This is a genomic window from Legionella maioricensis (assembly GCF_023618015.1).
Lineage (GTDB): Bacteria > Pseudomonadota > Gammaproteobacteria > Legionellales > Legionellaceae > Legionella > Legionella maioricensis.
Genome location: NZ_JAJKBJ010000019.1, coordinates 1 through 57,671, shown reverse-complemented (window position 1 = coordinate 57,671; position 57,671 = coordinate 1). Strand labels below are relative to the sequence as shown.

The following is a 57,671-nucleotide window of genomic DNA, read 5'->3' as shown; positions in this document are numbered from 1 at the left end:
GACTTCTCATAATGGACCAACCACCCGTAAAATCATGATATCGGTTCAATATGGTGGTTTAGCATTATTAGCTGCGGCAACATTTTCTGTTGCACAAGGTGTGGTGAATATGCATTTCTCTATTCCAATTGCCATTATGTGTGCGGTATTTTTCCTGGCCTTGGCCTTTTGGAACTTATCCCCCTTTTATGGATTTATTGCTTTTATTGCAGTTTGTTTTTTTTTGGTTCGTTAAGCAAATTAGGGCCTCATCCTGCTTTTTACAAAATCAGGAAAAAATCAGATGAGCCTGGGCAGGTAAGCAGCATTTATAAATACGCCACTACTTTGATTTTATAAAAAGGAAATGAAGTGACCTATGGACACTATGTTGGATAACCCGGAATATTATATTAATAGAGAGTTCTCAGCTATAGCTTTTAATCAGCGAGTGCTTATGCTGGCTAATGATGAGCGCGTTCCTTTATTGGAAAGAATGCGTTTTCTCAGTATTTGCAGTAGTAATCTGGACGAGTTTTTTGAAATACGGGTTGCAGGTCTTAAAGAAAAAATTGCCTTGTCTTCAGGAAAGTTAACTATAGATGGTTTACGCTCTGATGAAGCTTATAGCCAGATTAGCCAACGAGCCCATGTGCTGATCGATCAGTTATACAATATATTTAACAAACAGCTATTACCTGCTTTACGCAAAGAAAACATTCACTTTCTGGAGACACATCAGTGGACCGACGACATCCATTTATGGGCTAAACATTATTTTAAACATGAAATTCTACCGGTTGTCAGTCCTATCGCTCTTGATTTAGCGCACCCCCTTCCCAAACTCATCAATAAAAGTTTGAACTTTATCATTTCTTTAAGCGGGAAAGATGCCTTTGACCGTAATATTAATTACGCGGTAGTGCATGCCCCACGCTCCATACCGCGCATGATCCATTTGCCTTCAGAAATGTGTGGGGACGCTCACTATTTTGTTTATTTATCTTCTATTATTAAAACACATGCCAATAGTTTATTCCCCGGGATGGAAATAAGTGGCTGTTATTCTTTCCGCTTGACCCGTAACAGTGATTTGTTTTTAAGAGAAGAAGAAATTGATGACTTGGCTCAAGCGGTACAACGAGAAATTTTTTCCCGTCATTACGGACATGTAGTCCGATTGGAAATTGAGCATAAATGTCCTGAAAAGATAATAGACTTTTTGCTGCAGAAATATCATTTGCGCCATGAAGATACCTATTATTGTGATGGGCCGGTTAATTTACAACGCTATACCAGTGCCATTAACAGTATCGACAGACCTGATTTAAATTACCCCCCATTTACTGCCCAGTACCCCAAGTTCCCAAAATCGGAACGAAATTTATTCAATGTACTGGATGAACAAGATATATTGCTTCACCATCCTTATCAAAGTTTTGACTTAGTTATTGATTTTGTGCGACAAGCCGCAGCAGACCCCCATGTGCTGGCCATTAACCAAACCCTGTATCGTACTCATTCTGGTTCAGTCATGGTTGACGCCTTGGTGAATGCAGCCCATTCAGGAAAAGAAGTAACCGCAGTCATTGAATTACGAGCCCGCTTTGATGAAGAATCCAACTTGAAATTAGCCAACAAGCTGCATGCCGCAGGGGTGTTGGTGCTCTATGGGGTGGTCGGTTATAAAACCCATGCCAAAATGACTTTGGTGGTCAGACGAACCCATGGCAAATTAAAACGTTACGTGCATTTAAGCACTGGTAACTACCATGAGCAAACGGCTAAACGTTATACTGACATCGGTTTATTAACCTGTGAACCGACAATAGCCTCAGACACGCAAATCATTTTTCAGCAGCTTACCGGGCTTGGAAAAGTGGTAAAGTTAAAAGCGTTGAGTCATTCACCGTTTACCTTACAAAAAACTTTATTACAGTATATAGAACAATGCAGTATTGCCGCTGCAGAAGGCGTGGAAACTGAAATAATGCTCAAAGTAAACGGATTAACCGATAAAGTAATAATCCAGGCTTTATATCGAGCATCTCAGGCCGGAGTCAAAATTAATTTGCTGGTTCGTGGTGTCTGTTGTTTAAAACCCGGGTTGCACGGCGTATCGGACAACATTCGCGTCTTGTCCTTTATTGGACGTTTTCTGGAGCATCATCGAATATATTATTTTCGCATTAATGAGGAAGAGCATTATTTTTGCTCCAGCGCGGACCTTATGGAAAGAAATTTATACCATCGCATTGAAATAATGTTTCCAATTCTTGATGAACAATGCAAAAAGAGAATCAAGCAAGAAATCATAAAAAACTACCTCAAAGATAATAGTCACACCTGGGAAATGCAAAGTGATGGAACCTACAAGCCTAATGTCCAGGGGAGCAACTGTGCTCAGGAAAAATTAATAAAACTTTACGAAGACGACTCCGTGTAAGTCTCTTTTAAAGCAATAAAGTCTTACTGGATTTCCCTGGTTCTTCACGAGCCAGGCGCGGTAATAAATAGCCGGGCAAGAGACTTTGCAGTTGTTGATAAATAGCTTGTGCCGTAGCAAAGGGAACATCAAAATGAGCGGCACCTTTTACCTTATCTAACAAGTGCAAATAATAAGGCAGGATGTCATAAGCAAATAAAGACTGACTTAATGCCGCTAAAGTGGCCGCATTGTCATTGATACCCCGTAATAGAACCGCTTGATTTAATAAAAGACAACCGGCTTGTTGCAAATCAAGACAGGCTTGGCGCACGTGCTCATCTAGCTCCTGGGAATGATTGCAATGCAATACCACAATTTTTTTAAACCGCGTTGCTGCCAATAATGCGATTAATCCCTTATCTATTCGCTCGGGAAACACTATAGGAATACGCGTATGAATACGTAAAGTGTGTACATGTGGAATAGATTCCAATTGGTGAATCAATTCGGCTAAAACGACATCAGAAGCGAGTAAAGGATCTCCTCCACTTAAAATAACCTCCGTAATACTGGGATCGTTAGCGATATAGTTACAGACGTCCTTCCAGCCATTTCGTCCTGGATTATTGCCCTGATAAGGGAAGTGTCTTCTAAAACAATAACGACAATTCACGGCACAAATACCGGTTAATGTTAATAATACCCGTCCGTGGTATTTATGAATCAGACCCTTGATAGGAATGGTATTTAATTCAATGAGGGGATCAACGCCATAACCTTCCTGCTCATTCAGCTCCTCTTCTCCAGCCAGCACTTGTAACAATAAAGGATCGTTAGGATTTCCTTTTTGCATGCGTTTCGCAAATCCCAAGGGAATACGACTGGAAAATTGTTTTTCTGCTAATAAACTACCATTAATTATTGGCAATTCTAAAAAACTTAATAAGTCACTTGCTGAAGTGAACCCTTGTGCTAAAATTTTCTGCCAACTCAAAGAGGTTTCTCGCATTAATTATACAGACTTGATAAACTGTGCGAACTGTAACGAAAATAAAGCAAAATCTCAACTATGGAGCACTAATGGCAATCTATAGCACTAACGAATTTAAAAATGGCTTAAAAGTAATGGTCGATGATGCACCATGCAACATTCTCGAGTGCGAGTTCGTAAAACCAGGAAAAGGCCAAGCCTTTACCCGAATTAAAATTCGTAACTTAAAAACAGGCCGAGTAGTAGAACGTACTTTTAAATCTGGAGATACTTTACCCTCTGCTGATGTTGCAGATGTGGAAATGCAATATCTTTATAATGATGGCGAACAATGGCATTTTATGGTTCCAGAAAATTTTGAACAATATGCCGTGAATGAACCAATACTTGCAGACGCTGCCCAGTGGCTCAAAGAACAGGATATTTGTATTGTAACGCTTTGGAATAATGAGCCTATTCAAGTAATGCCCCCTACCTTCGTCGTTCTGGAAATTGTTGAAACAGACCCAGGCCTAAAGGGTGATACTTCAGGAGGCGGCGGAAAACCGGCAAAATTAGAGACGGGTGCTGTAGTACGCGTTCCTTTATTTGTTCAAACAGGGGAATTAATCAAAGTAGATACCCGTAAAGGCGAGTATGTTTCTCGGGCTAAAGAATAGGCTTTTTGAAATGTAATGAAACGTCGCTATTTTTAATGAATAATGACGTTTCATTAGCTTGGGTTTGCAACAATTTGAACTCTAATAACCATTATAGTAACCAGTCCAATATCCACTGTCTCCCAAGTAATATCCTGGATAGCCGATATAATAATAATTGCTTCCCCAATAAGGCCTGGTACTGTAATAACCTACTGAATAAACATAGTCATTGCTGTAACCAGGATCATAAACTACCGTGTTAACACCAGTATCATAGTAAGTACAACCTGAAAGCATCAGCAAAGGAGTACTCACTGTAAGTGCGGCTATTAACTTATTCATGATCGCTTCCTAGCATATAAGTGTGCTTTAATTATACATCACGATTTGATTTTGCTCAACTCGGGAGGCGTTCATTTGGCTAACGAAGAAATTGTAAGCATTCTCGACGTATGTCTCTGTCGTCGTTGCAAGCCTTGGCGAAACATCTCACAATGATGCTGTATTGAAAATATGCACTGCTTCACTTTGTTCGCAATGACGATTGTTCTCTGATTTCAAATAATGAGATATGCCTTGAGCACTTAGCAGAAATTAAAACAAGGAATTACGCGAAGAGATTAATAGAACAGGCAATGACATCCTAGAAACTGAGCCGCGACTGAAATGCACTTTGGAGACTTATGCGGAGCTTAAGGTTTCCTATACCATCTAGGCTTACACACCACTCCCCAAAACAATCTCCCTATCTGAAATTACTTACTGGTTCAGCCAGGATCAGTCATTACCTATATGTACTAATAATAGACCATTAAACTCATTATTGGCAATATTTTGTACAATACTCTCGCTTATTCATTATTTTTCTGTTTTTGGACTTCTGAATAAATGATTAGCAGAAGCCTGAACTGTGGGCATGATGATCATTTCTTCAATATCTACATGAGGAGGGCGAGTAATGCAATAAAACACGGCATCGGAGATATCTTGAGCGACTAAAGGCTGGAAATCCTTATAGAACTCTCTTGCTTTTTGTTTATCATTCCAACGCACTTCACTAAATTCTGTTTCTACCGCGCCAGGGGCTATTTCTGTGACCCGAATAGGAGTGCCTAACAAGTCTAGTCGCATCGATTTTGAAATAGCATGAACCGCCGCTTTGGTTCCTGAATACACATTTCCATTAGGATAACATTCATGCCCCGCAATAGAGCCTATATTCACGACGTGTCCACAACCACGTTCTAACATTCCGGGAATCACTTCCCGACTGACGTAAAGCAACCCTTTAATATTGGTATCAATCATAGTATCCCAATGATCTTCAATACCTTGGTGTATAGGCAAAGTATCCAGCGCCAGACCGGCATTGTTAATCAATATATCAATAGATTGTAACTCCTTGGGCAAGACTTCTAATTGTTTCTTCACCATAGCTTTATTACGTATATCCAGAGGTAGAATATAATGTTCTTTATTATGCTGATGGGATAATTCCTGAGCCAACTCCTCCAGACGCTCTACGCGACGCGCACTTAAAATCAGTCTGGCTCCTTGCGCAGCAAACAACCGTGCACATGCTTCTCCTATGCCGCTGGAAGCTCCCGTTATTAAAACAATTTTATCTGCTAATAAATTCATATTTTTACCTCTTCAAGTGATACTCTTTGGCACCTACAAAAATGACAAAGAAGAATAGAACTTGTTCTGCTTACGAGGGCAGAATAGTTACAAACTAATGACCTATCTTCAAGAGAAAAGAAATTATTATAAAAATAATGATTAAAAATGGAATTAATAAAGACGTTGATCCTCTATTAATTGGTTTAGCACCTCGATTAATATCGACACTGAGAGTGTCCGCATGCGTGGAATCATAAAAGGTGTCCTTATCCACAACAATGGCTTGCGGCAGCAGTTGATCGGACTCCGTTTTAATACGTGATGATTTTTTAACCGCAGTGCCTATTGCCAGAAACTCAACCAGGCCATTTCCCAATTGATAAACGTAAGTTTTTACCCCAACCACATCATCCGCACCTATAGCTTTGGCTTCTTCTGTAATAATAGCCAATGCATTTTCTCGCGCCGCATAAATCATGCGCGTCAATTCATTAATTTCGCCTCTGAAAAAAGATTTCAAAACAGAGGTGATACCACCGACTAAACCTAAGGAATAGACTGAAGTACCTAATAACAACTTCATTGGAGCATACCCCATATTGGCCATATTCCACATTTCAATATTGGTCATATCACTAGTTACTACATCGTTCGCAGCATCCGTAGCTAATTGAGGGTTATGAGAGGCCGTGCCTATCATAAGCATTTCATTAACGCCTCCGAAAGGTAAAACGGTAGTCTTAATTCCAAGGACGGCATTGGCATTATACATTCGGGCATGAGTGATAATACGATTCAATGCCAAGTGCCTGGTTTTATTAAAAATATCGGAATATTCTTTAATTTCACCGCGACCAAGGGTTTTTAATCCACCCAACAAACCGCGCCCCAACCCCATAGAATAAGCAACGTTTCCAAAGGAAAAACAGATAGGCTTATACCCCGCATCCAATTGGGCATACAGCTCTTGACCATCAGCAGAGGTTGAAAATTTCTCTTTATTTGCAGAGCCGTCAGCATGAATCACCGAACCTATTGATAAAAATTCAATATTGGCCCCGTGGATAATCAGTTGGCTGGTAACGCCAGTAATACCCGTTGCATTATTGGTAACGGCTTCTTGCAACATCCTTTTATAGGCGGTTTCTCGTCCTTCTTCGATAAGTGAGGTAATTTGTTGTAATTCGCCGCCTAACATTGCTTTAAAGCCTGAGCCAACACTGCCAATAATGCCCAAAGAATGAATGCTGTTACCAACAACGATATTTCCAGGAATGTAATTTTTCTTAGCTAAACAATATATTTCATTCCCTGATAATCCTGTAGTGACAGTCATTGCTACACTCCTGTGTAATTTTATATCTAAGTGTAGCTAATAACTTTTAAAGCGCAAAAAATGAACCTCAAGCCCCTCTCCCAATATGCAGAAAGTCATTTCCTTGATAAAATCAGATTTTATCAAGGAAAATGATTTTCTTATTTTATAGGGGTAAGTAAAATCGCTCGCTTACTCGGCCCCTACTGTAGCATTTCCTTCACTATAGGAGTGAGAACCTACTCCCGCTAAACGTCCATTTTGTACAATTAAATATTCCTCTCTTATTGGTTTATTCGATAACCAACACTCCAATATTTCTCTTACTCCTGCCGCATAACGTGCCTGCGCTGATAGAGAAGTTCCGGAGGTATGTGGTGTCATGGCATGATGAGGCATAGTACGCCAAGGATGATTCTTGGCTGGGGGCTGCGGAAACCAAACATCCCCTGCATATCCGGCTAAATGTCCGGTATTTAATGCATCCACCACCGCACCCTTATCACAAATTTTACCGCGAGCCGTATTAATCAAATAAGCGCCGCGCTTCATTTTTTTAATTAATTGTTCATCAAACAAATGTTCTGTTTCGGGATGGAGCGGACAATGAATAGACACCACATCACAGACTCTTACCAGAGACTCGACAGAAGCGTGGTAAGTGAGGTTTAACTCTTTTTCCAACGAAGCAGGCAATCGATGCTTGTCGGTATAATGTAATCTTACATCAAAGGGTTTTAAACGCCTTAAAACGGCCAAACCAATGCGACCTGCAGCAATGCAGCCAACCTGCATCCCCTCCAAATCATAAGAGCGGCTGACACAATCAGCAATATTCCATCCGCCATTTAATACTGTTTTATATTGCGGTACAAAATCCCTGACTAAAGCCAAAATCATCATTACTGCATGCTCAGCAACGCTGATGCTATTGCAAAAAGTAACTTCACAGACGGTAATGTTATGCTCCATAGCCGCTTGTAAATCAACATGATCGGAGCCTATTCCTGCAGTTATCGCAAGTTTCAAATGAGGTGCATTTTCTATGCGCTCTCGGGTTAAATAAGCAGGCCAAAAAGGTTGCGAAATAACAACAGCAGCGTCTTTTAACTCCCGCGCAAATACTGATTGAGACCCTTCTTTATCGCTGGTTACGACAAAATGATGCCCTTGATTTTCTAGAAAAGAGCGCAAACCTAAACCACCGCTCACAGAGCCTAATAGTTCTCCGGGAGAAAAATCGATTGCCTGTGGCGTTGGTAAGTCTTGACCATCGGGATATTGAGTTAAAACAGGAATTGCATCACGAGCATACTGCGGCGGAAAACCGCTTTGAGGATCATCATAGAGCACACAAACTATTTTTTGTTTTGACCGATTTAACATGTAATACTCCTTTATTAGGTAAAACTTCCTGACTATTTTTTAAAATGACTCACTGAATCAAATCGCTACCATATTAAATGAACAATGGGCGCCAAACCAGAATTAAGATAACACGTGTCTGCCAAATATGGGCAACAAGAGATCAAAGACGACTCTTTACAGAAGCCCATTTATCCTGCTGGTTAGTGCCATCTTGTCGCTCTGCTCATTCGCCGCTGCCACTTCCCAATCGCCATCGTCCGCACCGACTACTGTTGCTTTTAGCACACGCTTATTAAACTTGCCATGAATTCTTCCTCTACCTTATTCATCAGGTTTCTTGGATTAGGTGGTGGAAACAAACTTTGCGCCTGAGCATAATTGCGAGCAGCCAGATACTCCTGGCTCATTTTCAACGCCTCCTGAGGAGGCATATCAAATTTATCAACAAGAATTTTCTGCAGTTCTTCCAAGGTATAATGCTCTAATTCCACCGACATCAGTCGATTATCCAGAGCTGGGGCTAAAGCTTTCCTGTCCCAGAATTTATAATGGGGATTTTGCGTTCCAAAGAGACAAAAACCGGGAACCTTCGGTGGGTTCCCATCCAGATCGTAACCTGAAAGCAAGGCATTAAGCAGTTTTTCATGCACCACAGAGTTAAACTCATCAGACCACACCACTTTTCCTTTATGAAACGCATCTAAAAATTCTTTTTCCATCTTAGCGGGGTTGGTTAGTGGAATGATAACGAAATCAACTCCCTTGGCTTTAAGCATAGAGAAGAGCAATTGGCTTTTGCCTAACCCCGGATCACTCTCCAAGAGAAGACCATTAATGCCCAACTCCTGTGGCAGCTCTCCCTTTTGTTTCTTTTCGCGAATTCTCAGCAACGTGTCTATAGCAAAGGCGGCTGTTTGACGCGAGGAAGTCCAGACGTATTTTTTGTCTTTTGCAACAGGCAGCGCTTGCTGCGCGGCCATGGTTGCTTGTTTTTTGTCTTCTTTCCAAGTACTCGTCTGTTTAATCTCTGCGCGAATCCCTTTACTCAGCGTTTTATCCATACTTAATGTTTTGATTTCATTTAAGATGGCATAACGCATCAGAAAATCATCTGACATCATCTTGGTTTGCGGTGCTTCTTTTAAAATAAAAAACCGTAAACACATCATTTGCGCGTTACGCGCAGTGATGTTGAGCCCTGCGTTTTGGGCTTTTTTGTAGTAGTTTTCAATGAGCCCAAATAACTCTTTAGCATTTTTATATTGGCTCAACAAAGGAGTAATGATTTTTTCTAGGCGTGGGCCTTTGAACAGCATGTAATGGGGAAACCGTTTTAATAAATCAGGTTCCATGCGCCCTTCATAGGGAGAGGGGTTTCCGGCAAAGATAACTTTATGCTGGTTAAGCGGATAGCATTCCCCCTCGAACCACAGTTCTTTATCGCCGCGAGCAATGGCTTCAAAAAGACAATAATGCTCGTTAGACAGATTGGCTTCATCAGGAAATAAAATGGGGACGCTGGAACCTTCATGTCTCAGAAATTCTTTAATGGAAGACAGTTCATGATAAATGGTAACCGGTCTCTGATGCTCTTTTGCATAAGCAGGTAGGGTTTTCTGAACAAAATGACTTTTCCCTTCTCCAGTTTTACTGATAAGAAAAGCCAAAGAATGTTTCTCCAGGTAATCCAATACTTCCTCAGGAGTAGTGGATTCTGTTGTCTCGGGAAGAATGCCGGCCCCCAGCTCCAAACGCTGAATTAAATGGTCCACCCACTTTGTATGTTGGCCAGAATCCTTGGGTAAATCGCTAAAATGGCTATGGCGAGGAGTAAGATTAAGCCGCTGATAACTTTGCTGCAGCTTTTCTTCCAATTCAGGAGTCAACTTTTTAAAATCATCCTCTGGTTTATAAACATGGAGGATGGGCTGAATGGCTTTAAAGGGAGTGGCATCGTCACTAATCAAAGTCATATTGGTCACTGCAACAGACTCGCCATTAACCCACAACGAAGGAGAATCCACAAAAAGAGATTGTAGCTGTTGAGCAAGCGTGGGAGAAAACTGACCTTTGAGAATAACGGGTTTACCTTCTTTGATCGCCTCCAGCAAGGCGGTTTCCTGGCCAGTAAACTTTCTGTTTTTTAAAGAAATATGGTAGAACAAACTATTAAAATTGGTTTTGACATCCACATTAATCGTAATCGAATCCGTTTTCTTCCATTGTTCTTCCGCATCATCGACATCGGCAGCGATAATTATTCGGTTACTCGATGTTAAGGGCTTTGCAGGAGAAACGGTGTCGCGCAAGGGTTCCGGGACAAACACATTCGGTGCGGCCTTAATGGCTAAAGCACACTGCTGTTTTTTTGCCTCCTTCAACAAGGTATACCATTGAATTTCAGACAAATTATCGGTGACGGTTAAATTGAGCGTTTTATTGGCCGCAAAAAATCCCGGCTTAGGCTTAAGGGTATGATCTTTGGCAATAGTGTATTGTTTGAAAAATAAGGGTAGTGTTGTCTGATTAACCACGCGTGTCTGTTCCGGTGCCACTTGAGGGGTCAGAATGGCGGGATAGGTACTTAAATCAGGCGTGGCAAATTCAAGATGAAAATCTTTGGGTAGAGTATGCCATTCGCCATTGAAGAAGAAGCGCTTGGTGGCCATTAACTCGGCAATAAAAAACCGAAACTTAGGATCTTCAAAAGGTGCATTGTGTAAGGTTAGCTTCTGCGTCTTGGCTAAAGATGCCTTTAGGAGCGCGCCGGGAAGAATACCTGGCGCCCCATCATCAAAAGTATGGCGTCCAATGAGAAAAGACTCCCAGCTCAAAGGAGAAGGAAACAAAACATCCTCCTCTTTGATCACTTGATTGAGTTTTATCTCAGGTCTTTTTACTGGAGGAAGTTCGGGGGCCTGGCTTATGGCATCAAAACGAGAATAAAAATCATCACCCATTTTCGCGGCAGCTGCCTGATCGGTACACGCAACGATCTGCACGTTGGGGGGAATACGCAGATTATCCAGATTACGCCCTTCATTATCGATAACACTGTTTAAGCCCACGTGTCGGGCTTTGGGATTGGACCAATTAATAAACCAGGTGTAGGATTGGTCAGGATTTAAAGCCGCTTCTTTTAAAAATTGACTCACCGGACTATCCACTTTTTGGTCTTTGCCATTTTCTATACGGATGTTTTGTAAGACCAGAGTGTCTAAATCGCGAGAGAACAATCTGTTCTTGGCGTTGGTTGAAGCATGATGTAAGGCTTCAATTTCCTGGATGTCATTAAAAATCAACCATTGTCTGGCACAGCGGTCTTTAGTGGTAAGTGTTTTAACCAATTCGTCCGCATTCGTTGCGTGAATAGGCACACTGTTCCAGGTTTGAAAACGATTATCCGGACTTAAGGGAAGCACTGTTTTTTTAGTTCGCCCTTTCTCCTGCAGACTATCAGTTGCATGATTCTGCGGTATTTTCGGAACCTCTGGCATAGGCAAGCGAATAAGATGTGCGTCTCCACCGCCTAAATCTAAAGTGAAGGAACGGTTTTCATTGTTTACCCGCACGAAGGCATGCACGTCATTTCGGATTACTTGAGCATCAATCTCAAAGGCCTTAGCTAAGGCCGCAAACAATTGAGCACGGTGCCGACAGACTCCCCGCCGCTCTTTAATCAGCCCATTAAGCACATCTATCGTATTCCCTTCAATATCCTGAGAAGCGGAGGCTTCTTTGAAACGACAAAATGAGGTCAGTGCCTGAAGACGCGTGGGAGCATCCAGTTTTAACAGTTTTTGATATTCGTCACAGTCAACTATCTGTCCTTTGGAAGCGAAGACTAATTTCGATATCCACTCCATATGCTCTTGGGGCACCCCGCCTTTTCCAATGACTTCATTGTTGGTATAGCCAGGACTAAGCAGGTAATTAACGAGGCAGGACTCAACCCTCTTGTTAAACTTGATGAAATAATATCCTGAACCCTCATCTTTTTTTAATTGGAAATCCGGATGATCCACCGCATAATTGACCAGTTTATCATTCATGCTTAAAGCTGGGAGTTGAAGCCATTGATTAAGAGCCGGCTTTAAAAAGGTAATTTGGCCATAAACCTGTTCGGAAGAGACATCAAGTTGGTTAAATGCGTCCTCTAATTGTTGATTCGTTAGTTCTAGTGATTGCGGAACTGCTACTAAATTCTCTTCTCGAGGAATTACCGATTTAAAGGTTTGATGATGAGAATCCCACTCAAAGGCACTCAGATGATAATCAGAAACCGCAGGCTCTTTTAATCCTTTTGCCTTAAATAAGGTTCTGACGGGCATGTTGGGGGTTTCTCTATCTGCAATATTCCCGTCAAGAGACATAGTATCCCAGCCGAAATTTATATCCAGGAAGAGATCTTTCTCAGGAAGTGGTTCCACTAACTTCATTTCAATATGGGGATAACTTTGTTGAAACCAGTTTATCGCCATCAGTTCATCTTCTTTTTTAGGAGTTAGAAAAGAGATGCTTTTCAGGTTAGGAGCGACCTTAACCAGTAGATTTAATTCCTCAAAAGTTAACCGGTGCAAAGGAAAGCTGATCTTGGTTAACGAAGGCAGCGATGCTGGCTTCCTTCTAGTAAGAAACTCCAGTAAATCATAAGGCTTTGAGATAACCAGTTCATTTAAATTGGGGGCTGCCTTTAGAAAATTTTCTAATTGCGGGCAAAAAAAAGTGCTCTTAGTGAGATCTAATATTTTTAATTGAAGCAAGGAGTTAGCTTCAAACTGAAGAGCACCATAACCAAAATCATAATGAGACATTCTCAATTTTTCTAAATTAGGAGCTAGCTTAAAGAGATCAGCGAATTGCTCCTCACTAAATGATGAGTGCTCTAAAGAAAGCGTAGTAAGATGATGCAGCGGTTTTTTTATTTGAAACAAAGAGGGAGCACGCTCTTTTTGATTTGCTCCTTTTAGAGTCAAAGTTTCCAAACTAGCTGTAGCATTAAGGAAATTATTTATTTCCCCCAACCTGGGGTCTTCGAGGGTAAGTTCTGTTAAGCCGTTTAGGCAGGGGGGCGTAATCTCTTTTTTCTTATTACAAGAAAGAACCAATTTACGCAAGTTGACTGCAGCATTGAGAAGAGCATCTAGTTGTTTTGATGACATCCTCGCCCTCTCAGAAAGAGAGAGACTTCTTAATTTGGTTAATTTCTTTAGTGGTAATTCTGGTAATGACTCTAAATCAATATAGCCGCTCACTGAGAGTGACTCCAACTCAGGAGAGAAATTTAGGAGAGCGGCAAATAAATCCGCCTCCAGATCGGACTCAAAAAAATTAAGGTCTAAATATCTTAAATACTTTAAAGAAGTTGGAAGAAGTGTCGTGTCCTCAGAAGTCAAGGTACACATATTTAATGAAAGAGAAATCAGGTTTTCTGCTTGATTAAGAAGCGATACTAATTCCACTGCTTTATTTTCTAACTTCACAGAGCGGATTTTTTTGACTATATCTGGATAATATTTTAATAGGAATTTTAAATACTGCTCATTTTGTTTCTCTACCGTCGTCTCAGAACTCATTGTCGGCAAAAATTGAGGAGTAAGTCGATTTTTTTCAGCTTGTTGCCACAGCCTGTCTTTAAACTGCTTGTGCTGTGATTCTGCATTTCCTTTCCTATTGGGAGGTTTTTCAAAAGCCCATTCAATGCCACAGGTATATGAGGGGCTTACCATATCGGTATAACCTAGGCCACTGAGCAGGTCTTCTGGATTCTCTAAGGTGAGGAAATTTATAAAATAAAAAAATGCGTCGGGAGATCTCAGGATTTTTGAACAAAGGTTATTCAGTTTAGGGCCATCTAAAATATCAACCCGCTCCCGGGTTGATTTTAATTTTTTTATCTCAACAAGTTCTTGCTCTCCACTAAGAGGGGTCAACTGAGTGAGCGCTTTATCAATTTGATTTACATCATTTAATGGCTGTAACCCATTAGGAGTAGGATAATAAACGCGAAATCCTTCTTCAATGAATTTACTTACAATGCGATGTTTAAGATATCCTTGATTGTCATCGGACCAACTGTCGTTGAGAATAATGGTTTTCTTTTCTTGTTGGGATGCCCCCATGCTAATCGTATCCCAACATTCAGGATCATCACTCAAAGCCTTTTCAAGGTTTAGAATGCCCCCATTCGGCTCCACTGAAGACTCAATGACGGGTAATTGATTTTTTTCGTAACTTAAGCCTAACTCGTAAAGGACTTTAATCGGGTTGCTCATTTTTTATATCCACAATATGATATTAGTAAGGTTGAAATTAATTGTTTATGCCGTTGTCTATATCCATATCGCGCTATTAAATTTGCTTTGTTGATAGGCTCTTGTTTCACATCCCACAAAATGACTCAATATGATACCCCGTGCAAACATTTTAAACAAATAGTTAACTATAATTTAACCATACCCATTCAATCGTATTATTAAAAATGAAGCTGACCGAGGCTCAATTTACTCACTTGTTGAAAGCACTTACAGATATAGGTATTGCCCTCTCTGCCGAAAAAGACCATAACCGTTTACTGGAAATTATTTTAAAGAAAGCTCAGGAAATCACTCATGCTGATGGGGGAACCCTATATACATGTACTGAGGATGCTGAACTAAAATTTGAAATTATGATCAATCAATCCATGGGTATTCATCTTGGGGGCACGAGCGACAAACAAGTAAACTTCAAAAATTTGCCTTTGTATGATGAAAAAGGGAAACCCAACGATCACATGCTCGCCCCTTGGGCGGCGGTAAGCAGACAAACAATCAATATCAAAGACGCCTACAATAATAAGAAATTCGATTTATCAGGAACCAAAAATTTTGATAAAAACACAGGCTATCATTCTCAATCCTTTCTTACCGTCCCAATGACCAATCATCTCAATGAAGTCATCGGGGTGCTCCAACTAATCAATGCTTTAGACAAGACCAACAATAACATCATTCCTTTTTCAAAATTGGATCAATACATCGTTGAGTCCTTAGCCTCACAGGCAGCTGTGACTATCACTAATCGTCAGCTTATTGAAACTCAAAAAGAACTATTTGATGCCTTGATTCAATTAATTGCCCAAGCCATTGATGAAAAATCACCTTATACCGGGGGGCATTGTCGGCGCGTTCCAATCCTTACCCGCATGATAGCCCTGGCTACCTGTCAGATAGATAAAGGTCCTCTGAAAGACTTCAGCATGACGGAAGATGAACTCTATGAGCTTCAGGTTGCCGCATGGCTACACGACTGCGGTAAAATTACCACCCCGGAAGCAGTTGTGGATAAAGCAACCAAGCTGGAAAGGATTATGGATGGAGTGCACCTTATTGACACGCGTTTTGAAGTATTGAAACGTGACGCAATTATTCAGGCACTGCAAAGTAAATTACAGCAAACGACTGGCAATTTATATAATCTCCAGCACGATAATAAGCTACAAGAACAACTCGCTCAACTCAATACCGAACGTGAGCTCATTAGAGAAAGCAATCTAGGCAGTGAGCAAATTCATCCCCAAAAACTCAAGTCCATCCAGGAAATTGCAAAACGGCGCTGGATAGGTCCATCAGGAACTGAGGAAGATTTTTTATCTAAAATGGAAATACTCATGCTGGAAATAAATAAAGGTACCTTATCGAATAAAGAGCGAGACATCATTAATAATCATGTCAGTATGACTCTTAAGATGCTGGAGTCCCTGCCTTACCCTAAAAATCTTAAAAATGTCCCCCAACTGGCAGGCAGCCATCACGAAAAGATGGATGGAACAGGATATCCGCGCGGATTAACTAAAGATCAAATGTCTCTTCAAGCCCGCATGATAGCCATAGCTGATATTTTTGAAGCACTAACGGCCAGTGATCGCCCTTATAAAAAAGCAATGCCCTTGTCTCAGGCACTATCCATTCTTGGAAAAATGAAAGTGGAGGGACATATTGATCCGGATCTTTTTGATGTTTTTATGCATGCAAAAATATACGAGCACTATGCTGAAGAATACCTTGATAGGGCGATGTATGATGCAATAGATTTTAGTAAAATTCCCGGGTATACCCTAATTAAATAATGCCCGTAAAGTGGGATTACTAAATTGGAATAGGATGAAAAATAAAGGAATTAACAGCAATGATTTCTAACAGCATAGACGACCATTTGTTACAGGCTATGAATGTCTATTATGTTCCAGTTGCCGGTTATGCGGTGATTGATGATTATAAAATCATTGACCAACTCAGAGTCTGGAGATATGTTAATCAATTATTTTATGGCAATCGTTGCCCAACATTTTCATTGGCCCTATTATTTTCCATTTTTTGATGAAAATATCTTTTTACCCGATTATTAGGGCTAGTGTTTTAATGCAGGTTTCCGGATCCCGCGGATAAGCCGCGGGACATCGGAGTAGAGAGGATTTCAGCGGTTCTTATCCAGGGACTTTGGCAAAATTGCTAAAAACCTGTTAATGATTAAAGCACCTGTTTTATCTCAGAGCCTGTCTCAACAGGATAGGATATCTTCATCATTTCAGGCTCATTTAGAGCTTGATGGGCTGCTGTTACTGTTTTTGTAATACTTTCTGTAGTGACCACGTCACTTTCAAGAATATGATTTACTAATTCAGCCATCGCGTTCAGCGTGTATATTCCACATCGCTTATCGCCAACGCTAGGTTGTTTGTAAGTCAAAATAGGTGAAATAACATTAGCCATGGGTAAATCACACATGGCTTGCAATGCAGTTTTAGCTTCCGGTTGGCCTAATAATCGGGTCAACTTGACCTGCAATAATTCCTCGCCAGATATTATCGAGTTTGACGCCAACCATCCTAATACAGGTATGGGATTACGTACTCCTATTGGATTTATTGTAGAGTCAATAACACCGGCATTTAAATTATCAGAAGAGTCTTTATAGATAACGATATGATTAAAATGAGCACGGTAAGTCATACCCGATAATCGTCCTTTTACCATAAAGGCATGAGGAAACTGCAGGGCAGTAAAGTGGACTTGCTGTTCAGCCAGTTTCGTTAAAATTTCTGGTAACATTTCAGTAGCAACACCATCTTTACAATTTGACGCTAAATTATCAACAGAAGATAGAACCGTTTTATTATTTTCTTTATGGACCAAAAATTTCAGCGTCTCCCCATTATTTAATTTTATAGTGACGTTATCACTTGTATTGGCCGACATATATTTTTCAATCTGACTACTTAGTGACGATGGCATCATTCCAATGGTAGCAGGGCAAACAGTTAAGGCTTTATTAAGATCTACAGTTACTTTTGGCATAATTTACAACTCATAATAAAAATAAGTACATAGAATAACACTATTAAATTAACACAGGCTTAAGATAAAACCCAAAATGATCAAAAAATTCTCAGCGATTATTTGTATCTGATCTTCTTCCTACCGATTTAAGCAAAGAATTGGGGGCAGAGGCTCAACTAAATGCGATTGAGGAGAAGGCTGATGAAAACCATAAGGGGTAGTGGCAAAAGACCGGTTAGCTAAATCTGATGCAGTTCGCCAAAATAGGGATGACGGCGGCTTATTAAAAGGAAGTAAAGTCGGAGGCATTGGATCGATTTTTTGCAGGGATTCAGGATATCCTGGTTGTATGTTCAAGGCTCTTAAACCGATCAGTTCTTCATTTTTTCTGGCTAACTCATGTTTATGCACTTCTAATACTTCTACTCTTTCTATTCGTGCAGCAACCAGCTTTATATTTTGCTCTAATACGGTCAGCTTTTCTTTTTGCTCCTTTACTGTCACATCGTGGCATAAATCGTCTATTTTTTCTTGATCCAATCCAACCCAGCGGCTGATAAGATGTTCCATATCCGGCCGCTCAATGAACCAATAGACACTAAAAGCAGCCAACCCAACTACAATACTGGCCAAAATAATAGGCCAGAATGTCGGAGAAACCGCAGCGATAAATAATCCGGAAAATTCTAAAGCAACTGTTTGACCCGCAAAAAAACCGCCGCTAAAAAAAATAAATCCGGCGACCGCTGCCGTAGCGTGTTTGGCAACAATTAAAGTTGAACTATCTTTTAATTTATTTAATTTTCCTCGCGCCTCATCTAAAGCTTCATAGCGAAAGATGAGCAGCTGAATCACCGCAAGATTTTCGGCAAGCATTTTACTGCTTGTATGCCACGAATAGGTCATGTTGATCTTTTTTCTAATCGCCTTGATTGCTTCCACTTCCTTGTTATAAATATCTAAAATTTCAGGCAAATGTCTTACCGTTATCCCCAAACCTTTTGAAAGGTCAGCGAGTTCAAAGGCATATAAAACCATAAGAGATAACACAGAAAAAATAATGCCGGCAGAAAAGAAAACGACAGCTGGAAGAGAAAAGACGCCCAACATCGCGAAGAAACCATCAAAACCTTCACAACCAAAAAAAATCGCTCCAGCGACAGCAAGTGCTATGGATTTGAAATTGACAGACCAGAACATGCTTTTCTCTTTCTGCTCCTGCTGATCGGTACACAAAACAGTCTCAATATCCTTTAAAAGGGATGCGTACAAAGACTGTAAGAGAAAATTTGTTTCATCATCTCCTTTTTGCTTTTTCTTTAACCAAATGCCCAATGCAGTGAATTGAACGCTATCAACTCGCTCTGATAGAAACACATCAGGTAGTTCAATCGTTTTTGCTTTGGCCTTTTTTAACTGATTTAGCAATTTTTTTGTAGTTTGACTGAGCTTTATGTCTATGACCAGACCCTCACTGTTATGAATGGTACTATTTATAAGCCCTTCAATTTAAAGCACTATTGAGTGGGCAAATAAGTCATTATATGAGGATGGTCATTAATTAAATATTGAACGAATCGTAATAATATAGAAAATAATGTAAAGGTACCGTTAACTTATTTACGGGTACTGGGGATTAATGTTTTACACCTTGGTAGGTTATCGTTTGTTAGTGAAATAGCGCATCAATAAGAAACCAATAATGAGCCCGGCAAAGTTTATCCAGTAAAATGGCCAGGAATAAATGCCAAGCCCGACAATATTAGGCCCAGGACAAATTCCAGTCAGCCCCCAGCCCACCCCAAAAATTGCAGCGCCAATAATCAGTTTCCAGTCAATCTGTTCCTGGGTAGGCAATTCATAACTTTTATTCAGTAGCGGTTTTTTCAACCATCTGCGTAATTGAAACAATAGAAAAGTAACTAATAAAGCCATAAAAAAGGTGACGTACAAATTAATCCGGAATGTATCGGCACCAATTTTGAGTCCGGCAATAATAATATCCGGACTGTACATCTCGGTTAAAATCAAACCGGTACCAAAGATCAAGCCCGCAATCAATGCGATTAACCTGCGCATCACTTACTCCTTAATGTACTAGCCATGAGGTGATTATTGCAGTAGGAAAAAAGATCCCCACAGCAATTATTGAGCGTTTACGCCAAAGTGAAAGGCCACATAAACCGTGGCCACTGGTACAACCATTACCAAGATAAGTCCCCCCCCCAACCAACATCCCCCCCATAAAAAGTAACCACGGCTTGGTTTTGAAAACAGCGCCGGGATTGGGTACAGTCTGAGTGAAGTTAAAGATTATCCCGCTTAACAATAATCCGACCATAAATAACAGATTATCAACATTAAGCCTATAGGTCGTAAAATTCCATGAGCGAAATAGTATGCCACTGCAACCAAGAATCTGGCCACGGACCAATAACATAAGTCCTGCGGCCAATCCAAGTAACGCTCCACCTAAAACCACTTTTATTTCAATAATCATTGCGGCTCTCTCATGCTACTTAACCAATGTTATAATCCTGAACTATTTATTCAATCTTATCTTATTACATTGCTTTTTAAAGTTTAATTTTTCATAGTCAATTTAATCTGAGTCTGGCAGAGGAGCAATAAAAATATAATGAATCCCCTATTTACTAAATTTCAAGAAAAGCTTCTTCGTCTTGAAAAATCGTTAGAAGAGTGTGAAGCAGCATTGGATTTGGAGTTTTTTAAGAATCTCTCACTTAATCCCGCGATTGGCGAATACAATGACAAATTACGTGTTTTGAAAAAAACGGCTGAGGAACAACAATTATTCAAGCAAATAACGGAAAAACTTGAGTCGCTCAGAACTGCCTTTCGGAGCAAGAAAGCCAGTTTAATGACAAAAGAGGAGAAACCGGAAGTATATCTTATCGGGAAAAACTTCATTCTTGGCCCTAATGGTTTGGTAGACGAATTGCCCAAAGCAAAGATTGATCGTGACCCACCATTGCCTCAAGAAGCCATCAAAGCGATAGAAGAAGGTAATAAAGCACATCTATTACGCGTCTTATATAACTTTTGTGAAGAGAAATTTGCTGCCAAAGAGCCCCCGGGCTTTGTTTCTTTGAAAATGATTGATGCGCTTTGGGATATGGGCACTAGAGGGCATGAGCTTGCCGAGTTATTAAAAGAAGCCTTAACTGATTATCAGCAAAGTAGCAAAAATCTTTCTGACGCACGCCATATTGCTCTTAAAAATACGACAGCCTTGATTTATCAAAAATTTTGGAACAGCGGTGATGCTTCCATAGAACGCTATGCTCTTGATGGATTTAAGCCAAAATACATCAGCGGACTTAATGAAACAGATTTTTCCTATACCAAGCCCAATCCTCTTTTATCAAAGAAAGTTTTTCCTTCAAAAATTTCCGAGAATGAATCACTGCTTTTCAATCATCGCGGTCAATTACGTAAAATAATGAGTGATTGCATATTAAATCCCAAAGCAGAAGAACCCCGAATGACACCGACAGTTTATGTGACTAATGCCAGGGTTTGGACTGACAAAGAAGGTCAGTCCCAAGAAGCGCGCTGCTTTGGCAGTCAAGGACGATTCTGGAGTCGCTGGCATCAAGAGAAGATGCAAAAAGAAAGTGTTGAGGTAACTGAAGACGGCGAACTCCCTCAAGTAAGAAAGTTAACCGATCGCCATGGCCCAGGCTGGTAGGATGAAGCATTGCCGATGACGATGGGGGATCTGCCTTGTATTTCTCATCATCATTGTCGGTGCTAAGATGCAGAAAGGCTGACTTAGTTATATTATTATTTGATATTCAACTTACCGATATAAGGCTTAACCATGAAAACCCTTTTCCACTTAGCCTTCCCTGTTCACGATTTTAAACTGGCCAAACTTTTTTACCAGGAGCAGTTGGGGTGCCAATTGGGGCGAGAATCGGAGCATGCGCTGATTTTCCAATTTGGCCCTCATCAAATTGTAGCCCATAAAGTGGATGCCCCTTTACCTCTGCAACAAGGAATTTATCCACGTCATTTTGGTTTAATTTTTCTGGAGCAAAAGGAGTTTAATGCATTTATCCAGCGCCTGGATAATCAGCAGATGTGCTATGAAATACCGCTTAAAACGCGTTTTCCTCATACAAAAATTGAACATCAATCCTTTTTCCTTAAAGATCCAAGCAATAATTTACTGGAATTTAAATTCTACACTTACCCCTCTGCTATTTTTGGAGAGCAGGAATTACATCAAATTGGAGATGCGCCGGGATAAAATTATTTATTCAGGTGTTCTCCAAATTATTCATAGACTTACCACATTGCAGCAGCCTTGAAGTGCTCCATTCCAAGTGGAAATCTTCTGTATATTCTACAATAACATCATATAGGCTAAATATATTGCGTCGATGCAACTCAACGTAAGGATGCATTATGAGTAAGTATGTGATGACTATTATGGTATCGATGATCGCTGCAATTGCTCCTTGTACCTACGCCAATGTTGCCAATGAGATCTTGTTAAGTAGAACACCCCAACAAAAAACCCAAATCTTAAGCAATATTATCAATGCGGCTGGCGAACCATGCCTCCCCACCGAGTCCTTTTTCCAAGGCATGGATTTATATGATGCGGCCTACTGGAATATTGCCTGTACCAATGGCAAGTCTTTTACTATTCAAATATCCGCCAGTTCCGTTAATACCATATTTCCCTGCGTCGCGATGAAATCAATAGGAGCGGAGTGTTTTAAAAAATTTGGTACCTCTCCCCCGGTAAGACGTCTGTTGATTGTAAGATGATGAAATAATAAAAAAACATATTATAATCGGTACTATCAAAAGGAACTATTAAGGATAATAATGACCCCTGCGTATGAAATTGTATGTATAAAACGACCTACTGGCCTTTTGCAAGATATTCATCATGAGATCACAGAGATCGGCTATAAAGATCCACGTGCAGGTCTTAAGACCATTTCCATCCATACTGTAATTGCTATGATTGAAAATGAAAAATGCTCTTTTTATGTTACCAACAACGGAAGTCGAATTAACGTGCAGGTCATCAATAAAAAAGGATTGCTTGGTATTGAGCCATACCTTTGCACGATGGAAAATGGCGTAGAAACGGATAATCTTGAGAATTTACCCAGTTGTTATTGAATGATTTCGCTTTATCCCCCTACGTCCCGCGGCTAGTCGTCGGGACGTAGGCATTTAGTATCAGTAGGAACTCAAAAATAGATTTTTTTGTCGTTACATCGTCGCCATAGTAGGAATAAAGTTAGGTAAATAGGGCGAGCCAACTCCAACACCATCATTCCAAAATTGATTTTCCGGAGCTAAAGTCATTGATGAATCCCACCCGAAAGTGAGCTCATAGCCATACGCGGTATCATAAATCTTGAATGCCGATAAGGGCGCGCCAGCAGGAGGACGCCTCGCTCCCTCGATAATAAGGTGAGGGGGGGAAATCAGACGAAGTGCTTGTGCATTGAGTAAGGTACTGTTATTGGTATACAGATAAGGAGCAGCCTGACCAATGGGTCGGGGTCTATTACCATTTAACAGCATCCGTTCTTGATTGAGTAAGGTTAGTGTCCCAGAAAACAAAGGACATGCCAGGCTGGTACCGCCATATACGAAAGATTGCCCTCCTTCATAAATAGTCAGTCCGGTGTAGGGGTCGGCTAACATGGCTATATCCGGCACAGCACGCTTATTATAAAAGCCAACGGTGCCGTTATTATAGCCACCTGCAGTAAAATTCATAATAGAGCTCTGCCAGCTTACCGGACCGTAAAACTTACTGATACCGCCGGTAGTTCCTGCATAAAAATTACCCGAATAATAGGAGCCCCACAGAGCTTCAAATGCATAATTCCAATTATTATCTACAAAAGCACTGGTTCCGCCCACTGCAGTTGTAAAGGCAGAGCTGGCTGGAAATTCCACATAAGCTTCTGCTGCTGCAGAACACGGCCATGAGGAATTATAAGTGCCATCCCCACAGTCTCCCGTAGAAAAATTAAAACTTATTCCAAAGGCTGCCGCTGTTTGCAAAGCTGCTTCCATAGCTGGAGAATGGCCTGCGCTTAGCTCTGAAATACCCCAGCTATTAGAAACCACATAGGCATTGGAAAATCCTGCAATAGTGTAGTTATTACTGATAAGCGTGTTAATCACATCATGAACTGCAGCATCTAAAGGAGCCGTATCACTTGCCGCTAGAACCAGAACAGTATTCGCGCCATAGGCTAGTGTGTGAGAGGCTTCAACATCCAGGGCTATTTCACTTTCCCAGCCCGTTGTTCCAGGAGTTCCACAAGTTGTATAGTCACTCCCATCGGGATTAATTACGGCAAAATTTCTTGATGTTCCAGTTAAGTTAAGGGGAGTAATGGCTGATCCATTATATAAGTTGGCATCTGCGGTGATTTGCGCTGCACTATTGCTCCCGCATGCATCGATGATCACCAGCGTCTGCCCTGCCCCATTAATCGTATTACCCTGGATTGGCGCTATCTGGGCAAGATTATAAGCAGTTTGTAAATACGGGCCGGTGAAACCAGTGAAGGACCGGGTAGTCGGTTGTGCTGATGGAATAAATGAATCCCAAACAAAATTGAGATCGTGCGATTTAAATGCTTCTTTTGAATTGTTACCCGTTGGTCGTGCGCGCAAAGCGGGCAGGTAACGGACTATATTACTTAAACCAGAAATTTCTGCGACTTCTTGTGCCACATCCAAACTTAATGTAGGTGGAGTAGCATTGGCATAAACGGTTCTGTTTTGATAGCGGTATTGATTAAGTTTAATTTGAAGGACTTGCTCAATCTGGGCTACAGTAGCGGTAACGCGTACACTATGATTGACGATTTTTGCCCGCATTTTTTGAGCAGTGAAATAGTGCAATACTTTATTCTCTACTTCCTGACTCGGAGCATAGTGCTGATTAAATTCATCATAGGTCAAAAATTTTTGGTAGTTTGCACTATTCGGATTATAAATATCGTTGGTTAATTGATCTAATTGTTCCTTATTCCTTAATTTCAACCAAACCGTAAAATTTATTTTTTGCTTAGAGTTCATAGGCGCGATAAATTTAGCCTGCTGTATTAATGATGCACCTGGACTGGGAAGCTCCATTCGACTCATGACTGATTTTGCATCAGCAATAGTTGTAAACCCAATAAGCGACAATAGGACAGCCGACCATCGTTTCATCATGCCACACCTCCAATGTGGTTATTTCCAGCTAAAAGCATTTATGCTATCAATAAAAAGACACTATTAATGGAGCTGTAGGTTACAAAACCCAGTTCATTTCCATTAATTAACGAGAACACATAACCGCCCTGTGTTCCAGCAGCGATAACATTACCGGTAGAATTAACATACAGGCTATAAACTGACTGTGCAAAGGTAGTCCATGCATTACTTCCCGTCAGCGAAGTGTTTGTATAGACGTATTCATCTGCCGTACCAATATATAAAGCAGTGCTGGTAACAAAAACGCTCGTGACCGCACTGGTGTCTGGTTTGGCAACAGTAGTATTCCAGGTTGCTCCCCCGTTGGTAGAATACACCACATTCCCATTCGCAGTACCGGCATAAAGCATTTGAGCCGATACCACAAAAATACTATTCACCGCACTACCATCCGGTTTGGTACCGGTCGCATTCCAGGTTGCCCCCCAATTAGTGGAATACATCACATTGCCATTAGCAGTTCCTGCATAAAGAGTGTCACTCGTAGCAAAGACCGTATTAACGGTACTGCCATCAGGTGAACTGGTCTGATTCCAACTCCCTCCTTGATTGAAGGAATAGTACACATTACCGTTCTGACAGCCGGCATATAACGTGGTATTAGTAGCAAAAATACTATTAACCGGGCTGCCGGCCCCGGGTGATTGTGGCGTAGCAGTCCAAGTGGAACCATTATTTAGTGAATAATACACATTGCCATTGACAGCACCTGCATATAAATATTGGACTGGGGCAGAAAGAGTAATATTCAAACTGTTGATGGCACTGGGTTGATAGCAGAGACCGCGACTGCCATCTGTTGTTTGCTGACATACTATAGGCCCGCGTTGAACATTACCCGCTAAGCTGTTGCCGTTCACCGCCAAGGTCAGGGTGCATGCCTGTTTGGCATTAAGAACAAAAGGGTTAGGACAATTTCCATTATTTGTTATTTGGGTAATGCCAGGAATAGGCGTCATCACGACAGTATGAGACTTGGAGGACTGATTTTCGACGCGATACTGAACCGATGCAGTCCCTAGAACAGATACCTGAATTGCTTTAGGGGTAAGAGGAGTTAAAGTAAACAGCGGAGAACCTGCCTTTGCAAAGGCTGCAACAAACAATGCAGTAATAAAACAAAACAGCTTCCGGGCTAAAGTTGTATTTTTCATGGGATTTCCTATGCCACGAGTAAATGACGAAGTTACATTCAATCCAGTCTCGTTGTGACTCTAAAAAAATAAACTCAACTATTAAATTCCTTCATTAAACACAAAGCAAGCGCTATTTTTGACCTAGGATTTGGCAATTAATTTTTTTACTTTGCTGACAAATAGTGGTCCAGGATCTGTTTTATCGGTCTGATAAGCGGGATCTTTCTCGAGCCACAAAGAGGTTTTTTTATACCGTAAATACTCATTATGCCCAATAACATGTTTTATTGTGGGATATTTTTTCTTCAAATAGCATACAAGATAGGCATTGGCTCTAGCTTGTTTTTCAGTTAAATCATCCTTTCCATCAACTCCACCAATATTCTCAATACCAATTGCATAATGATTAAGGCCAATGACATGCCTTGCCATCCAGGTTTCTGGCATGAGCTGATAGATACTTCCATCTCGGTCAACTAAAAAATGACTTGAAACATTTAAATCTCCAGGTATTTCACTTCGCCGCGGAGAGTTTTTCGGTAAGGCTGGCGAATCAAAGATGCGAAAAGTAACATCGAGCCTGGGTATGCAGGTCCAATGCACCACAATCATTTTAGGCTCAATTTCAATCGATTTAGAATCGATACCATAATGGGTTAATTGGTAGTCACGCGTTAAAGCAATGCGTTCCTTATTAAATTGAATGGGTTTTTGATGAATTACCTGCGGATCATAACAAGAAAAGGCATGGCCCGAGGTATTTATAAAAAAGATACTTATAAAAAATGCAATAGATGTAATAATTTTCATATTAAAGAAGTAGATTAAAATTAATAGGTACGCCTCAACGATTTATCATAGCATGATAAAACGCCGCTACTTAATAATCCCTTAATAAATTTGATTTATTATACTTTTGCCTGAAATAAGGTACGCGGAGAATATTGATTATTTTAGATTTTATTCTCTGCTTTTAACTTTTTATAACTGCACAGATGTCTTGCTGAACCATTATTAAATTGATTAGGGAGTGTAACATGCGGAAAGTGGTAGGTTCATGGTTATTTGTTCTATTTACAATATTATCCCCCTTGGCTATTGCAGATAGCTATGGCGTTCATGAAGATCATCCTTATGATTTTTTGATCACCAAAGACGTTTATAAATTTTCTGAGGTCTATCAGATTAACTCACCGCTAAAAGAAACTTATCCCGGTTCAGTAAAAAAAAGTGCCTTTCGTATTCGTACCAACTATGATTTATCCAATAAAGATGGATGGCAAGCAACGGGGATTACTCGAATCATTTCTCTAGGCTCTGTGTATCATTGGGCTAAAGACATTGATATCTACGATACTCGTGGCGTGCAAATCGGTTTGATTGATGGTGATTTAGCCACCTTTGAATCAGCAAAATTTAACATTTACGAATATGATGAAGCCGGAAAAGCAACTCAAATTGGTGTTGCCTATGCTAACCCGGATTTCAGCCGATTTGTTATTTTGGCATCAAGCACCAATCCTCACCCCATTGCTGAACTGAATCGAAACTTTAGCGATAATACCTGGAGTGTTTCCGTTCATTATCCAGAAAAAATTGATGATCGCATCGTCCGCATTTTTGCTGGTTTTGTTATCGATCATCAGGATAAGTTTTTATCCAATGAGGAAGATGTAATAGAAGAATAAACTCTAAATTAACCGACTTAGCGAAACAATCCAATACGATTTTCAAGCAAGACTCGGCCTGGATTGCTACGCTCGCAAAGACGGGATTAATCTAATGATATTCTTTCAGACAAGGAATCTAATGCTTTAGCAGTAGAAGACTCCGGCTTTTCATTAGCCAAAATCAAGGCTCGCTCCAAAGTGATTTTATTTCCAGTAAAGAAACAATATCGGCCCACCCGGCCCCCGAAAATACCTGAGTTATAATAAGAGAAGAAAAGCTCATGAAAATCCGGGGGCATTATTGTTTGTATAATATCCTGTAGTTTGTAGCTTGCATGACGACGTTCTGCAACAACAGTTCCTCGCAGCAAAAAAAGCCAAGGATTTATTTTTTCCCGCAGTACCACTCGACCAAAACTATCAACAGTCATTCCATTCCAGCTAAGATAACCGGGATTTCTACCAATACCTCCTGGATTAGCTTCAATGAGGCTATTTTTAAAAAACGGATGGAGAGACAGCTTGCGGGCGATACCATCGTCCACAGCGGCCTTGCAGGACTCTATCGATAATATCTTAGGAGCGAAACTAAGACCTGATGTTACCAACCTCGCCACACATTGCTCAGCAGTTTCTCCTTGAATATATAAACCCTGGTCATCTCCCTCGTTCGGCTTCGGTGACGTTGAATGGCCGGTAATAGTTAAATGATCCGTGGCACCAACTTGCTCAAGTTCTTTTTCTTGCAAAATGATGTAATTGTGTTTTTTCGCATTATTCATTTGTCCGATAATGACAGGTTCAGGTGTTTCACTGATATAGAGAGGATGAAACCAGATGTACTGCTTCATTATTTTTAGCCCCTAGTTACTCGCTATAATTACTTTTCCAGAACTACGAATTACTCATTACCGAGCTTATAGATGCTGGTCCATTAGAAGATCTGCATCATCAAATACAGAACACTATAGAGTAGATTATACAGAGGCAGTTTGCGCAAAAAAAGGGCTTCTGCGCAAATAAAAGGCGTTGAAAGCCTGCATCAGCAAAAATAGGGTATTTTTATGTGATATGTGTTTTTTTACGTGAAAGGCTTATAACAAGAAAAATGTCCTTAGATTGACGGCTCATTGCCATTAAATTAAGCTTTTGTAGCCTAGATTAGCGCAGCATAATCCAGGCTTTCGGTGCCAAGCAACAGACACTTGACACGTTATTTGGGAGTGGTATGACGCCTATGTCACTGGGAGAGTTAGAATGCTCTAGTCATTCACTGTCTCATAAAATGATCGTAAATAGCTCGACTGGCTAATGCTATAGCATGACTGCGCGAATAATCGCTGGCCGCTTGAGATTTAACATAGATAGCAATCGCAATATGTCCTTTATTATGAGGCAAGGTGATAATTCCGACATCACTGGCAAAGCGATAGAGCTTTTTAGAACCTACATATCTTAAATAGTCTTGTTCATATATCGCCCATGTCCCTGTTTTATGGGCCACTTTTACATTGGCAGGGAGTAATCCTCTGATTCTGCTTCTACCCGTTCGGCATTGCTCCATAATCTTCATCAGAACTTTGGTACTGGATTCTGAAAGCGCCTGATTTTTATATATTTTTACTAACAGTTTGGCCATATCTGAAGGTGTCGTTGTATCACGAACGTCATTTTCAAAACGCTGCCAAGCCAATTTCTTTTGCTCCAGAGGAATACTGTTAAATTTTTTTTGCCAGGAAAATACCGGACGAGGCTTTTTCAAAAAGGAATGATCCACATGATTGGTATCCAGGAACATTTCAAGGATGGAACGATTGATTAAGATATTTTTGAAGCCCAGGGCATACATGCGTTTTGTCACATACTCAGGACCGTTAACTGCATGTAATATAGTATCGCTTGCACTGTTATCACTATTACTGAGCATATGCTTGAGTATTTGTTGCAAAGACATGCTGAGCTTTCTTTTCTCAAATAAATGATATAAGGCTCCAGAACCAGGAACAGAATTATGTAAATCGAGTTTGATCACCCGGCTTAATGAGTCTTTTTTTTCATCCACACGATGCAAAAAAGCTAAGGCAATTGGCAATTTAATGGTACTTGCCATAAAAAAACGCTTATCACTATTATGAGCCACCGTCTTATTTTTCTCTATATAAATGGCCGTAATGCCCATTATAGAGTTTGATTTTTTTTCAATGGCAGCAATTTTTTTAGCAAGTTCAGCATCGCTATTGGCAGCAAAGCACCCCATAGAAAACACAAAACCAATAATCCCACAGGCTAAGAAACTCTTTATCCCTAACCTGTTGGCATAGTGCAGGAATGATATGTTCATAAAGTATTTAAATCCATTCTTTATTATTAATTATTTTTAGTAAAAAGCCGTCATACATTCGGGCATATTACTTTGCTATCCTTATTGATGGAACCTATTTCAGCATAAATTCAATATCATCAATTTCTTAAGCACCATTATTGATTTATTTTCTTAAATTTTATAGTTAATTAATCGATAAATTAATTTTTTTTTAACTCAACGATGTTAAGGACTGTTGACCATTAGTCTCTCGACCTTGCATTCTTAAAAGATGAAGGATCAACCGCCCCAATTTAATACAAATGAATTTGATTATCCCCACTCAATATTATAAGGAATACTAACTTCCATAGAGCCTAGCCTTACTTCCCGGGTCAATTTATTTCATTTCTAAGCTGTGTTAGGATCTTATTCCTAATAAACTGCGAGCTCGCCATGCCGGATTCTGTTACTACCTGGGCTGATATTTTAGGCGATGAGAAATCACAGCCCTACTTCACATCCATTCTGCAATTTCTAGCCGAGGAAAAAAACGCGGGTAAAATCATTTATCCTGCTCAAAATGAACTATTCAATGCGTTTAAAGAAACACCTTATGAGCAAGTTAAAGTGGTTATTTTGGGACAAGATCCCTACCACGGCCCCGGGCAGGCTCATGGCCTTTCTTTTTCCGTAAAACCGGGTGTTAAGCCGCCCCCCTCTTTGAAAAATATTTTTCAGGAGTTGAAAAATGATTTGAATGTGTCCATACCTATGCACGGATGTTTAAAAAAATGGGCAAATCAGGGAGTTTTGTTGCTGAATACATCGTTAAGTGTTGAACAGAACAAGCCGCAGTCTCACTCTAAAATAGGTTGGACTACTTTTACGGATAATGTGATTCGGAAATTAAATCATCATTCCCAACCGCTGGTATTTTTATTGTGGGGAGCTCATGCGAAAAATAAAAATGTTTTGATTAGTGAAAACAAACATCTGGTATTAACCGCAGCGCATCCGTCTCCTTTTTCGGTGCACCAAGGCTTTTTTGGTTGCCGCCACTTTTCCAAAACGAACGACTTTTTAAAAGCAAATGGCCGTACCCCCATTGATTGGAATTTATGACCATGGCCCCATCTTATGATAACAGACTTACCTGCTTATACTGGATAGCGAACCTTGTTAACTCACTAATAAAACAATTTAAAAACGCCGTCTTTATGACGGCGCTTTAATTTTAATAATGTCTAATAAATAAGCCAATGTCGGGCTGAGGGTTCAACCAGCAAGTCTTCGACAGAATCATCTCGCTTGATGATTATTGATTTGGGCAACCAGCCTGATGATATGATACCAGTGCATTATAAATTGCCTGATAATTTGCAAATGCCTGTCTATTCGATTTGATGTGATCAAAAACTGCATTTGTTCGGAGGCAATCTCCTACTTCAGTAATATTCGAATGGTCACCATTGTTTTTTTTATAAGACATAAATGACGAGCCGCAATGCAAGTGAGGTCGTTTTGCTCCATCATTTCCTAAATAGTCCTGATTGTTACAGAACGTTTTCTTATAATTAATTTTACCCAAATCAGAATTATTCGCGAACGAAATCATCGGAAGTAACGCCAAACAAACCACCGCAATTGCAATCTTTTTCATCATGTAGCCTCAAAAAAAGTGTGAAAAATCAAATATAGCACAAAGAAATAGGCGATTTAAAGATTCAATTGCTAAATAGTTCAGCACTTTGGCTCTGGGAGAAGGATTGACCCGAGAACAAGAAATTGCGCCCCTCCGGGCCCCCTGCTTTTTTCTCAAAAATTGAACGTCATTTTTAAAGAAAACGCGTCTCGAAAGGCTCTATTTTCACCACTAACGAGGTTCCTGACGCCCCTGATGTTTATAGTTTGATTTTGAATAAAAGCATGGGCGAAGCTGCCGTCAATAAGAATATTTTTGTAGAGTTGATAACTCATTGAGGCACCCAGAATAATACCATCGCCGCTGGAAATCTGATAATAACCATTTCCGGGAGTTTGATTGTAATTACCCGCAACTCTGATTATCCATTTTGGAGATAAACGATAATGGCTGCCCACTGTAAAAAGCCAGCTGTCACGCAAATGATAAGGAACATCCGCATTCAAAATCATTGGCTGGGCACCTATTTTTGTTGCTACCCCATGAATTTTTATTTCATTAAAAATGCTCCATTGAATATGTTGAACAGTAGCGATAAACCCTAAGGAGGATGTTACAAAATGGTTTATCGAAAGCACGCTCCGTGCAGGAGTCCAAAAAGTAAAGGAATAATTATTGGAAATGACTGGCGAATTATCTTCAAAAATACTTTGTCCCTTGAAGCGATATGTAACGGAGCTCCGGTAATTAAATCCAATGAGTGTTGCACGACTTGGCTTGAGTAAAAAACCAATATCGCCCCCGAAACCACTGGCATTAGCCTCATTATGACTCTCAGCATCGGGGATATTCAAACTTGGGAATCCAGAAATGGGTTCTAAAAGAAAATTAACTTGGGAAAGGGATATTCCTGCACCTAATGAAAAATGATCATTTATCTTAAACCCTAAGGCGGGAACTAAATCAATATCATGAATACTGTTGCTGGATTGGGCGTATCGCAGAATGGAGTTTTCCTCGATATTCCGGTTAAAAAAATTGGAAACAACAGCCAACCCCAATGTCATTTTATCCGTGGTTGGCGCGCCTAAATAAAGGGAGGGTAAATAATAATGCGTTTGGTCAGGCGCACTACCCATCTGTGTAAAGCCCGTTGCTGTTTGTATCGCTTTACCCGTAAAACGGGTATGAGAAGTGGCAATTGAGCCTAAGGCTATTGCTTGAGCATTTGATAAAAGAGTTAAGGCCGCTGGATTATAATAGGCTGCTGTTGCGTCATTTACGACGGCTGTCCCTAGAGTTGATTCGATAAAAGATGCATGAAGAATTAATGGAAATAGTAGCCCCAACAAGAGAATATGTTGTGTTTTTATAATCCCCCTCACAGCTCCTCGATACCTCATGCCAATCCCTATAAATAATAAAAGTCCTTATGCCGCTGCCATATTAAATGTTTTTAACAGAAAGGGGGTAATAATTTCTGCAAAATTTATAGATGGTCTATTGCCAGATACCTTTAGGGCTGAGGAACCCAGTCATTGACTTAAGCGCTTTGGGTCATCTCGAGAAGTTTGCAACGAAGGATCTTCTGAAATAGACATGAGCCACATTTTGGAGATCCGTCGCTTCGCTGTGGATGACGTTTTGGCGTGGCTGCCTATAATTCTTAATTTGACGGATATGAGTAGCAAGCCAATTTTAGCTATTATATGATGCGCAATAATTAATTAAACTTGATCAGCGATTTTTATCGAAGGTCATATTAGTGAGTTTTACTAACCAGGAGTCATACCTCATGTTTTCTTATAGAAGTGCCCTATTAAATGCCACATATAAAGAAGGACAAGTAGGCAAACTTACTGACGAACATGAACAAGCAGAACATCACCGATTTAAAAAAGATTTTCTTTTCAAAAATAAACAAATCCCCAAAGACTTGTATGTCGCTCGATTGATTCAACACTTTTTGATCATCAAAGCCATAGAAACTCAATTGCAAAAATTAGACTCCGAGAAATCAGAAATTAATGCATTTTTTGCTTTATCTTATATTGAACACTTATGGCGTACCCCAGGCATTCAAAAAGATTTACAACAATTAGGCATTAATCCGGATCAAATTAAAGAGAGCGAAATAGCACCAACAACGAAACGTTATCTCAAAGATATAGAACAATTCACTCCCAAAGTCTTGCTCGGCCATTTTTTGGTTCATGTTGCCGGTTTCATGCATGGTGGAAATATTATCCGTTCGAAATTTATTGAGCCCAGTAATAGTGTTACTGATTATCAAATATCAACTCACCAGTATGATTTTTCATCTGCAGCCACGTTTTTACAGGGAGGAAAAGGTTCGTCATTCGCCGTGTATCAGGATATGATGAATAAAATGGATGAGATAGCTCTGGATAGTGACGAATACGAAGAGATCCTTAAGCAAGGGAAATCCGTTTATGCCATTATGACAAGCCTCTATGATGACTTATGTGAGATGCATACGAATCACCCCACCTATGACTTAGCCGCAAGGCATGCCGATAAACCCACAACATCCTGTTACTCACTGGCGGTTATCAGCGTCAGTATGTTAGCGATTGCCTATATTGTAACATTACTGGCTGATTTCTCGATGAATTCTGGTATGTCACCTCGTCCAAGTTAAAAACCGTGGGGGATTAGGGCAAATGCCATAACCAACCCACAATTCAAAAGAGGTAATGACCTCCCGGAGTTCTACTAACCCCTATTTCGATTTCCGGCTGCAAGCAGCCGGACTACGGTTCTTATTATAATATAAAAATATTAACTATCCTGCTCAATTGCTTTATAATTCGTCCGACAAAAAATCATAGGGATAAACGTGCAAGAAAAATTAGAAAAGGAATTTAGTCGTTATTTTTTCTTATTTCCTCAATTGAGAAGACGTAACAATTCGTTCGGATTTGCTATGTTTGGAGGAGGTAATCGAGATGAATTGAGTCCAATTATTCCGAAACTCGTTTATTTGGGAAATTTACCACGCCAATTACCGTTTGCTCCCAATATAAAACTTGCTGAAACTCAAGATGCGGGGTTAGTGGTATCCTGTGTTGATCTTGGTGAATTAGCAGAGTCAACCTTATTGCTAGAGCCTAATTCAAAGAACATCAAATATCATGTAGTGGCCATGGAAGACGTTACTGCAAAAACCGGTAATTTAGACCAAATTTGTGATGCACTTCATCTGATGTCAGCGTTTGCCGACGAGAAAAAGCCCATTCATATTCATTGTTACTCTGGAGTTGGACGCAGTGCCATGATGACTGCTGCACATCTTGCCCATCGTTACCTGATGGGTGACCCAGTAATCAAGGTTTACCTTGATCAAGCGGCGCTAAAATTGGGTGTAAAATTAGAGGTTGAACAAGAAGCGTTCATCCCTCGACTGTATAAAGTTTCCTGCAAATATGTTTCTTCAGTCCGCCAATGCTGCCAATTTGATCGCCAAGACCGTAATGAAATTGCAATTAAGGCATTGACAAAGCTTCATGAAGAGAGAAAGCATGGCCATTCCCCTTATAATGATGATTATGCTTTTATCAATGCATTGGTTCAATCTGCCTCTTTTAAAAAACTGCATCATGAATACTATAATCTTTTAAGTCGATATACCTATCTGCCTGCAACGCCATCATCCGAGTTGTCAGTTAATCGTATTGATCTGCAACAAGTGATTAAACAATTTTTTAGTGCCTTTATACTGAATAAGGAAGATTGGTATCAGCAATTGGCTGATTCTGTTAACGAAGAGGCGGCGTTTAAAAATACTCCATTACATCAGTTCTGCAACTCTCTTCCCCAAGGTTTAAATGACGAACAACAAAAATCATCCATGCTCAAGCGGCGGGAGTTGTTAATGGAGTTAATAGAAACCATGAACCATTTAAGTTTGCGCTACCCAATGGCCCAATATAGCCAACCGATTATTAAAGCCCAGGAATTGCTTGCTTCTTCACTCAGCGAATTCCCGGCTGCAAACAATACGAGCCATACTTGGTAATTTATAAAAAAGCTCAAATAATTCAATAATAAATGAAAAAGCGAGTGAACATGCTTAATTTTTTTAAGGGCGTCACCTATTTTGTACAAGGATACAAGAGCCTGTTAACTCCAGGTTTAAAGCGTTTTATTATTATGCCTGTAGCGTTTAATTGCCTGTTATTTACCGGCGTGTTTTATCTTGGTTATCATTATTTGATGCCCTATGCTTCTCATTACGTGGATAAGCTGCCTTCATGGTTAAGTTTTTTGAATAACATTGTGCTAGTAATTTTTATCATGGTATTCATCTTACTTTTTTTAGCAATGTTCACGGTCATGTTCAATGTCATTGCTTCTCCTTTTAATGGGTTATTAGCAGAAAAGGCTCAAAAATTATTGTATGGAGATTCTATTCCGCCAGTACCTTTTACATTAATGGTAATTCGCTCATTTAAACGCCAAGGAAAATTTCTGTACTATTTTGTGCCGCGTTTTTTAGGAATGTGTCTCTTGTTTTTCATCCCTTTTATCCAGCCTGTATTTCCTTTTATTTGGTTTTTTTTTACCGCCTGGATGTTAAGTATGCAGTTTCAGGATTTACCCTTGGATAATAATTTAGTCAGCTTTTATGAAATGCAACAGATTGTAAAAGCCAATAAAATGCGCTCCTTAGGCTTTGGCTCCTTGATCAACTTAGCCAGCTTCATTCCTTTGTTAAATATATTTATCATGCCTGCGGCAGTAATTGGAAGTACCATGCTTTATTGTGACACTCATCCACGAACAAAGGATACTTAGAGTAATCGAGAGATTAGATTTGCCTATTTATTTATGATAGCGTAGTAAAACAAAAACATTAATTTCGGCTGCGATGAACAACTGGATTAGAAAAAGTATCTTACTCAATCTCCTAATGGTGTACTCCGCTTTGGGCTTTAGTGAACCTCACAGAGACAGTGTTTCTAAAGAAGAAGTAAATGGTACCTTCATTATGCCATTTCCCAAGCCCCATAATGATATTTCCAATACTCTGACTATCCATGCTCTGGGTGGAGGAAAAATTAATATTTCCTTTAACTTGATATATCCTTATGTGGTCAATGGGGAGCTTCAAGCGAATACAGGTGAATTATCCGCGGTAGCCAACATTAAAGGGGATACAGCTGTATATTCCTCTTCCGAGTATGGCCAATGCACCATCACCATTACCTTCATCAAGCCCGGCGTGCTGTCTGTCACACAAGAAGGCTCTGATGCTGATTGTGGTTTTGGTCATAACGTCTATGCCAATGGAACTTATTATAAAAAACCAAAATAGCTGTTTTTTTAAGTCCTCATACCGTGAAGACTATTTCATGAAAAAACAACCAGTTATTATGGACAAAGGCTCCGAATCCTACATGATCAAGCAAACCGTTTCTTGCTCAGCAGCTTTTCCTGGAGTTTTTTCCGGAACCTTACCCCGCAAACGAATAAATTCTTGCGCCAAGTATACCTGATTTGTGAGTTGTGATTTTATATCCTGGGCAAAATCTGCTTTTATATGATAAGTATTCTTTATAAAATCAATATTATCTGCCATATAAGACAAGGGATCACTGTCAATTAATCCCAATTTAAGCGTATTGTTTTCTCTAAAAACCCCTGACGCCTCTCCCAGTCCATAACGCCGCCTCAGCACCGCGATACCATTCATTGTTTCATCAACCTTTTTCTGAATGTCCAACTCATGGCCGGTGTAGATAAAACTAATCATAAGAATTTTACCGCACTCATTAAAATCAAATTGCAGGGACTGTAGAGATACTCGGTGTCTTTGCTGTGAACTGGGCATTAAAATAAATGCAACGCAGTCTTTTATAGTCTGATTTTTAAAAGTACTGTACATTTTAAAATAGGAAATCGAGTCTGCATCCTTGGATTTAAACATTTTGGGCATGGCGCACTCCTTTATCTAACAAGCGTCTAAGCTCTCAGCTCATTTATCATGCTTGTTCTGTAAAACCATGTACACTAAATTTTTTATCACATGTCCAGTCGTACGTTACCTGAATACCGGCATAGATTTTCCTAAAGTCTATAACCCCGATATAGAACATTCCCTGGAGCTCTATACCGGAGAAGAAATAAGCATAGAGAGTTACTTTGAACCGCTAACCAGTCGAGGACGGTGGAACCAACACTTACACCTCAAGTAACTTATACTGGATTCTAATAACGAGAGGTTTTGGTTAATTAACTTCCAGGCGTTCTTTATACTGTTCTTCGTCAAAACCTAAGGCGATTGTTTTGCCATTTTCTACCAAAACGGGCCTCTTGATCAGAGAGGTATTGGCAATAATAAAGTCTATTTTTTCCGCCATACTCAAGGCTTCGTAATGATCTTTGTATTTGCGATAAGTCATTCCTTTTTTGTTAATGGGAAGTTCGCCTGCGAACTCACTCCATGCTTTTATTTGTGCTTTAGTTGGTGGAGATTTTTTGAAATCGATAAACTCATAATCAATTTTATTTTTCTCTAAGAAGTTGCGCGCTTTTTTTACAGTATCACAATTGGGAATTGCAAACATTGAGATCATTTTTATCCAGAAGGTTACGCTACAGGTAGCCCTATCTTAATCTATGTTTCTATGCCGTGCCAATTTCCTGGGGGAAAACCTTGATTGCGCGATGCTTCATCAAGGCTACTATTACTGATGAATTTTGCTAAGTATCTGGCTTAGCAAAATGGTAATTATTATTTAAATTTCATAGGGATAAAAATTTATTATATAGGCGTGGGTAACTGATGGGATATGTGTCTATAATATCTATTGAATAGGTCAAGGAGAAATCTATGTTTACAATTGGAACGTACCTGGCACAACGATTGGAAGAGCTTGCCATCAAAGACTATTTTGCCATCCCCGGAGATTATAATCTGGTTCTCCTTGATGAAATTTTAAAGAATAACAAATTACAAATGATTAATTGCTGTAATGAATTGAATGCAGGTTATGCAGCAGATGGCTATGCTCGTATTCATGGTATTTCAGCTTTATTTGTGACTTATAGCGTCGGAGGGTTAAGTGCGGTTAACGCCATTGCTGGTGCTTATGCGGAGAATTTACCTGTCCTGGTGATTTCAGGCGGACCGAATACAAACTCAATTCAGGACGCAGAGATTTTGCATCATACTTTAGGGAATGAAGATCATGGTTTTGCTCGTGATGTGTATGCACGCGTGACGGCAGCAGCCATTACCATTCGCAAGCCTGAAAATGCCCCACACCAAATAGATGGCGCGATTGCATTAGCCATAGCCAAGCAAAAACCGGTGTATCTTGAAATTGCCTGCAATATTGCCAATGCTCCTTGTTCTAAACCAACAAAGAGAGCCTTTAACGCGTCAAAGGTTAGCGACAGCTCTTCATTAGCTGCAGCAGTAGCCGATGCGGCAGAAAAACTGAATGCAGCGAATAAACCCAGCTTGATTCTCGGCTCTAAAGCACGCTCTTGTCATGCTTTGACAGCAATCGCGGAACTTTCTAGCAAGGCGGGCTATCCACTTGCCGCCATGCCCGATGCAAAAGGCTTTATTTCTGAAACTCATCCCAACTATATAGGCATTTATTGGGGGCCGGTAAGCTCTCCAGGGTGTGCTGAGGTCATTGATTCAAGTGATGCCTATTTACTGATTGGCCCTAATGAAAATGATTACACAACCGTTGGTCACATGTGGGGAATTAATCCGCGAAAATCGGTTTCTATTGCGGAGGGCTGCGTACGAGTTGGCGACACTATTTATACAGATGTTTATATGAACGATTTTCTCAAAGCCTTACAGGAGAAACTTAAATTTAATGATAATTCTCATAAGGTTTTCCAACGTATTGCTGGTTCAGCACCACAATACCTTGAACCCAAAGATTTGAATGCTCCCTTGAGCACTCGTTATCTCTTTGGCCAAATTCAAAAAATGCTCAATAAAAAAACTGCCCTCCTGGCAGAAACAGGTGATTCCTGGTTTAACTGCATGCGCTTGCATTTACCCGACGGCTGCCCCTTTGAAATTCAAATGCAATACGGCTCAATTGGTTGGTCAGTTGGAGCACTTTTAGGAATGCAAGCAGCCTTGGCTGATCAGAAAAGAGTGATTGCCTGTATCGGCGATGGTTCTTTCCAAATGACGGCACAAGAAATTTCCACGTTAATTCGCTACGGATTTAAACCGATTATCTTCCTGATGAATAACGCCTCTTATACCATAGAGGTGCAAATTCATGATGGCCCTTATAATGTCATCAATAATTGGCGCTATGCCGAGCTGGTCAATGTCTTTCGTGGTGAGCAATCCGGTGCCAAATCTTATGTAGTAAAAACTAATCAGGAGTTATTAACGGCGATTACCGATGCACAAAAAACGGATGCTTTGTGTTTTATCGAAGTGATTCTTGATAAAGATGACTGCAATAAAAACCTTTTGGAATGGGGGTCACGCGTGGCTAATTACAATAGCCGCCCACCCAGGTCTTAGAGCCAGGCCCTCATTAGCGGAGATTTTTTGACAAACATGCCGACGGGAGCCAGTTACCCATACTCAAAGCTTGTTGTGGGAAATTAGAGGCGAACCCGCTCCGCTTAGTTTATTTGGGGGACTGCAGATTCATGACGGCTCTCAAAATAAGCCTGAAACTCCCGCTATGTGAGTAAGCATAAAATGTGATCAGACTTCGCAACTTTAGTTATAAACCTCTCTAATCGCTTCGGCTTTAAAGCGATGATTCTGACAAACTGTTATAGTGAATTTGATTTCATTGATGCATTAAATATTTTATATTATCTTCAAGTGTACTGTTCTTATGTACACGATTCATTTTAAATATCATTAGCCAGCTTAGTAAGGATAGCTCATGAATCTCAGCAAAGGGATGTATTACCCTCGGTTACCAGTTTGCAAATTTAGGACAAGCTGCTTTAGGCGCGACTCCTGGTCACGTTATTACCCAAACACCTCATCTTTCTCATCTCTGCGCTAATCCAATTCACTTTCAATTGACAGTACTTATATAAGGAAGAATCTAAATGTATTTTGTAAGAGCACGGACACTATTCTTAATTGCTTTATTTCTATTTCCTACATTAAATTTTGCGGGCATTCCTCCAATTACCTTGACCTTGCAAAATGGAGCCACTACTACTTTAGCCAATGGAGAAATGGGTGCGGCTAATTATCTGGTAAGTCTTAATCCCCGTGTCCCCGGTAGTTTAAATTTGACTCTGGCAGGCGGTATACCTGCCGGGGTTGGGCAAATTACTTCACAACCATCTGCCTGCAGCACTGCTTCACCTGTCTGTACCAGTTTGTTTAGATTAAGTCCCGGAGGAAGTTGCTGTTTAATGCTTCAATTAAATGGCAGCAACATGACCAAAGGCATTAATAGCATAGCCCCTATCGTGGGAACAACGCCGCTCCCCTCAACTTATAGTACTCAAGCGGCTCCTTTAGCCGTCTCCGTGACCGCTGCACCTGCAGCAAGCACTTTAAGCGTGAGCGTGTCCAATTTAGCTTTGTCGGTCAATAATCTAAGTTTGAATGCCCAGTTAACGGGCTCTCCTCGGGTAATTATTATTAGTAATGTGGGAAGTCAAACCGTAACAGGTCTATCCGTTAACTTCCCAACCTGGCCAGCAGGCACAACGGCTACCGACAATTGCGGCAATACTCTGGCGCCGGGCAATTCGTGTACCATTACGATCACCCCCGGAGCAAATCCAACCACGAATTGCAATACGGGCCTTGTCCCTTCACCTGGTGTAGTTACCGTTAGTGCGACTAATGCCGCCTCTGTTCAGACTAATGTCGTGGTTTTAAGTTATGGATGTATTTATCAAGGAGGTTTTATCTATTCAGTAGATGATACCACCCCCAATACTGACAGTATTCTTGGTAAGATAGCCGCTGTAACAGACACTGTTCCAGGGACAACTGCACCAGCAGCTGGACTCCCTGACTGGGGCGGGGATGGAACTGACGTTTCTCCTGGTGGTTCAACTTATGAAAACAATCCGGTAGGGGCAAATAATGGAAGTGTTAATACAGCGACTATTATTAGTGTACTAGGTTGCTCGCTCCCGAATGCTGCATGTTCATGTAACGCGCTTTCTGTCAATGCCGCCGGTACTTCATCCTGCTCATCGCCATCCTTGTGTTATACCGGTTGGTATTTACCCGCCATTTGTGAATTAGGGCCGTTTGGTATAGCGTGTACAGCTGGCAGTACAAATATTCAAGAACAATTGTTTGTGGCTAACCCACCCATTCCTGGTTTAGGCTTGGTTGATACAGGATATTATTTTAGCTCGACTGAGTACTCTGGCACTCCTACCCATTATGCATGGTACGAGGTATTTTTTACCCCTGGCGGGGGTGGTCAGGCCTTTGACGGCCCCAAAGACTTCTCTCTTGGGGCAAGGTGCTCTCGGGCTTTAACACCGTAGTATTTTGTGAAATTACAAGTAGGTTGAGTCGCGACTCAACCTACTGAGTTTGGTGAACGTTGTTACTCAGCAAGTCTTATAAAACTATGAGGATCATTGAGGTTAACCAATGAAATGGCTTGCTGAATTTTATCGATCAGGAACTCGGCACAAGGTTTTATAAGCAATTGAATATCATCCCAATGTTCATTTTCTACACCAATACAGATTAACTTGGCGCGCTGCATTACGGGTTGATGGGTTTTAGGTAAGTGCTGGATGACCCAATCTGCAGCATCAGGTTTCGATCTAATGGCATTGGTTCTCAGGGTACTCCAAATTCGAGCATAAGTGAGGAGAACATTTCGAGTATCATGCTCCAGATCGGCAGTAAGTCTGCTTAGATCATCAACCATCGCTTTTATAAAATCGCCATAGGGTACATGAGGCAATAGTTGTTTTGGTTCTAATCCCAATAAAGTATGACTTTTTAGTAAGACCTGAGTAATAATTAGTGCCAGATCGGGCATTTCATGAGTCGCCCATAGATCAATATCCCCCTGTTCAAATGATGTTCGCAACCAATCGCCATATTGAAAATCAAATCGGGGAGGATAATGCCAAGGATTGATTGCGGCCTTTTCAACAAGGGTCATTTCAATAGGCAATTTCACACTTTTCATGTAAATACCCGAAATGTGAAGTAGAGCAGTAGCGAGCCGCCCTCTTTCATCCAAGGTAGTTGCGCGACTGGTTATAACAAGTAAATCAAGGTCACTGTATCTTTGTAGCCCGCCTACAAGAGATGAACCATAAAGATAAACACCCAAAAGATCTGCGCCCAAAACCGCGCGTAACAGATTCAAGCTATCTTTGATCTGTTGCTGGATTTCAGCACTAAACGTAGTTACCATAAATGTTGATTCATTTGTTATCTGTTTAAGACCTATATTACTTAACAAACGTAGGTTGGGTCGAGCCCCGTGAATAATATCGCAACTACAATGACTCATAGCAAACTTCAAACAGGGTAATAGCGATTTGCTCCTGTTACAATACAACGTATTCAAACCGCTCAAGATCGCAGTAAATGATTAAGGAAAATTATGAAACTGGCTTGGTTAACTGACATTCATTTAAATTTTATTGACCTTGCAATACGACACCAATTTTATCAAACCATTATTGATACGGGTTGTGATGGGGTACTAATAAGTGGCGATATTGCAGAAGCACCTTGCGTGAAAGAGCTGTTGCAAGAACTGGCCCATTTCATTAGAAAACCTGTTTATTTCGTTCTGGGTAATCATGATTATTATCGCGGTCAGATAAGTGACGTACGACACGAAATGACCCAGTTAACCGAATCTAATGAGTATTTATTTTGGCTGCCCGCGTCAAACCCACAGCGGTTGGATAACAGCACTTTTTTAGTTGGCCATGATGGTTGGGCTGATGGTCGTCTGGGGAACTATGATGACAGTCGGGTGGTGCTTAATGACAGCAGAATGATTGCTGATTTATTCCAAGAAGGAAGGCTTGGCAAGTCGCAACTATTAGCCCAAATGCAGCAACTTGCTGATCTTGATGCCAGCCAGCTTCAAAAGCAATTATTACAAGCGGTGAAAGAGCATGCGCAAAGAATTATTGTTGTAACGCATATCCCACCATTTAAAGAAGCGTGTTTGCATGAGGGGAAAATCAACAATGATGATTGGCTGCCTTATTTTTCTTCAAAAGCAACCGGGGACGTATTAAGCGATATTTGCCTGAGCTACCCTGATATCAATTTCTTAGTCTTCTGCGGTCATACTCATGATAAGGCAAAGTACAGTCCCCTTCCCAATTTAATAGTTGAAGCGGGGCATGCAGAATACAATCGGCCAGAAATTCAGAAAGTTATCTCGCTCCAGGGACAATAGAATAACTTTGTCAATTTCGCATCCATCCTTAACCGTGCTCACTTGCCTTTTATTTATTACTTTCAATGATCTACTCATTTTGCTAGATTGAGTAACCAATCCTGCGGCAAGCCGTGGAAAATACCTGTTCAAGTGGGTCATAAGGACGATTTATATGTTTAATTTGAAGAAAATGGCAATTGCATTTTTCGTTTTCAGCTGCGGGGCTTCATTTTCAGGAGCTATGGGGCAGCTAATGGAAGCTAATAATCCCAAGGAAAATTTATATGCAGGGGTTGGTGTTGGGGGATCTTTTAATGATGACCAATTAGAGACCCAAAATGTGGTTTTTGGAAGTACCGTTAATGCCGCTTCGAATAATAATCAGTGGGTCGGTAATGTCTTTCTGGGGTATGGACATACCTTCATGAACTCACTGTTTTTAGGTATTGAAGCCAATACGTATTTTCCTCATCGTACGGAGAACTTTTATAGTCCTGGAGTAACGATTGTAGGTCCTATTTACCAGGATCAATTGGCGATAAATGATTATCTTGGACTTGATTTGCTCCCTGGTTATCGCGTCAATTCGGATCTATTAATTTACGGACGCGCGGGTTTATCCTTTAGAGACGTATCCATTAATCAACCTGAAAATACGCCAAACTCACCCAGTTTTTTTAATTCCGATAATTCTGTGGGGGGGCGATTTGGTGCGGGAATAACCTATGCCTTAAACAGACATATTGCGGCATCAGTGGATTATTACTATTCTTATTTCCCAACATTTAGTTCTAATTGGCCGTTATTCAATCTTCAATATAATTTTAAATCACATTCAAATTATGCGGGGTTTTCCTTACTGTACACGGTTTAAGATGGATTGGATTTCTTCAAAGTAGGTTGGGTCCTTTTGACCCAACCTACTTTCTAATACCAATAAACCCAATTTTCAGACGTTAACTCTCTTTAAAAGGAGTACATTTAGGACTATATACTTATATGAATAGATTATCCCCTAAGGTTCTAATGTTTCTCAAATAAGGACAATAAAGATGGAAGCACTCGTCATATTGCTTATAGAATTTTTATTAGACCCCATAATCCTGTTATTTATTCTATTATTCAATGTATTAGTCTGCATCATAGAACTCATCATTGAGCTAATTTTCACTCCTTTTTTAATGAAAGATAACAAAACCACCTCACCAGCTATGACAAAAAATGCCAATAAAAATCCGTCTAATCCAGAGCCTCCCCAAAAGAGAATCAACTCAAGCAAAATGACTAATTCAGTATTCTTTGCAAAAACAGTTTATGCATTAAAATGGCTCAGAAACCTTTCGTTATCGCTAATTATTTTAATAATCAGTGCCTTGTTTATTATAAATTTTGCCCTTTTTGAGCCGACAGTAAAATGGATACTTACCAGAGTAGAACAAAAAACCGGCATAGAACTGAATGCCGAGCAAATAAAGGGTAATATTTTTACCGGAAAAATATCTTTTCACCAATTCCATGTAACGCGTGAATCGCCAATAAAAACGAGTTTTAAACTCGATATTGCTGATCTATCCCTGGATATCGATTGGTTAAGCCTGATTTTTCGCCCTATAACCATTCAAACGCTATTCATAAACCAGGTTACCGGCAATATTACCCAACCCGATCCACAGGTAAATACAAACGACCATACAGAGCAGGCAGACAGTGAATCCCAGATAAAAACGAAACGGCCCTTCGTAATAAATAATCTTAATGTGAACAAGATAAATATTACGTTTACCAACAATGGCAACACCCCCATTCCTGTATCTTTTGATAAAATATACACCCCAAAATTTAGAAGTGACTATGCAATTTTTGACCTATTTTTCCGCTCCAACATTACAGGTTCTATAGATGGCCACCCTATTTTAATCTCTACCAGTGAAATGGACTCCGGAAGGATTACTCACTGGCATATTCCTGACTTCCCAGTGGCGATACTTGCTAATTTTGTAAATAAACCACCAATCAATTGGCTTAAAGGCGGAATTATTAATGTTGAAGTTAAAGATAAATGGCAACTTAATGATCAAGAAGCCAATATTGAAATGGATTGGCACTTGCAATCGCAAGGATTGATATTAGAACCGCCACCCGATATCCCCTTCATTAAACGGCAATTAGCTTTTGCTATCACCCATTATATCAACAGTAAAAATGGTGATATCGATCTCAGGCTAAGAACAGTGCTCAATGAGAATCAATTTAAAAATGCATTTTCTTTAGATGCCAGCGGGCTTTGGGATGCATTAACTCAAACCATCACCAATTCAATAATAAATAAAATCCATCTTAAAGGGGAGTTTAATAACAACGTAACGGGTTCAAAACATTTTTAAAAAAGAGAAGTGAAACCGTTAACTCGAAATTTGCTCTCATTGATGCAGGCTTTCAGAAGGTTATCAATCATCTGTCCCAAAGCCCAATTTAGCATCTTGATAAAAGACAACTTCACCTGTTGATATATCATGATGCGCTCCAATAATTCCACACTCTCCTTTTTCAATAAGATCTTTCAAAATAGGACTGCGCTCCATCACTGCCTGGACTGTTCTCTTAACATTTATAGCAGTAACCTTTTCCACGAAATCCTCGTTACTTGAGGTCCGATTTTCAACGGTGGACTGTTCCGCATGAACAGCATTTTGTATTTTATTGAGCAAGGCGGTCAAATTACCCATTTCCACATGATCACAAGCCCCCTTTATTGCACCGCATTTTGAATGCCCCAACACCACGATTATCTTAGCTCCCGCTACTTTACAAGCAAACTCCATACTTCCTAAAATATCTTCATTAATAATAGTGCCTGCAATACGTACGCTAAATATATCACCTAGACCCTGATCAAAAATCAATTCCGCTGAAGTACGCGAATCAATACAACTCAAAATAATAGCAAAGGGATGTTGTCCATCAGAGGTTTCATTCGCTTGCTGTAGCAGGTTACGATTAATTTTTAAATTATTTAAAAATCGTTTGTTACCTTCTTGTAATAAATCCAACGCAATTTCAGGTGTAATTGCTTCTTGCATTTCTTTAGTCAAAGTTTTCATTATTGCTCCTATACATCATCTTCAGATCTGAAAAACTCGATAATATACACCATTGGACAATTTGATTTTATTTTAATAGGCAGAAATCATCCCTCATTTCTTTCTTATAATTGACGCAATAACCTATAGAATCATTCAAATAGTCCATTACGAGTATAGCCAACGCTGTAAAACTTGCTCTTTCAAAGTAACAATTAAATTTGATTTTTGTCTTTATGTCCAGAATGAATTCAGCTTATGTCTGTGATAACTTAAAATGAATTGACTGCCGATTATCGATGCGAACAGGGGCCCTATCCTAGCAGCTCGCATCTTTAATTTGTTTTCTGCAGTGTTTTAAGCCAATTATGATCTATATAATACCTCCTCAATAGGTATACTTACTTTTAAATGGGAAAGAAAATGCTCACCCAAGAAATACTTAACAAAATAGACAGGTATTGGCGCGCAGCTAACTACTTATCAGTAGGCCAGATTTATTTGCGTGATAATCCGCTACTTAAGCGCGAGTTAGTTTTTTCAGACATTAAACCCAGATTATTAGGCCATTGGGGAACAACTCCCGGTCAAAATTTTATTTACGCCCACTTAAATTACATTATAAAAAAATATGATTTAAATATGATGTACATTTCAGGGCCAGGCCATGGCGGTCCTGCAGTTGTAGCGAATGCATACCTTGAAGGAACATACAGTGAGCTATATCCTGAAATCACCCAAGATGAAGATGGGTTACGCAAGTTATTTGCTCAATTTTCATTTCCGGGCGGAATTCCAAGTCATGCATCCCCAGAGTGTCCTGGCTCTATCCATGAAGGAGGTGAATTAGGGTACTCTTTAAGTCATGCTTTTGGGGCCGTATTTGATAATCCGGATTTGCTCGTTGCTTGTGTTATTGGGGATGGTGAGGCAGAGACAGGAGCGCTTTCAACCGCATGGCATTCCAATAAATTTTTATGCCCCGTAACAGATGGAGCGGTATTGCCCATTCTTCACTTAAATGGATATAAAATAGCAAATCCAACCATCTTGGCTCGTATTCCTCAAGAAGAACTGGAGCAATTATTTTATGGCTATGGTTGGACGCCTTATTGGGTAGAGGGCGATGAACCCCAAGTAATGCATGAGAAGATGGCTGCTGTCGTTGCACAAGTCATCAATCAGATTAAACTCATTCAACACGATGCGCGCGCTAATAAGAATGCGCAACGCCCCCATTGGCCCCTGATTATTTTAAAAACCCCTAAAGGTTGGACGGCTCCTAAAATAGTTGATGGGATAAAGATTGAAGGGACCTTTCGCTCCCATCAAGTACCCGTTTCTAGCTGCTCGAGTAGCATGGAGCATTTAAAAATCTTGGAAAAATGGCTTAAAAGCTATCAACCTGAAATTTTATTTGATGAACAGGGTAAACTATTCAATGAGATAAGAGCTATAGCACCTGAGAATGAAAAACGGATGAGTGCAAATCCTCATACTAACGGTGGTTTGCTGTTAAAGACCCTTGATTTACCTGAGCCAGATGACTATGCGGTCAAAATCGCAGAACGTGGCCAACAAGGGATAGGGGATACCCGTGTTTTGGGGCCGTACATGAGAGATATAATTCGCTTCAATTCAAACAACTTCCGTATATTTGGACCAGACGAAACAATATCCAATGGGTTAGAGGCGGTATTTGAAGCAACCAATCGTCAATGGGACACTCAAACCCTGCCTGATGACAATTTTTTATCTTCACAAGGCAGAGTACTTGAGGTATTGAGCGAACATCAATGTGAGGGCTGGTTGGAGGGGTATTTATTAACCGGACGTCATGGACTCTTCAACTGTTATGAAGCCTTCATCCACATTATTAGTTCTATGTTCAATCAGCATGCCAAATGGTTAAAAGTTACAGCAACGATTCCTTGGCGCAAAAAAATTGCTTCATTAAATTATTTGCTCACCTCTCATGTTTGGCGACAAGACCATAATGGGTTTTCTCACCAAGATCCGGGGTTTATTGATCATGTAATTAATAAGAAAGCAGAAATAATTCGCGTCTACCTTCCTCCTGATGCAAATTGTTTATTGTCAGTCATGCATCATTGTTTACAGAGTAAACATTATGTCAATGTAGTCATTGCAGGAAAACATCCTGCGCCACAGTGGCTTACCTTCGAGGAAGCAAAGCAGCATTGTGCCAATGGCATAGGAATTTGGGAATGGGCAAGTCATGATAACGGGAAGTCTCCTGATGTCATTATGGCCTGTGCAGGAGATGTCCCTACCCTTGAAACATTGGCTGCGGTTTCTATTTTACGTGCCGAACTACCCCATATAAAAATTCGTGTTATTAACGTCGTTGATTTAATGAAATTGCAACCAGATTATGAGCACCCTCATGGATTAAGTGATGAAGATTTTGAACAATTATTTCTTCAGAATAAACCCATCATTTTTGCATATCATGGATATCCATGGCTCATTCATCGCTTAACCAGTAATCGGTCAAATCATAGAAACATCCATGTGAGAGGATATAGAGAAGAAGGGACAATCACTACTCCTTTTGATATGACTGTATTAAACGAATTAGATCGTTTTCACTTGGTTCTCACTGTCCTTAATTATTTACCCGCAACAGGTTTCAAAGAGCAAGAACTTATTGAGCGCATTAAAGTAAAATTATTAGAACATCAAAGCTACATTAGACAACATGGACAGGATTTACCAGAAATTAGAAATTGGAAATGGGATTCCCATATATTTCAAGATAAAAGAACTCAAAATGTAAGCTTAGTAGAGTAAATAAGGTCATCATTAAGATGACCTTACAATATTAACTTTTCTTCGAAATAATATTATTTTTTGGTCAGACCCCGATGATCTTAATAATTCAATTCGAATCTGGCCCCATTGATTTTCTAAGCTCATTGGGAATGAATCTGTTTATTGCTTATGAACACTTTTGCAACAAAACCAAATTATGCGTCGTCTTTGGGACCGGTTGCTTTATTAGGTTTAGGTGATGATTTTTTCACGGTTTTTTTTGAGCTTGCTTCTTTTGCAACTGGCACGTCAGCCGCTTTTGAGGTTTTTTTGGGAGTAGGCGTTTTTACGGTTTTTTGCGCAGGCTTTTCACTTTTAACGTTCTTGTTGTTTTTTGCATGTAGAATCGAATTTACTTTTTCTTTTAATGTACGTCTTATGGCTTTGAATTCTTCTGTACGAATTTTAGCAAGATCCTTTTGATGCGCGACGCCAATTAATACGTTTCTTTCGATTTTTTCAGATAATAATGCATATTTTTTCAGTAAGTGTCGTGCATTTTTAGCCAGCTCTGTGGAATCAATTTTAGCTGGAAGTTCTTTAATATCAGCAACAATTTTTTTAATTTTTGTTAATTCAACTGGAGTTCCTTTTCCCATGATGAGTCTCACTTTTGATAGCAGTAAAAAAAGTATAGCCCATCGCTTGGGATTCTTCCACAGTCCCTATCCCACTATGGATTAAATGATTCAAGTGAAAACATCTTTCATATTATTTATTACTCCAGTAATTATGAGTTTTCGCAATCTTTACTTTTTAAGGAAGCAAGATAAAGGGTTTCAATTTCAGTCCTTGCTCATGGTGTTTTGCGCAAGAATTTAAGGCTTGATTTGATGCTGGGGTTGGAAGAAAAACAGTTAATTTTGACTCTTTCCGCTAAGCCTTCCCAGCCATAACAAATCAACAAACTATTTAAGATAACCTCTAGGGTAATACCGTGCAGTGGATCATTATAAGTTCTGTCCATCAACTATACCTTTTTTTGTTGTACATTAGGGGGTTTAGTCTAGACCTCGCTAAACGCAGCAAGCGTAGGCTGGGCTGTAAAGCCCAGCGTGCAACCTTGATCATTTCCTGGAAGTTGATTATTAATCCGAAAACAGATATTTAATTCAAGTGCCAATCCTTTCATCAGATCATTGCTGGCCATAGATCATTTGCTGGGCTTTACAGCCCAGCTACGCTTACCAAAAAAGAATTGGGTTTTGTTTATAATTTTCATAGTTGGGTTTATTTTGAAATACAACTTTTTGTCAGTTCTTCCCCACCCCCCAAAGATGATTCGCATCGTGTCATATCTACATTGCTATTTTCTGCCCCAGTTTTGTTTGATGCCCAAATTGAGTGATTAAGCATCATTAGCTCGTATCCTGATAAACAATATTGTATACGGGTGTGTAAGGCTTCATATTTAGGATACGAGGCATCGCTTAGACTTGAGAATAATTCATAACTTTCACCTACTTGGCCCTTATATAGCTGTTCACCTTTCGAAGTGATGTCTTTTTCGAAACCCAGATCAACCTCAAAACTTTCTGTTACCGGAAAACAGGCGAGTTGATTCAACGTTAACTCGCTATCGGTATAACCTTCAGTAATGTCTTCATCTATTATTGCGTTCTTGAAGCGATAGGTTTCGTCAGTATCACGATAACGGATGTTGGGATGTTTATCGCCCAATTGTTTTGCATAGATATTATCAGCAAGCCCTCTGGCACAATCCCAAACACAAGCTTTGCCATAAACCCCGCCGAGATGTACGGTATCAATTTGGTTAATCTCGCAGGCCTCAAGAAACTCTTCGCGAAAAAACTTGTCTTCCATTTGTTTTTTTAATTGTTTTTCAAGAGCGCTATTTTCGCCCAAATATTGAGCAATGAGTCGCAGACAGCTTTTTTTAGCATCTTCTGGAAGTGACAGGAAACAAATCAATTTGGGCGTTGTTTTCAGTAAATGTTCCAAGCGCTCTAAAAGGGTAACTCGTTCTTCTTTAGAGGTAACTTCAGTAAAATATTCATCTAGAGCTTCAATATAAAGTGCCTTAAGTGGAAATTCTTCAGTTTCAGCTCTGCGCACAGTAATTGCTGGGGTAATTTCATTACCCATGTTTATAGTAAATGTTGGCATTTTTGTTCCAGTTCTGGGAGGTTGGTGACTGATCAAAATAACGCCAAATTGATCAATTGTCAATATTCACCCCATGCCCTAGAACATGGAACTAAGGAGAACTTATTGCTTTAACCCTCTCTTGCAAAACTAATCTATACGTCCAATAGTAATACCTTTTCTGTTTAAAATGCGTCCGTCTTGCGCTCGAACCTGTAATTTTGCAATGGGTGCTTCCAATCAGGGACCAGGAGATGCGCGCAATTCAAATTCCTCAATGAGTTCTTGAGCTATTTTCATATATTCATCATCAATATCATTGTCCATAGCAAGTGGTTCAATAACCACACCCTCCTTATCTGGTTTAAGGTAAGGCGCTAGTCGTTCAATTTTTCTGAGTACTTCAGCGGTGTCCATACTATTTTTACCAAAACGGCTTAAGGCGATATCAAAATATTCGGCCAGAGCGTTGTAATCTTCACGTTGTAACACTTTGCTTTGGCCAATATGAGCGGATATTTTATCAGGCCTTACACCCTTTTTAAGTAAATGATGAATAATGCCCCCAACATGGAGAGACCCAACGTGAACAATGGTTATTTTATTGTTTGCAAGCAATCGAACTACTTGATTAGCCATATGCTTATCACGCTCTTGTCACTTTAAATCTAAAAAAGGAATCGCTGGGCTTTTCAGCCCAGCCTACGCTTGCCCCTTTGTAGGATAGTATGAATAAAAACTGAATACTGTTGTCTTAATTTAATTACTTAGTTTAAAATTGGTCCATAATTTTTTACTAACCATTTGGAGACAATAAAATGGCTATGGATCATGTAACATTTTGCAAATTATTAACTCAATCGAAAGAAACTTTTAATAGCATGCAATTTGAAGGAGATGCTATTTTGTTGGACGAAATTAATCAGACTAATATAGAGAATACAAACGAAGTAAAGGAGCTGATCCAGTTATGGGAGGCCTATGAATTATTTTATAATAGCCACATAGAATTGGTTCAGGAGATTCTTCCCATGGAAAATCTTACTCCTCCTCAGAGTCGAGAACTTGATGCTTATTGCAATGAAGTCATGGATCAATGCGCTACTCTAAGAGAACGCATGCAGCCTTTTATAAATCGATTCCTAGAAAACTATGAAACTACATTTGGTCCGATTTTTAATTCAGATAATAGTTATCATTTTTTTCAGCCTCACAATTTCAATGCCTTCAATTCCCCTGTCGAAAATAATACATCTCAAAATTCTTTTAATTAAAAAATAAGAGCGTAGGTCGGGCTACAAATAGCCCGACAACAAATATTCGCCAAGACTTCCATCCAAAAAATCACCGGTATATGACCAATCTTTTGATATTTTGCCCAAGCGGGTATCTCTATGAATACTTGAAAAAGGCCACTCCGAAGGCTTACTTACATAACCATGCTTTACTGGATTATAAAGAATATGATTCATCTGGATGTATTAATCTTCTGTAACGCATCTTCTTAAATAAATCCTACTTCATTAACGCTGGATTGCTAACAGCATACTGCAAATTTTTCATCGCATTTACAAGTCATTGCTTCCTATAAAATACCCTGTAGGCGACATAGAGTGAAGTCAGGCAATTTGTTGCCCGACCTACGCTTGCTACAAAATTTTTGGGCATTTATTGATTCTGAAGGCCCATTGAATTGATATAAAAAAAGCCTTAACAGCTTGTTTTACAATGGTTTTTGATAGCCTTTGGTGGTCAGGAATGGTTTTGTTAATTGGGGCGGCATCCATAACATTGGCTATGTAATTGATTGATAATAAATAATTATTTGAATGCGGCTTGGAAAAGCCCCCAAATAGGCCCCACTTTATCGAGTATTACTCTTGGAATTGAACCAAATTCCGCCGATTACCGTTCTTATATTCGCGAACAGCGAATGCCTGCCAGAATATACAAGTTAATGATTTGAGCCTCAATATCATTCTTATTTGCTATTCGCGAATCGCGAACAACGAATGATGGTGCTATACTTAAGTTAAGATAAAGATTGGGGTATCTACCTTATGCTCAAACCACAAGACATCGTGATACTTTTGAAAATACTTTCCATGATGGTTTTGAACAAAAACTATCAGGACGAGTATTTGTCTCAAAATAAACTTGCAACGCTTTTATGCATGAGTGTATCAGAAGTTAATGCTGGCATAAAAAGATTAGTTCATTCAGGATTATTAGCACCGGTGCTTACAGATAATCCTAAAAATAAAATGATATTCTTACCAAGTAAATCAGCTTGTGAAGAATGCCTGATATCGGGTGTGAAATATTTCTTTCCTGTAGAGTTGGGTGCTTATACTCGCGGAATTGCTACGAGTTATGCCGCCCCTATCCTTGAAAAACAATTTATTCTCGGTGATGACCCTATTCCGGTCTGGCCTTATGGTGAAGGCGATAAACGAGGATTGGCTTTAGAACCTTTGTATTCCTCGGTGCCAAAATCAGTGACTCAATTTCCAGATCAAACTTTTTATGAATTACTCGTGCTTGTCGATGCAATTCGCAGTGGGCGAGCGCGAGAAAGAAATATCGCTACTACATTATTAAAGGAAATTATTCATGGCAAACATCAAGCAGGAAAGAGCCACAGCGAATTTGAGAATGCTAGAGTTTGTGGCAAGGAAATTAGGGCCACTAAATGAAGAGGTTATCTACTTGGGTGGTTGCACTACTGCGCTTTTTATAACTGATCCTTTATCGCTAGATGTTCGTCCTACGCGGGATGTAGATTGCATTGTAGATATTGCCTCCTTGCCGAAGTATTACCAATTTGGGAAGAAACTATCAGACCAAGGATTTAAACAATCTATAGATGAATCTGTCATATGCCGGTGGCATTATGATGAGGTCATTTTAGACGTCATGCCAATAGATGAGAGCGTTTTAAAATTTGGTAATCGCTGGTACAAAGAAGCTATTGAGCACGTCATTACACACCAATTGAAAGATGACCTTATCATTAAATCAGTAACCGCACCCTACCTGCTGGCAACCAAGATTGAGGCATTTAAAACAAGAGGTAATAATGATTTCTTAGGAAGCCATGATTTTGAGGACATTATTACTGTCGTTGCTGGGCGTACTGAAATTGCAGATGAGATCTGTCTTGCGACAGAGAACTTAAAAACACACCTTAAACAGTTTTTTGCAGAAATCATTAATGATGATAATTTCCGAACAGCATTACCAGGGCATCTTAACGACGGCCCTGTTACAATACAGCGTATTCAAACAGTTCAGGATCGCATAAAGCACATCATTAGTGGCTAAGGAAAAGCAAGCGTAGGCTGGGCTGAAAAGCCCAGCATTCACCAGCAATGGAAACTTCAATTCCAAGAAAAGTTGCTAGAAAGACTCTGCCTTACCTGGTTAACTCATTTTTCACTTTAAATCTACAAAAGGAATCGCTGGGCTTTTCAGCCCAGCCTACGCTTGCTAGAAGTCACCCCTAGCAATATCAAATATGCTGAAAGATTACGTTGTGAAATACTCAACACTATTGAACGTGGTACATTTTCATATGCAGATTATTTCCCACAATCAAATTTAGCGAGAAGATTTGGACATGTAAAAACTAATATAACAATTGGTGAGTTACTCAGAGATTTTTTAGATCAGATAAAAGCTACTCGTGAGCATAGTACTTATATCGGGTACAAGAAGGTCTGTGAGGCACACCTTATTCCTTATTTTGGTGAAGTGGCATTACAAGATTTAAAACCAGCTTTTATTCGAGAATGGATACGTGGTTTGCAGGTTACCTCAAAAACTGTCAGCAACCTTCTCATTCCTCTACGAGCGATCATTGAACAAGCACTTAATGATGAATACATCAAGAGTAATCCGCTGGATAAAATTGTTATTTCTAAGTTGTTAAGCAAACAAACCAGCAAAAGCAATTTCAAAGTAGACCCATTTGATAAAAATGAAGTCAAAGCTATTTTAGATGCAACTCACCACGAACAGATCAGAAATCTCTTTCAGTTTGCTTTTTTTACAGGATTAAGAACATCCGAGCTTATAGCTCTTGAATGGGAAGATATTGATTTAGCTCATGGGATAATAAATGTTGTCAGAGCTGTGGTAAAGAAACAGGTTAAAGGAACAAAAACAATTGCGGGTAAACGTAAAGTAATGTTACTCCCTCCCGCTATTGAAGCGCTTAATGCACAAACGAAATATACCTTCGATCTAGGTAAACGTGTTTTCCATAATCCACGGACTAATCAACCATGGGAAACTGATCACCAAATCCGGCGGACTGCTTGGGTACATACTATTAAACGAGCGGCTATTAGGTATAGAAATCCTTATCAAACAAGACATACTTATGCCTCTATGATGTTATCCGGTGGCGAAAATATCATGTGGGTTGCAAGCCAGATGGGACATGTTGATACTGAAATGGTGATGAAAACTTATGGCAAGTGGATACCGGATGATTCAGCTAAAGAGGGTTATAGTACAGTTACAAATTGGGAAAAATTTATCTAGCCAATTATTTTTTTTGAAAAAACCCTTCTGCAAATTGTCTGCTTTCATCGAACTCTTTTGGCAAGAAACGATAGGTATTCAGAGAGCCTCTTAAAGAGTCGACGATCTGCGATTCATATTTAAATTGCACTTTAGGTTTTCGCGAAATTATAAGTCCATAAGCATTGCTGTTGGGCAGTTTATCATCACGCCCATAATGGAAAGGTATATTGGTAAAACAAACAATATTGGGCAAAGAATCGGGAAATTTTTCTTCCATTTTTTTATACTCTCCCCTTATCTTATCTACCTTATCTTGATTTTCATATATATCTAACTCAGGCAAATTAACATCAACAAAAACAATAAAAGGTTCATCAACATCTTTTTCTACGGCATTTCTTAATTTGCCATACAAGTCAATGTTCCTATGCTTGCCTTGCTTCGCGCCCAAAACACCTTTAACATCTCTGGCTTTGGCCTCAACTTGTAATATTTGACCAGTTTGAGTATGAGTGGCTCGACATTCCGTAACACGACCACGACCAAGTGTTTCATCAAATAGTTCCAGCTTAAAGCCGGCCCTAATCATAGTAGCTAAAACAAATATTTCATATCGGGCACCATTGAAGCTGGATTGAACCTTCAGCCGCTTCACTAAATTACCTGTTAAATAATTTTGGTCATTTAAAACAAACAAATCATATGCCAAATGTAGGTAAGCTAACGCGCTACCATTTAATTGGCATGTTTCCACAGGATTTTCAGGATCGATAATTGTAAGTTGACCCTCTGTACACCACTTAACAATAATGTGGCGTTCAAATGTCGGTTTAGATAATTCATTTTCAAACCAATCATTGCCTAAAGTAGTTTTCAAGTGACTGGTCAAAAAATCTGTAGGAGTGTTCCAATCACAATCAGGTTTGTCCGATATAACAAGAGTTCCACCAAGTATCACCATCCGTTTATTCTGAAATACACAGCTTTTAATTTCAGGAGTAAATCCAAAATGTTGTTCATGGAATTTTTTGGCTCTACCCCAAT

53 protein-coding genes (1 of these 53 running past the window's edge) are annotated in these 57,671 nt (G+C 39.8%); 25 read left to right on the top strand and 28 right to left on the bottom strand.

Annotated elements, in window-relative coordinates; translation table 11 throughout:
• Both LOX96_RS13695 and ppk1 read left to right on the top strand, forming a co-directional pair.
• Window positions 1-235: the 3' end of a chromate transporter gene (locus LOX96_RS13695; protein WP_250422925.1), read on the top strand. 299 nt of this gene lie to the left of the window's left edge; 235 of the gene's 534 nt are visible here — the last part of the coding sequence; its start codon lies beyond the left edge, outside the window; the stop codon is at window positions 233-235.
• Window positions 236-358: 123 nt separating this feature from the next.
• A complete protein-coding gene (gene ppk1 / locus LOX96_RS13690; RefSeq protein WP_250422927.1) occupies window positions 359-2,425 on the top strand; it encodes a polyphosphate kinase 1 in 2,067 nt (688 codons plus the stop codon).
• 7 nt (window positions 2,426-2,432) lie between these two features.
• On the opposite strand, the gene epmB is transcribed toward ppk1, so the two are convergent.
• Window positions 2,433-3,416, bottom strand: coding sequence for an EF-P beta-lysylation protein EpmB (gene epmB / locus LOX96_RS13685; protein WP_250422928.1), 984 nt, complete (start codon window positions 3,414-3,416; stop codon window positions 2,433-2,435).
• 71 nt (window positions 3,417-3,487) lie between these two features.
• Here epmB and efp point away from each other — a divergent pair, with 71 nt between their 5' ends.
• Entirely contained in the window at window positions 3,488-4,057 is a 570-nt protein-coding gene (gene efp, locus LOX96_RS13680) for an elongation factor P (RefSeq protein WP_250422930.1), read from the top strand.
• 81 nt (window positions 4,058-4,138) lie between these two features.
• Here the strand turns inward: efp and LOX96_RS13675 are convergent, their stop codons facing one another.
• The 5 genes from LOX96_RS13675 to LOX96_RS13655 all read right to left on the bottom strand — a co-directional run bounded on the left by LOX96_RS13675 (window position 4,139) and on the right by LOX96_RS13655 (window position 14,620).
• Window positions 4,139-4,381 (bottom strand): hypothetical protein, encoded by a 243-nt coding sequence (locus LOX96_RS13675; protein WP_250422932.1) that lies wholly within the window; start codon window positions 4,379-4,381, stop codon window positions 4,139-4,141.
• A 516-nt stretch (window positions 4,382-4,897) separates the two neighbouring features.
• Entirely contained in the window at window positions 4,898-5,680 is a 783-nt protein-coding gene (locus tag LOX96_RS13670; RefSeq protein ID WP_250422934.1) for an SDR family NAD(P)-dependent oxidoreductase, read from the bottom strand.
• Between the two features lie 94 nt (window positions 5,681-5,774).
• The gene (locus tag LOX96_RS13665) at window positions 5,775-6,998 is read right to left on the bottom strand and encodes a heavy metal-binding domain-containing protein (protein ID WP_250422936.1); all 1,224 of its coding nucleotides are present in this window, start codon (window positions 6,996-6,998) and stop codon (window positions 5,775-5,777) included.
• A gap of 171 nt (window positions 6,999-7,169) precedes the next feature.
• The gene (locus LOX96_RS13660; RefSeq protein ID WP_250422938.1) at window positions 7,170-8,363 is read right to left on the bottom strand and encodes an NAD-dependent formate dehydrogenase; all 1,194 of its coding nucleotides are present in this window, start codon (window positions 8,361-8,363) and stop codon (window positions 7,170-7,172) included.
• A gap of 260 nt (window positions 8,364-8,623) precedes the next feature.
• Complete coding sequence (locus tag LOX96_RS13655) at window positions 8,624-14,620, bottom strand: hypothetical protein (RefSeq protein WP_250422940.1); 5,997 nt, start codon at window positions 14,618-14,620, stop codon at window positions 8,624-8,626.
• Between the two features lie 206 nt (window positions 14,621-14,826).
• Between LOX96_RS13655 and LOX96_RS13650 the strand changes: the two genes are divergently transcribed.
• Entirely contained in the window at window positions 14,827-16,455 is a 1,629-nt protein-coding gene (locus LOX96_RS13650; protein WP_250422942.1) for an HD family phosphohydrolase, read from the top strand.
• 59 nt (window positions 16,456-16,514) lie between these two features.
• Window positions 16,515-16,706, top strand: a complete 192-nt coding sequence (locus LOX96_RS13645) for a hypothetical protein (RefSeq protein WP_250422945.1) — start codon at window positions 16,515-16,517, stop codon at window positions 16,704-16,706.
• 149 nt (window positions 16,707-16,855) lie between these two features.
• Here LOX96_RS13645 and LOX96_RS13640 read toward each other — a convergent pair whose 3' ends face one another.
• The 4 genes from LOX96_RS13640 to LOX96_RS13625 form a co-directional block, all read right to left on the bottom strand.
• Window positions 16,856-17,683 carry a hypothetical protein gene (locus LOX96_RS13640; protein ID WP_250422948.1) on the bottom strand — a complete coding sequence of 276 codons (828 nt, stop codon included), beginning with the start codon at window positions 17,681-17,683 and terminating at the stop codon, window positions 16,856-16,858.
• A gap of 120 nt (window positions 17,684-17,803) precedes the next feature.
• Window positions 17,804-19,093: a hypothetical protein gene (locus tag LOX96_RS13635; RefSeq protein ID WP_250422950.1), complete on the bottom strand. Its 1,290-nt coding sequence runs from the start codon at window positions 19,091-19,093 to the stop codon at window positions 17,804-17,806.
• A 231-nt stretch (window positions 19,094-19,324) separates the two neighbouring features.
• Window positions 19,325-19,744 (bottom strand): DUF6691 family protein, encoded by a 420-nt coding sequence (locus tag LOX96_RS13630; RefSeq protein ID WP_250422953.1) that lies wholly within the window; start codon window positions 19,742-19,744, stop codon window positions 19,325-19,327.
• Window positions 19,745-19,754: 10 nt separating this feature from the next.
• Window positions 19,755-20,165, bottom strand: coding sequence for a YeeE/YedE family protein (locus LOX96_RS13625; protein ID WP_250422955.1), 411 nt, complete (start codon window positions 20,163-20,165; stop codon window positions 19,755-19,757).
• Window positions 20,166-20,303: 138 nt separating this feature from the next.
• Here LOX96_RS13625 and LOX96_RS13620 point away from each other — a divergent pair, with 138 nt between their 5' ends.
• From LOX96_RS13620 to LOX96_RS13605, 4 genes are all read left to right on the top strand, one after another.
• Window positions 20,304-21,377 (top strand): hypothetical protein, encoded by a 1,074-nt coding sequence (locus tag LOX96_RS13620; protein ID WP_250422956.1) that lies wholly within the window; start codon window positions 20,304-20,306, stop codon window positions 21,375-21,377.
• Between the two features lie 132 nt (window positions 21,378-21,509).
• Window positions 21,510-21,941: a VOC family protein gene (locus tag LOX96_RS13615; RefSeq protein WP_250422957.1), complete on the top strand. Its 432-nt coding sequence runs from the start codon at window positions 21,510-21,512 to the stop codon at window positions 21,939-21,941.
• Window positions 21,942-22,099: 158 nt separating this feature from the next.
• A complete protein-coding gene (locus tag LOX96_RS13610) occupies window positions 22,100-22,468 on the top strand; it encodes a hypothetical protein (protein ID WP_250422959.1) in 369 nt (122 codons plus the stop codon).
• Window positions 22,469-22,528: 60 nt separating this feature from the next.
• Window positions 22,529-22,831, top strand: a complete 303-nt coding sequence (locus tag LOX96_RS13605) for a DUF3892 domain-containing protein (RefSeq protein ID WP_250422962.1) — start codon at window positions 22,529-22,531, stop codon at window positions 22,829-22,831.
• A gap of 93 nt (window positions 22,832-22,924) precedes the next feature.
• On the opposite strand, the gene LOX96_RS13600 is transcribed toward LOX96_RS13605, so the two are convergent.
• The 3 genes from LOX96_RS13600 to LOX96_RS13590 all read right to left on the bottom strand — a co-directional run bounded on the left by LOX96_RS13600 (window position 22,925) and on the right by LOX96_RS13590 (window position 26,886).
• Window positions 22,925-24,898, bottom strand: coding sequence for a S53 family peptidase (locus LOX96_RS13600; protein ID WP_250422964.1), 1,974 nt, complete (start codon window positions 24,896-24,898; stop codon window positions 22,925-22,927).
• 38 nt (window positions 24,899-24,936) lie between these two features.
• Complete coding sequence (locus LOX96_RS13595; RefSeq protein ID WP_250422966.1) at window positions 24,937-26,094, bottom strand: WD40/YVTN/BNR-like repeat-containing protein; 1,158 nt, start codon at window positions 26,092-26,094, stop codon at window positions 24,937-24,939.
• A 123-nt stretch (window positions 26,095-26,217) separates the two neighbouring features.
• Window positions 26,218-26,886, bottom strand: a complete 669-nt coding sequence (locus LOX96_RS13590) for an N-acetylmuramoyl-L-alanine amidase (protein ID WP_250422967.1) — start codon at window positions 26,884-26,886, stop codon at window positions 26,218-26,220.
• A gap of 227 nt (window positions 26,887-27,113) precedes the next feature.
• On the opposite strand from LOX96_RS13590, the gene LOX96_RS13585 reads away from it, so the two are divergent.
• Window positions 27,114-27,764 carry a hypothetical protein gene (locus tag LOX96_RS13585; protein ID WP_250422970.1) on the top strand — a complete coding sequence of 217 codons (651 nt, stop codon included), beginning with the start codon at window positions 27,114-27,116 and terminating at the stop codon, window positions 27,762-27,764.
• Between the two features lie 86 nt (window positions 27,765-27,850).
• Here the strand turns inward: LOX96_RS13585 and LOX96_RS13580 are convergent, their stop codons facing one another.
• Both LOX96_RS13580 and bla read right to left on the bottom strand, forming a co-directional pair.
• A complete protein-coding gene (locus LOX96_RS13580; RefSeq protein WP_250422973.1) occupies window positions 27,851-28,597 on the bottom strand; it encodes a hypothetical protein in 747 nt (248 codons plus the stop codon).
• A gap of 419 nt (window positions 28,598-29,016) precedes the next feature.
• Window positions 29,017-30,087 (bottom strand): class A beta-lactamase, encoded by a 1,071-nt coding sequence (bla, locus tag LOX96_RS13575; protein ID WP_250422975.1) that lies wholly within the window; start codon window positions 30,085-30,087, stop codon window positions 29,017-29,019.
• A 417-nt stretch (window positions 30,088-30,504) separates the two neighbouring features.
• Between bla and ung the strand changes: the two genes are divergently transcribed.
• Window positions 30,505-31,173 (top strand): uracil-DNA glycosylase, encoded by a 669-nt coding sequence (ung, locus tag LOX96_RS13570; protein ID WP_250422978.1) that lies wholly within the window; start codon window positions 30,505-30,507, stop codon window positions 31,171-31,173.
• A gap of 193 nt (window positions 31,174-31,366) precedes the next feature.
• On the opposite strand, the gene LOX96_RS13565 is transcribed toward ung, so the two are convergent.
• Window positions 31,367-31,714, bottom strand: a complete 348-nt coding sequence (locus LOX96_RS13565) for a hypothetical protein (protein ID WP_250422980.1) — start codon at window positions 31,712-31,714, stop codon at window positions 31,367-31,369.
• Between the two features lie 152 nt (window positions 31,715-31,866).
• Window positions 31,867-33,096, bottom strand: a complete 1,230-nt coding sequence (locus LOX96_RS13560; protein WP_250422981.1) for an OmpP1/FadL family transporter — start codon at window positions 33,094-33,096, stop codon at window positions 31,867-31,869.
• 392 nt (window positions 33,097-33,488) lie between these two features.
• Between LOX96_RS13560 and LOX96_RS13555 the strand changes: the two genes are divergently transcribed.
• The 4 genes from LOX96_RS13555 to LOX96_RS13540 all read left to right on the top strand — a co-directional run bounded on the left by LOX96_RS13555 (window position 33,489) and on the right by LOX96_RS13540 (window position 37,031).
• The gene (locus LOX96_RS13555) at window positions 33,489-34,355 is read left to right on the top strand and encodes a biliverdin-producing heme oxygenase (protein WP_250422983.1); all 867 of its coding nucleotides are present in this window, start codon (window positions 33,489-33,491) and stop codon (window positions 34,353-34,355) included.
• A gap of 198 nt (window positions 34,356-34,553) precedes the next feature.
• The gene (locus LOX96_RS13550; RefSeq protein ID WP_250422985.1) at window positions 34,554-35,732 is read left to right on the top strand and encodes a protein-tyrosine phosphatase family protein; all 1,179 of its coding nucleotides are present in this window, start codon (window positions 34,554-34,556) and stop codon (window positions 35,730-35,732) included.
• A 50-nt stretch (window positions 35,733-35,782) separates the two neighbouring features.
• The gene (gene cysZ / locus LOX96_RS13545; protein WP_250422987.1) at window positions 35,783-36,511 is read left to right on the top strand and encodes a sulfate transporter CysZ; all 729 of its coding nucleotides are present in this window, start codon (window positions 35,783-35,785) and stop codon (window positions 36,509-36,511) included.
• A 73-nt stretch (window positions 36,512-36,584) separates the two neighbouring features.
• The gene (locus LOX96_RS13540) at window positions 36,585-37,031 is read left to right on the top strand and encodes a hypothetical protein (RefSeq protein ID WP_250422989.1); all 447 of its coding nucleotides are present in this window, start codon (window positions 36,585-36,587) and stop codon (window positions 37,029-37,031) included.
• Between the two features lie 78 nt (window positions 37,032-37,109).
• On the opposite strand, the gene LOX96_RS13535 is transcribed toward LOX96_RS13540, so the two are convergent.
• Both LOX96_RS13535 and LOX96_RS13530 read right to left on the bottom strand, forming a co-directional pair.
• Window positions 37,110-37,652 carry a hypothetical protein gene (locus LOX96_RS13535; protein ID WP_250422991.1) on the bottom strand — a complete coding sequence of 181 codons (543 nt, stop codon included), beginning with the start codon at window positions 37,650-37,652 and terminating at the stop codon, window positions 37,110-37,112.
• Between the two features lie 292 nt (window positions 37,653-37,944).
• Complete coding sequence (locus tag LOX96_RS13530) at window positions 37,945-38,292, bottom strand: arsenate reductase family protein (protein ID WP_250422993.1); 348 nt, start codon at window positions 38,290-38,292, stop codon at window positions 37,945-37,947.
• 257 nt (window positions 38,293-38,549) lie between these two features.
• On the opposite strand from LOX96_RS13530, the gene LOX96_RS13525 reads away from it, so the two are divergent.
• Complete coding sequence (locus LOX96_RS13525; protein ID WP_250422996.1) at window positions 38,550-40,229, top strand: alpha-keto acid decarboxylase family protein; 1,680 nt, start codon at window positions 38,550-38,552, stop codon at window positions 40,227-40,229.
• A 548-nt stretch (window positions 40,230-40,777) separates the two neighbouring features.
• The gene (locus LOX96_RS13520; protein ID WP_250422998.1) at window positions 40,778-42,193 is read left to right on the top strand and encodes a hypothetical protein; all 1,416 of its coding nucleotides are present in this window, start codon (window positions 40,778-40,780) and stop codon (window positions 42,191-42,193) included.
• Window positions 42,194-42,255: 62 nt separating this feature from the next.
• Here the strand turns inward: LOX96_RS13520 and LOX96_RS13515 are convergent, their stop codons facing one another.
• On the bottom strand, window positions 42,256-43,086 hold the full coding sequence (locus tag LOX96_RS13515) for an aminoglycoside adenylyltransferase domain-containing protein (protein ID WP_250423000.1): 831 nt from the start codon (window positions 43,084-43,086) through the stop codon (window positions 42,256-42,258).
• A gap of 192 nt (window positions 43,087-43,278) precedes the next feature.
• Between LOX96_RS13515 and LOX96_RS13510 the strand changes: the two genes are divergently transcribed.
• The 3 genes from LOX96_RS13510 to LOX96_RS13500 all read left to right on the top strand — a co-directional run bounded on the left by LOX96_RS13510 (window position 43,279) and on the right by LOX96_RS13500 (window position 46,460).
• Window positions 43,279-44,094: a metallophosphoesterase family protein gene (locus LOX96_RS13510; protein ID WP_250423002.1), complete on the top strand. Its 816-nt coding sequence runs from the start codon at window positions 43,279-43,281 to the stop codon at window positions 44,092-44,094.
• A gap of 154 nt (window positions 44,095-44,248) precedes the next feature.
• Window positions 44,249-44,950: an outer membrane protein gene (locus tag LOX96_RS13505; RefSeq protein ID WP_250423004.1), complete on the top strand. Its 702-nt coding sequence runs from the start codon at window positions 44,249-44,251 to the stop codon at window positions 44,948-44,950.
• 178 nt (window positions 44,951-45,128) lie between these two features.
• Entirely contained in the window at window positions 45,129-46,460 is a 1,332-nt protein-coding gene (locus LOX96_RS13500) for a hypothetical protein (protein ID WP_250423006.1), read from the top strand.
• Between the two features lie 63 nt (window positions 46,461-46,523).
• Here LOX96_RS13500 and LOX96_RS13495 read toward each other — a convergent pair whose 3' ends face one another.
• Window positions 46,524-47,177, bottom strand: coding sequence for a carbonic anhydrase family protein (locus LOX96_RS13495; RefSeq protein ID WP_250423008.1), 654 nt, complete (start codon window positions 47,175-47,177; stop codon window positions 46,524-46,526).
• A gap of 402 nt (window positions 47,178-47,579) precedes the next feature.
• Here LOX96_RS13495 and LOX96_RS13490 point away from each other — a divergent pair, with 402 nt between their 5' ends.
• Window positions 47,580-49,970 (top strand): phosphoketolase family protein, encoded by a 2,391-nt coding sequence (locus LOX96_RS13490; protein WP_250423010.1) that lies wholly within the window; start codon window positions 47,580-47,582, stop codon window positions 49,968-49,970.
• A gap of 176 nt (window positions 49,971-50,146) precedes the next feature.
• Here LOX96_RS13490 and LOX96_RS13485 read toward each other — a convergent pair whose 3' ends face one another.
• The 5 genes from LOX96_RS13485 to LOX96_RS13465 form a co-directional block, all read right to left on the bottom strand.
• A complete protein-coding gene (locus LOX96_RS13485; RefSeq protein WP_250423012.1) occupies window positions 50,147-50,590 on the bottom strand; it encodes a hypothetical protein in 444 nt (147 codons plus the stop codon).
• Between the two features lie 197 nt (window positions 50,591-50,787).
• Window positions 50,788-50,958: a VF530 family DNA-binding protein gene (locus tag LOX96_RS13480; RefSeq protein ID WP_284498381.1), complete on the bottom strand. Its 171-nt coding sequence runs from the start codon at window positions 50,956-50,958 to the stop codon at window positions 50,788-50,790.
• Window positions 50,959-50,997: 39 nt separating this feature from the next.
• Window positions 50,998-51,141 carry a hypothetical protein gene (locus LOX96_RS13475; protein WP_250423014.1) on the bottom strand — a complete coding sequence of 48 codons (144 nt, stop codon included), beginning with the start codon at window positions 51,139-51,141 and terminating at the stop codon, window positions 50,998-51,000.
• An 80-nt stretch (window positions 51,142-51,221) separates the two neighbouring features.
• Window positions 51,222-52,118, bottom strand: coding sequence for a hypothetical protein (locus LOX96_RS13470; protein WP_250423016.1), 897 nt, complete (start codon window positions 52,116-52,118; stop codon window positions 51,222-51,224).
• Between the two features lie 219 nt (window positions 52,119-52,337).
• Window positions 52,338-52,736, bottom strand: coding sequence for a hypothetical protein (locus LOX96_RS13465; RefSeq protein ID WP_250423018.1), 399 nt, complete (start codon window positions 52,734-52,736; stop codon window positions 52,338-52,340).
• Between the two features lie 179 nt (window positions 52,737-52,915).
• Between LOX96_RS13465 and LOX96_RS13460 the strand changes: the two genes are divergently transcribed.
• Window positions 52,916-53,371, top strand: a complete 456-nt coding sequence (locus tag LOX96_RS13460; RefSeq protein ID WP_250423020.1) for a hypothetical protein — start codon at window positions 52,916-52,918, stop codon at window positions 53,369-53,371.
• 21 nt (window positions 53,372-53,392) lie between these two features.
• Here LOX96_RS13460 and LOX96_RS13455 read toward each other — a convergent pair whose 3' ends face one another.
• Complete coding sequence (locus LOX96_RS13455) at window positions 53,393-53,569, bottom strand: hypothetical protein (RefSeq protein WP_250423022.1); 177 nt, start codon at window positions 53,567-53,569, stop codon at window positions 53,393-53,395.
• A gap of 588 nt (window positions 53,570-54,157) precedes the next feature.
• Here LOX96_RS13455 and LOX96_RS13450 point away from each other — a divergent pair.
• The 3 genes from LOX96_RS13450 to LOX96_RS13440 all read left to right on the top strand — a co-directional run bounded on the left by LOX96_RS13450 (window position 54,158) and on the right by LOX96_RS13440 (window position 56,645).
• A complete protein-coding gene (locus LOX96_RS13450) occupies window positions 54,158-54,793 on the top strand; it encodes a helix-turn-helix domain-containing protein (protein WP_250423024.1) in 636 nt (211 codons plus the stop codon).
• Window positions 54,711-55,421 (top strand): hypothetical protein, encoded by a 711-nt coding sequence (locus LOX96_RS13445; RefSeq protein WP_250423027.1) that lies wholly within the window; start codon window positions 54,711-54,713, stop codon window positions 55,419-55,421. The genes LOX96_RS13450 and LOX96_RS13445 overlap by 83 nt, the downstream gene beginning before the upstream one ends.
• Before the next feature lie 162 nt (window positions 55,422-55,583).
• A complete protein-coding gene (locus LOX96_RS13440; protein ID WP_250423028.1) occupies window positions 55,584-56,645 on the top strand; it encodes a site-specific integrase in 1,062 nt (353 codons plus the stop codon).
• Between the two features lie 4 nt (window positions 56,646-56,649).
• Here LOX96_RS13440 and LOX96_RS13435 read toward each other — a convergent pair whose 3' ends face one another.
• On the bottom strand, window positions 56,650-57,588 hold the full coding sequence (locus LOX96_RS13435; protein WP_250423030.1) for a hypothetical protein: 939 nt from the start codon (window positions 57,586-57,588) through the stop codon (window positions 56,650-56,652).
• Window positions 57,589-57,671 lie beyond the last annotated feature (83 nt).

Excerpts from the sequence above, each read along its gene's own strand:
- ppk1 (WP_250422927.1), top strand. The coding sequence starts at position 359 with ATGGACACTATGTTGGATAACCCGGAATATTATATTAATAGAGAGTTC.
- epmB (WP_250422928.1), bottom strand. The coding sequence starts at position 3,416 with ATGCGAGAAACCTCTTTGAGTTGGCAGAAAATTTTAGCACAAGGGTTC.
- efp (WP_250422930.1), top strand. The coding sequence starts at position 3,488 with ATGGCAATCTATAGCACTAACGAATTTAAAAATGGCTTAAAAGTAATG.
- LOX96_RS13675 (WP_250422932.1), bottom strand. The coding sequence starts at position 4,381 with ATGAATAAGTTAATAGCCGCACTTACAGTGAGTACTCCTTTGCTGATG.
- LOX96_RS13670 (WP_250422934.1), bottom strand. The coding sequence starts at position 5,680 with ATGAATTTATTAGCAGATAAAATTGTTTTAATAACGGGAGCTTCCAGC.
- LOX96_RS13665 (WP_250422936.1), bottom strand. The coding sequence starts at position 6,998 with ATGACTGTCACTACAGGATTATCAGGGAATGAAATATATTGTTTAGCT.
- LOX96_RS13660 (WP_250422938.1), bottom strand. The coding sequence starts at position 8,363 with ATGTTAAATCGGTCAAAACAAAAAATAGTTTGTGTGCTCTATGATGAT.
- LOX96_RS13655 (WP_250422940.1), bottom strand. The coding sequence starts at position 14,620 with ATGAGCAACCCGATTAAAGTCCTTTACGAGTTAGGCTTAAGTTACGAA.
- LOX96_RS13650 (WP_250422942.1), top strand. The coding sequence starts at position 14,827 with ATGAAGCTGACCGAGGCTCAATTTACTCACTTGTTGAAAGCACTTACA.
- LOX96_RS13645 (WP_250422945.1), top strand. The coding sequence starts at position 16,515 with ATGATTTCTAACAGCATAGACGACCATTTGTTACAGGCTATGAATGTC.
- LOX96_RS13640 (WP_250422948.1), bottom strand. The coding sequence starts at position 17,683 with ATGCCAAAAGTAACTGTAGATCTTAATAAAGCCTTAACTGTTTGCCCT.
- LOX96_RS13630 (WP_250422953.1), bottom strand. The coding sequence starts at position 19,744 with ATGCGCAGGTTAATCGCATTGATTGCGGGCTTGATCTTTGGTACCGGT.
- LOX96_RS13625 (WP_250422955.1), bottom strand. The coding sequence starts at position 20,165 with ATGATTATTGAAATAAAAGTGGTTTTAGGTGGAGCGTTACTTGGATTG.
- LOX96_RS13620 (WP_250422956.1), top strand. The coding sequence starts at position 20,304 with ATGAATCCCCTATTTACTAAATTTCAAGAAAAGCTTCTTCGTCTTGAA.
- LOX96_RS13615 (WP_250422957.1), top strand. The coding sequence starts at position 21,510 with ATGAAAACCCTTTTCCACTTAGCCTTCCCTGTTCACGATTTTAAACTG.
- LOX96_RS13610 (WP_250422959.1), top strand. The coding sequence starts at position 22,100 with ATGAGTAAGTATGTGATGACTATTATGGTATCGATGATCGCTGCAATT.
- LOX96_RS13605 (WP_250422962.1), top strand. The coding sequence starts at position 22,529 with ATGACCCCTGCGTATGAAATTGTATGTATAAAACGACCTACTGGCCTT.
- LOX96_RS13600 (WP_250422964.1), bottom strand. The coding sequence starts at position 24,898 with ATGATGAAACGATGGTCGGCTGTCCTATTGTCGCTTATTGGGTTTACA.
- LOX96_RS13595 (WP_250422966.1), bottom strand. The coding sequence starts at position 26,094 with ATGAAAAATACAACTTTAGCCCGGAAGCTGTTTTGTTTTATTACTGCA.
- LOX96_RS13590 (WP_250422967.1), bottom strand. The coding sequence starts at position 26,886 with ATGAAAATTATTACATCTATTGCATTTTTTATAAGTATCTTTTTTATA.
- LOX96_RS13585 (WP_250422970.1), top strand. The coding sequence starts at position 27,114 with ATGCGGAAAGTGGTAGGTTCATGGTTATTTGTTCTATTTACAATATTA.
- LOX96_RS13580 (WP_250422973.1), bottom strand. The coding sequence starts at position 28,597 with ATGAAGCAGTACATCTGGTTTCATCCTCTCTATATCAGTGAAACACCT.
- bla (WP_250422975.1), bottom strand. The coding sequence starts at position 30,087 with ATGAACATATCATTCCTGCACTATGCCAACAGGTTAGGGATAAAGAGT.
- ung (WP_250422978.1), top strand. The coding sequence starts at position 30,505 with ATGCCGGATTCTGTTACTACCTGGGCTGATATTTTAGGCGATGAGAAA.
- LOX96_RS13565 (WP_250422980.1), bottom strand. The coding sequence starts at position 31,714 with ATGATGAAAAAGATTGCAATTGCGGTGGTTTGTTTGGCGTTACTTCCG.
- LOX96_RS13560 (WP_250422981.1), bottom strand. The coding sequence starts at position 33,096 with ATGAGGTATCGAGGAGCTGTGAGGGGGATTATAAAAACACAACATATT.
- LOX96_RS13555 (WP_250422983.1), top strand. The coding sequence starts at position 33,489 with ATGTTTTCTTATAGAAGTGCCCTATTAAATGCCACATATAAAGAAGGA.
- cysZ (WP_250422987.1), top strand. The coding sequence starts at position 35,783 with ATGCTTAATTTTTTTAAGGGCGTCACCTATTTTGTACAAGGATACAAG.
- LOX96_RS13540 (WP_250422989.1), top strand. The coding sequence starts at position 36,585 with ATGAACAACTGGATTAGAAAAAGTATCTTACTCAATCTCCTAATGGTG.
- LOX96_RS13535 (WP_250422991.1), bottom strand. The coding sequence starts at position 37,652 with ATGCCCAAAATGTTTAAATCCAAGGATGCAGACTCGATTTCCTATTTT.
- LOX96_RS13530 (WP_250422993.1), bottom strand. The coding sequence starts at position 38,292 with ATGATCTCAATGTTTGCAATTCCCAATTGTGATACTGTAAAAAAAGCG.
- LOX96_RS13525 (WP_250422996.1), top strand. The coding sequence starts at position 38,550 with ATGTTTACAATTGGAACGTACCTGGCACAACGATTGGAAGAGCTTGCC.
- LOX96_RS13520 (WP_250422998.1), top strand. The coding sequence starts at position 40,778 with ATGTATTTTGTAAGAGCACGGACACTATTCTTAATTGCTTTATTTCTA.
- LOX96_RS13515 (WP_250423000.1), bottom strand. The coding sequence starts at position 43,086 with ATGGTAACTACGTTTAGTGCTGAAATCCAGCAACAGATCAAAGATAGC.
- LOX96_RS13510 (WP_250423002.1), top strand. The coding sequence starts at position 43,279 with ATGAAACTGGCTTGGTTAACTGACATTCATTTAAATTTTATTGACCTT.
- LOX96_RS13505 (WP_250423004.1), top strand. The coding sequence starts at position 44,249 with ATGTTTAATTTGAAGAAAATGGCAATTGCATTTTTCGTTTTCAGCTGC.
- LOX96_RS13500 (WP_250423006.1), top strand. The coding sequence starts at position 45,129 with ATGGAAGCACTCGTCATATTGCTTATAGAATTTTTATTAGACCCCATA.
- LOX96_RS13495 (WP_250423008.1), bottom strand. The coding sequence starts at position 47,177 with ATGAAAACTTTGACTAAAGAAATGCAAGAAGCAATTACACCTGAAATT.
- LOX96_RS13490 (WP_250423010.1), top strand. The coding sequence starts at position 47,580 with ATGCTCACCCAAGAAATACTTAACAAAATAGACAGGTATTGGCGCGCA.
- LOX96_RS13485 (WP_250423012.1), bottom strand. The coding sequence starts at position 50,590 with ATGGGAAAAGGAACTCCAGTTGAATTAACAAAAATTAAAAAAATTGTT.
- LOX96_RS13480 (WP_284498381.1), bottom strand. The coding sequence starts at position 50,958 with ATGGACAGAACTTATAATGATCCACTGCACGGTATTACCCTAGAGGTT.
- LOX96_RS13475 (WP_250423014.1), bottom strand. The coding sequence starts at position 51,141 with ATGGCCAGCAATGATCTGATGAAAGGATTGGCACTTGAATTAAATATC.
- LOX96_RS13470 (WP_250423016.1), bottom strand. The coding sequence starts at position 52,118 with ATGCCAACATTTACTATAAACATGGGTAATGAAATTACCCCAGCAATT.
- LOX96_RS13465 (WP_250423018.1), bottom strand. The coding sequence starts at position 52,736 with ATGGCTAATCAAGTAGTTCGATTGCTTGCAAACAATAAAATAACCATT.
- LOX96_RS13460 (WP_250423020.1), top strand. The coding sequence starts at position 52,916 with ATGGCTATGGATCATGTAACATTTTGCAAATTATTAACTCAATCGAAA.
- LOX96_RS13455 (WP_250423022.1), bottom strand. The coding sequence starts at position 53,569 with ATGAATCATATTCTTTATAATCCAGTAAAGCATGGTTATGTAAGTAAG.
- LOX96_RS13450 (WP_250423024.1), top strand. The coding sequence starts at position 54,158 with ATGCTCAAACCACAAGACATCGTGATACTTTTGAAAATACTTTCCATG.
- LOX96_RS13445 (WP_250423027.1), top strand. The coding sequence starts at position 54,711 with ATGGCAAACATCAAGCAGGAAAGAGCCACAGCGAATTTGAGAATGCTA.
- LOX96_RS13435 (WP_250423030.1), bottom strand. The coding sequence starts at position 57,588 with ATGGTGATACTTGGTGGAACTCTTGTTATATCGGACAAACCTGATTGT.